The sequence below is a fragment of the Bacillus sp. FSL R9-9497 genome, from assembly GCF_038005805.1.
Taxonomy (GTDB): domain Bacteria; phylum Bacillota; class Bacilli; order Bacillales; family Bacillaceae_G; genus Bacillus_A; species Bacillus_A cereus.
Window position 1 is genome coordinate 515,001 of the sequence record NZ_JBBOTY010000001.1, and the last position, 57,671, is coordinate 572,671.

A 57,671-nucleotide genomic window follows, 5' to 3' on the forward strand; every position below is an offset into this window, starting at 1 on the left:
ATCCCTGAAAGATGATCAGGTTGATAGGTTCGAGGTGGAAGCATGGTGACATGTGGAGCTGACGAATACTAATAGATCGAGGACTTAACCATATAATATGTAGCAATGTTATCTAGTTTTGAGAGAACATAAAAAACTTGTTGACTTTTAAAGTAAATAAGTTATAATAATGATTGTCTCAAAAGAATAATGTCTGGTAATGATGGCAGAGAGGTCACACCCGTTCCCATACCGAACACGGAAGTTAAGCTCTCTAGCGCCGATGGTAGTTGGGACCTTGTCCCTGTGAGAGTAGGACGTTGCCAGGCAATATTATTCCGCAGTAGCTCAGCGGTAGAGCTATCGGCTGTTAACCGATCGGTCGTAGGTTCGATTCCTACCTGCGGAGCCATTGGAGAGCTGTCCGAGTTGGCCGAAGGAGCACGATTGGAAATCGTGTATACGTCACAAGCGTATCAAGGGTTCGAATCCCTTGCTCTCCGCCATAGGATTTATAATATTTGGCCCGTTGGTCAAGTGGTTAAGACACCGCCCTTTCACGGCGGTAACACGGGTTCGAATCCCGTACGGGTCACCACTTTGGAGGATTAGCTCAGCTGGGAGAGCACCTGCCTTACAAGCAGGGGGTCGGCGGTTCGATCCCGTCATCCTCCACCATATAAATTTTATATGAATAGTATTATCGCGGGGTGGAGCAGCACGGTAGCTCGTCGGGCTCATAACCCGAAGGTCGCAGGTTCAAATCCTGTCCCCGCAACCAAATGGTCCCGTGGTGTAGTGGTTAACATGCCTGCCTGTCACGCAGGAGATCGCCGGTTCGACCCCGGTCGGGACCGCCATTTTAATAAGGCTCGGTAGCTCAGTCGGTAGAGCAGAGGACTGAAAATCCTCGTGTCGGCGGTTCGATTCCGTCCCGAGCCACCATTTATTTTAATAAAATACGCCGGCTTAGCTCAATTGGTAGAGCAACTGACTTGTAATCAGTAGGTTGGGGGTTCAAGTCCTCTAGCCGGCACCATGTAAGTTTCGGAGGGGTAGCGAAGTGGCTAAACGCGGCGGACTGTAAATCCGCTCCTTCGGGTTCGGCAGTTCGAATCTGCCCCCCTCCACCATTTACATAGGGGCATAGTTTAAAGGTAGAACTGAGGTCTCCAAAACCTCCAGTGTGGGTTCGATTCCTACTGCCCCTGCCAAAATATATTTACACAACATGGCGGTTGTGGCGAAGTGGTTAACGCACCGGATTGTGGCTCCGGCATTCGTGGGTTCGATTCCCATCAGTCGCCCCATTTTTATTTTAAAAATTACAAATAATCTAATGGATACTTACATATAATTAAGTAAGAATTCGATGGGCTATAGCCAAGCGGTAAGGCAACGGACTTTGACTCCGTCATGCGCTGGTTCGAATCCAGCTAGCCCAGCCATTTTTGCGGAAGTAGTTCAGTGGTAGAATACAACCTTGCCAAGGTTGGGGTCGCGGGTTCGAATCCCGTCTTCCGCTCCAATAAAATTTTATATGGCGGCATAGCCAAGTGGTAAGGCAGAGGTCTGCAAAACCTTTATCACCGGTTCAAATCCGGTTGCCGCCTTTTCTTTTGTGCCGATGTGGCGGAATTGGCAGACGCGCACGACTCAAAATCGTGTTCCTTCGGGAGTGTCGGTTCGACCCCGACCATCGGTATCATGAACGGCGTAAAAAAGATCTATACAATTAGTATAGAGCTTTTTTGTTTTCTTTTCATGACATGACAAAATAAGTAGAAAAAGTATTGTATATACAATATTTCTTTCGAGTACTCTAGAGAGAATTTCTCCACCCCGGTGACATGAAGTTGAATCCGATACCACCAGTAGATATTAGTACACTATCAACGGTTAAGTTTGTAACCTCTAAAAACTTCTTTTCAAACCCTTCTCTGTTGTACTTATACATAGTTGAGTGGCACGCCCACATATGCGTTGAAGTACTTAACCAGTCCCCTAAATCTTTTAATTCAGGGAACGACTCAAATTGAATTGGTTCATCTAATTTCATGAATCTCACTTGATAGATAGTTGGGTTTAACTTTTCTTCTATCCCTTTAAGACTATGTGCTTTTTTCTCATTTGAATGTGTCATAATTCTCCCTCTCTCTTTTCTTCAAATTTTTCCCTATTTTTATTATACAGCAATAGAAAGTAATTATAGGAATATTATGGAAATAGGTGTCAGCAATATAAAAAGACTCTAACAGAAATGTTAGAGTCTTTTTGTTAAATTATACTATGTGCTTCTAAAATTCGTAATAAACGTAGGAATTCATGTATAATATAACTTGTCGAAAGAACAAAATGATAGTGATTTATATTATGTCTGTAATATGAATCAAAAATGAACTTTTTATATTTCTTTTAAAAATGTGTTGAACACACATTATATTTCATATTAATATTTTTATGTAGATTTAAAACGGGAAAGAGAGTGGAAAGTATGGGCCGTAAATGGAACAATATTAAAGACAAAAAAGCATCAAAAGATGCAAATACAAGCCGTATATACGCGAAATTTGGGCGTGAAATTTATGTGGCAGCAAAACAAGGCGAGCCAGATCCAGAATCAAACCAAGCGCTAAGAGTTGTATTAGAGCGTGCGAAAACATACAATGTTCCAAGAACAATTATTGATCGTGCAGTTGAAAAAGCAAAAGGCGGTTCAGAAGAAAATTATGACGAGCTTCGTTATGAAGGATTCGGACCAAATGGAGCTATGGTTATTGTAGATACACTTACAAATAACGTAAACCGTACTGCAGCAGATGTACGAGCTGCATTTAGCAAAAATAGTGGTAATATGGGTGTGAACGGTTCTGTAGCTTACATGTTTGATGCGACAGCTGTTATCGGCCTTGAAGGTAAAACATCAGATGAAGTTCTTGAAATTTTAATGGAAGCAGATGTAGATGCACGTGACATTCTAGAAGAAGAAGATTCTGTTATCGTGTATGCTGAACCAGATCAATTCCATGCAGTACAATCTGCACTTAAAGGTGCTGGCGTTGAGGAGTTTACAGTTGCAGAATTAACAATGCTTGCACAAAGTGATGTAACACTTCCTGAAGATGCTCAAGCACAATTTGAGAAAATGGTTGATGCATTAGAAGATTTAGAAGATGTTCAACAAGTTTATCACAACGTAGACTTAGGAGAGTAATACGATAGAAGACCCTTTTCGCTTAGCGGATAGGGTCTTTTTTTATGAAGTTAATTAAGGTGATGAAGTATTAAAGGTATTTTGTTGTAGGTAGTGAATATGATTATAGGGATATATAAAATATTCATTATTTCTAGGAGGCTTAATATGGAACATAAGACACCAAAGCATATAGTTGCTGTAGCAGGTTATTTAACAAATGAAAAAAATGAAGTGTTATTAACAAAAGTGCACTGGCGAGCTGATACGTGGGAGTTGCCAGGAGGACAGGTAGAAGAAGGCGAAGCGCTCGATCAAGCTGTCTGTAGGGAAATAAAAGAGGAAACAGGGTTAACGGTGAAGCCTATCGGAATTACAGGGGTTTATTATAATACCTCTATGCATATTCTAGCTGTTGTTTTTAAAGTAGCATATATAAGTGGTGAAATAAAAACTCAACCTGAAGAGATACAAGAGGCTAAATTTGTTGATTTAAATGAAGAGAACATAGATGAGTATATAACGCGTCCTCATATGAAATCCAGAACGCTTGATGCAATGAGTGCAACACATTTTATTCCGTATGAAACGTGGGAAGTACAGCCATATAATTTAATAGGAAGATTGTAAAGAAAAGAGTAGCCGATTTGAGATACATTCGAATCACTACTCTTTTTTGTATACTGTTTAAGAAAAAGGTCAAAATAATAATAGCACTAGTATTGATTTGTAGAACGTTTGTTCTGTATAATAAATCTATATGTTATATACATTTAGATTACTAGATAGTCAAAAGTATATATATTTGTAGATGATATAATTAAAGTGTAAAGTGAAAATATAATAGTCTTAAGGGTTTCTCTTTTATTGGTTATTCGTGTTTTAACATAACCTATATTCAATATTTCAGATGAATAGTAGATAAAAAAATACTGTGATACAATACTTTTTTATCCCACTATTTGCTGGGCAGTAAGCCTGATTGATGAGGGCTCATTAAAGTTTCACTTTATACCTTACAATGATGTAAGGTACGTGTAAGAGAAATCGATGGGATATTTTTTTACAACAATGTATTCTTAAAGTAAGAGTTATATGCTGTGTGGAAAAGAGGTGTTCAAGATGAAAGAACGAGTATTATCTAGGGTGAACTATCATCAAAAAGTTGCATTAAATCCAATGACTAAACTTTTTTATAAAGCCATTATATTATTATTATTGTTAAGTTGTACGTTATTATTCATTGGAAATGTAATGATTGAGAAAAGTGATATTAGTAAATTACATGTACCGGCTAAGTTAGAGGTGCCAGAATCATTAACACATGCATTTATTGCGACAGAAGATAAAAGATTTTATCATCATAACGGTTTAGATTATATAGCAATTATTAGGGCCTCAGTTGAGAATATAAAGGCTGGTGGTGTCGTGCAAGGAGGAAGCACGATTACACAACAGCTATCTAAAAATGCCTTTTTAACAAATGAACGTACATTTTCTCGTAAGTGGAAAGAGATTTTTTATACGAAAAAAATTGAACGCACATTTACGAAGGATGAAATTTTAAAATTATATGTAAGTAATATTTATTATGGAGAAGGAGCGTGGGGAATTGAAAAAGCAGCAAACCTTTACTTCGGTAAAAAGGTGAACCAATTAACGTTGGCTGAAAGTGCAATGATGGCTGCTGTAGTAAAAGCACCTGCTTATTACTCACCTGCACAAAATTATGATAAAGCAGTAGAGAGACGAAATGTCGTTTTGAGACTAATGGAGAAAGAAGGCTATATAAGCCATGATGAGTATGTTCAAGCAGTTAGTGAGAAATTGGTAATTCGTCATGATATAAAGATAGAGCAGTCGATGTTAAATAGCGCGCGTAAAAAAGCAGTAAGTTAAGAGAAGTTCCTACAGAGGAGCTTCTTTTTTTGAATAAATTGTGACAAATTGTGACACAATATCGTCACAATTATTGTGTTTTTGTAATTTATGTGAGCGTGTTCATTGCGTGACGTATATAAGTGTTGATATTATGTGTATTGTGTACAATGCTGTATACAGAATATGAATTTAAAGAGGAATGTATATGAAATCAAATAAACTCATGGCTCTTGGTATAGTTTTTTCTATCGCAGTATTGATTGTAATTGGAACAATTGCGTATAGCATCATAAATGACAAAAAAGATAAAGGGAATGAGATGTTTGCTTATTCTACGCAACAATCTTTAGGGAAAGATGATGCTCCAGTTAAGGTAGTTGAATTTGGAGACTTTAAATGTCCTGCTTGTCGTACTTGGGATGTAACAGTATTACCTCGATTAAAAGAAGAGTATATTGATAAAGGCAAAGTGCAGTTATATTTTATTAACTTCCCATTTATCGGAAAAGACTCGGATTTAGGTGCAGCAGCTGGTGAAGCAATTTATAAACAAGATAAAGATTCATTCTGGATTTTCTATGATGAGATTTATCAAAATCAAAAGAAAGATACGGAAGAATGGATTACAGAAGATTTGCTTCTTAGCATTGTGAAAGAGAAACTGCCGAAAGTTGATGTAGAGCAATTTAAGAAAGATTTACACAGTAAAGACATTAAAGAAAAAGTACGTAAAGACTCAGATCGTGCTCAAAAATTAAAAGTTCAAGGTGCTCCTTCAGTATATGTAAACGGAAATCTTGCAAATCCTGATTTTGATAGTATGAAGAAGGCAATTGATAAAGAATTGAAAAAGTGATGAGGTTTCTCATCACTTTTTCGACTTTTTTCGATAAAATTCTTGCCTCTACTTTTTTTACATGCTATACTACTTTACATAAGTTATTCTAATATCTTATATGTAATTCATATTTGCGGGTGTAGTTTAGTGGTAAAACAAGAGCCTTCCAAGCTCTGGTCGAGAGTTCGATTCTCTTCACCCGCTCCAAATTTTATTAAATGTTTTTCTATAAATTGTGATCAACGCAGTGTTTCGTTTCCGAGATAAACGAGGCATTGCGTTTTTTAATGTTTGAAAAACCTAATTACATGCGAAAATAGAAGTAAATAATAGTATTCCAAAAGTGAATTACTAACCAATAGAGTCGTTACATGAGGGATGGATTCATCTGAGGAGGCGATTAAGAGTGGATTTTGAACAATTAAAGCAAGATGTAATTGCGTATAGTAAAACAATTGGCATAGATAAAATAGGCTTTGCGAGTGCTTCTCCTTTTGAGGAATTAAAGCAGCGCTTAATCCAGCAACAACAATTAAATTATCAATCTGGATTTGAAGAGCCTGATATAGAGAAGAGAACGAATCCGCAACTGTTATTACCGGGTGCTAAATCAATTATTGCGATTGCTTTAGCATATCCTTCAAAATTAAAAAATGCACCATTAAGTAAGCGTGGAGAACGCCGTGGGATTTTTTGTCGTGCTTCTTGGGGACAAGATTATCATCTTGTTTTACGAGATCGTTTGCAAAAATTAGAAGCATATTTAATTGAAAAACTTCCGGATATAGAAGTGAAGTCCATGGTTGATACAGGTGAATTAAGTGATCGAGCTGTATCAGAGCGTGCAGGCATTGGATGGAGCGGTAAAAACTGCTCTATTATTACACCTGAATTTGGTTCGTACGTATACTTAGGGGAAATGATTACAAATGTTCCATTCCCGCCAGATAAGCCGATAGAAGATCAATGCGGGGGCTGTACGAAATGTATCGATATTTGTCCTACCGGTGCTTTAATACAGGGGGGACAGTTAGATTCGAAGAAGTGCATTGCGTTTTTAACACAGACGAAAGGATTCCTACCTGAAGAATATCGCGATAAAATAGGAAATCGTATATATGGATGTGATACGTGTCAGACTGTTTGCCCGAAAAACAAAGGAATGGATTTTCATAATCATCCTGAGATGGAGCCGGATCCTGAGCTAGTTAAACCATTATTAACGCCACTTTTAACAATTAGTAATCGTGATTTTAAAGAGAAATATGGGATTATGTCAGGGTCATGGAGAGGGAAAAAGCCACTGCAAAGAAATGCGATTTTAGCATTAGCACATTTTAAAGAAGCATCGGCAATTCCTGATTTAATTGGTGTTATGAAAGATGACCCAAGACCAGTACTACGCGGAACGGCAGCATGGGCACTTGGGAAAATTGGCGGAGATGGAGTAGGCGAAGCGATTGAGAAAGCGATGGAACGTGAGAAAGATGAAGAAGTGCTTCATGAAATGAATCGCGGGCTTGAATTGTTAGCACAGAAAAAAGAGTAGATAATATTTCCCTTTTTCATATTGTAATATGGGAGGGAGACAGAATGGTTGTAAAAACGAAGATTGAAAACCAAGTACAACAATTTTTAGCATATATAACGGAGAAAAGAACGAATGTGGATGGTATTGCTGAGGATTTACTACAAATGGCACTGAGAAAGAAACAATTGTTTCAAAGACGTAGTGCACATATAGTGAAAGCAACTGCGGATGTTTCTTTCATTAGACAATTAAATAGTAATGACCATCAAGAAATTGATTATCAAATACATTTTAAATATTTAATTAAGCATAAAGAATTATTTTATATTGAAGAGGAACAATTAAAACGAAGAGTTTGTTTAAATAATAGTCGGATTATAGGCGATTATGCTATTGAAGTGTCAGAAGAAATTAGAATGGGTGAGACATTAGAAAGGGAAATTACGAAAGAGAAGTACGGTTCTTATCAGTATAATCGTTTAGAGGCAGTGAAATATGCAGAGCGTTGGTGGGATGACCGAAATCCTATGTATCGTAATTTCCCTGATAATTGTACGAATTTCATTTCTCAATGTCTTCATACTGGAGAAGTACCTATGAGCGGGTATCCTAATATTCGTAAAGGATGGTGGCAAAGGGAGAATCAGTGGAGCTGGAGCTGGGCTGTTGCACATTCTTTTTATTGGTATTTGTCAGGTGCTACAACAGGACTTCGAGCAGAGGCGGTAGAAAGGCCAGAAGAACTTATTCTTGGAGATGTCATTGCTTATGATTTCGAGGATGACGGAAGATGGAATCATACGACGATTGTAGTAGCAAAAGATGCAGATGGTATGCCGCTTGTAAATGCACATTCAGCGAATAGCCGTCGACGTTATTGGAACTATGAAGACTCTAGTAAATATACACCACAAATGAAATATAAATTCTTTCATATTATTAATGGGTAGAGATTTTTCGCTCAAGTGGTATAATACGTAGTAGACAAAAAACAGAGGTGAATATCGCGTGGGAGTACATGTTGTTTTATATCAGCCAGAAATTCCAGCAAATACAGGGAATATTGCTCGTACTTGTGCAGCAACTGGAACAGAATTACATTTGATTAGACCGCTTGGATTTTCAACGGATGATAAAATGTTAAAGCGTGCAGGATTAGATTATTGGCAGCACGTAAAAATTACGTATTATGATTCAATTGAAGAATTTTATGAAAAAAATAAAGACGGTGAATTCTTCTATTTAACAAAGTATGGCGAGAAAGCTCATACAGCGTTTGACTATAGCAAGCGCGAGAAGGATTACTATTTTGTATTTGGAAGAGAAACAAACGGCTTACCAGCTAATGTAATCGAAGAAAACTTTGATCATTGTTTACGTATTCCAATGACAGATAAAGTACGTTCATTAAATTTATCTAATACAGCAGCAATTTTAATTTATGAAGCGTTCCGTCAACAAAATTACCCTGGATTAGATTTAGAAATCGTTTATTAAAAGTCGCCATATGGCGACTTTTTTTATAAAATAAAAATAATATATAATCATACATTTAAAAGAGAGGACATAATCATATAGAATGGGATATATGATTAAAAATAGATAAGACGGGTTGAGATAAATATGAAGGAAGAATATAGTAATCAAAATACCTTTTTAAGTATGATAGATATGGATTTAATTAGACAAGGATTATTACATGCTATTCAAGATTTAGTATTCATATTGAAAGTTATTGATAATGAAACGTTTCAATATATGTATGTGAATAAAATAGGAATGGATTATGCTAGGTTAAGCGAAGAGTGCTATGGAAAAACTTTTGCAGAAGTATTACCAAAAGATATAGCGGGGATATTGCAAAGGCAATATGCAAAAGTAGTGAGAGAAGCGAAAGCACATACCTTTTGTGATGTAGTCAATTTACCAAAAGGTGAGATACATTATGAATCTTCACTTAATCCTGTCTGCGACGAAGAAGGAATATGTCAATTTGTTATTTGTATTACAAGAGATATTACAGCTCAAATTGAGGAGAAGACAGAGATAGAGGAAAAACAAATGTTATTTAAGTCGTTACTGGAATATAATAATGACTCAATTATATCTATAGATTCTATAGGGAGAGTTACATATGCAAATCCGGCAACGTATGAAATATTTGGATACCGGTATGAGGAATTAAATAATAAATTTATTTTTGAATTCATTAATAAAGAATATGAAAAAGATTTTCAAATTATATTTAAGGGATCGATGCAAGGAAAAGCAAAACAAATTGTTTCAAAGAAATATGTTCATAAAGAAGGGTACGAGCTATATATTTCTTTGAGAACTATCCCGATTATTGTGAACGGTGAAATTGTTGGGATTTATATTGTTACGAGAGATGTTACAAGGCAAGTATTAAACGAAATGCGAACAGAATATTTAGCTTACTATGACCAGTTAACGGGATTAATGAATAGAATTTCATGTACAAATAAGTTAAATACTTTTTTAAATGAGAGTGTAAATTTTGCACTTGTATTTATAGATTTAGATGAGTTTCATCGTATTAATGATACATTTGGTCATAAAGAGGGAGATAAAGTATTACAAAAAGTTACAGAATGTTTAAGCAATCTAAAAATAGAAGATATGCACTTATTTAGAGAACACGATGATCAATTTGTTATGTTGATAGAAAATATAACGAAAGAATATGTAGAGGAAGTTGCAAAAAGCATACTGAAAAATATTAGTGAATATTTTGTAATCGAAGAAGAAGATGTATATTTAAGTGCGTCAATTGGAATTGTAATGGCTCCAGCAGATGGAGAAGATGAAAAAATACTATTTCAGAGAGTCGATGCTGCTTTAGAAAAAGCAAAAGAAAAAGGAAAAGGACATTATCATTTTTATTGTAGTGGATTAGACTGTGAGCGTGAACAAAGGTTTATAATAGAAAACCAGTTACATCGTGCTATAGAAAAAAATGAATTTTTCTTATATTATCAGCCACAAATTAATATTGAAACGAAAAAAATAGCTAGTATGGAAGCTTTAATAAGGTGGGAGAATAAGGAATTAGGATTTGTTTCTCCAAACCAATTTATTCCGTTGGCAGAAAGAACAGGATTTATTATTAAGCTGGATGAATGGGTAGTAAATCAAGTGTGTCAGCAATTGCGCGAATGGTTAAATAAAGGGTATGATGTGGTCCCAATTGCAGTTAATATTTCAGCTAGACACTTTCGTTCTATTACATTAATAGAGATGATTACACGGGCTTTAAATAAGTACAATGTACCAACTCATTTATTAGCGATAGAGGTTACAGAAGGAGCTCTTATACATAAAGATATATCGAAGAGAGTATTACTACAATTAAAAGAGAAAAATTTAAAGATTCATTTAGATGATTTTGGAACAGGCTATTCATCTTTAAGTTATTTAAAAACATATCCAATTGATACTTTAAAAATTGATCGTTCTTTTATGGAAGGTATACATATAGATGAACGTGATACGAATATTACAGCTGCAATTATTCATTTAGCTCATACTTTAGAATTAAATGTAATTGCAGAAGGAGTAGAAAAAAAGGAGCAAATACAGTTTTTGAAAGAAAAGAATGTGAAGCTTGTACAAGGTTATTATTATAGCCGACCACTATCCAAATATGATATGGAAAATATGTATTATAAATAAAAAAATGATGTGCTAAAAGCACATCATTTTTTATGTGTACCTGGTTTGTCATTGTAACCGGATGTAAAAATAGCTGTAAGAAATGTGAGTGATACACCTAAAATTAATAATAATTTCATACTAATATCCTCCTTACTTTTTTCGGTTCATGAGTTTTATTTATTACCCAAAATGTATGTAAGGTTCTTAGAAGAAAAGAATTTATTTATAATGAATAGCAGTGTAAAAACGTTAATACCTATATTATACAGAATTTTCTTTGAATTTTGGAGAGAATTTTAGTGTGCTATTATATATTTCGTTTTGATTTAAAGAATGTTTAAGGACATCCTAGCATACCTTTTATAATAATCCGATTGAACAAGGAGATGGGGGAGGAGCTATAATGGATATTCTAAAAAAGATTGAACAGCATCGAGCAGCAGAAGAGCGTTTACAATGGGAAGGTACGTTTGCGGAGTATTTGGAGCTTGTGAAAGAAAGACCATGGGTGGCTCAAACAGCACACTCTCGCATTTACAATATGATAAAAGATGCTGGAATTGAAGAAGTTGATGGTAGAAGAAAGTATAACTTCTTTAGTAATCAGCTCTTTGGATTAGAGGATGCTCTAGAACGTCTTGTAGAGGAATATTTTCATCCATCTGCAAAACGATTAGATGTTAGAAAAAGAATTTTATTATTAATGGGTCCTGTTAGTGGAGGGAAATCAACGTTAGTTACAATGTTGAAACGAGGATTAGAAACATATTCAAGAACAGATCGCGGAGCAATTTTTGCAATTAAAGGATGCCCAATGCACGAGGATCCACTGCATTTAATTCCACATCATTTACGAGATGATTTCTTTGATGAGTATGGGGTTAGAATTGAAGGGAATTTATCACCACTAAATGTCATGCGTTTAGAGCAAGAATACGGATCAAGAATTGAGGATGTAGTTGTAGAGCGTATTTTCTTCTCTGAAGATCGCCGTACAGGGATTGGTACATTTAGCCCGTCTGATCCAAAATCACAAGATATTGCAGATTTAACAGGTAGTCTGGACTTTTCTACGATTGCAGAATATGGTTCAGAATCAGATCCGCGTGCGTATCGATTTGATGGAGAATTAAATAAGGCAAACCGAGGAATGATGGAGTTCCAAGAGATGTTAAAATGCGATGAGAAGTTTTTATGGCACTTATTATCACTTACGCAAGAAGGGAATTTCAAAGCGGGAAGATTTGCGCTTATTTCAGCAGATGAATTAATTGTAGCGCATACGAATGAAACAGAGTATCGCTCATTTATAGCAAATAAGAAAAATGAAGCATTGCACTCAAGAATTATTGTAATGCCAGTTCCTTATAATTTACGAGTAAGTGAAGAAGAACATATTTATGAAAAAATGATTCGTGAAAGTGATGTATCGAATGTTCACATTGCACCACACACACTTCGCGTTGCAGCAATGTTCACTATTTTAACTCGTTTAAAAGATCCGAAGCGTCCGGATATTGATTTAATTAAAAAGATGCGTTTGTATGATGGAGAAACGGTAGAAGGTTATAATGCGATTGATGTAGAAGAATTACAACGCGAATATCAAGATGAAGGTATGAAGGGTATTGATCCTCGTTATGTCATTAACCGAATTTCGTCTACAATCATTCGAAAAGAGGTACCATCTATTAACGCGTTAGATGTACTTAGATCTTTAAAAGATGGGCTAGATCAGCATCCATCCATTAGTAATGAAGACCGTGAACGTTACATGAATTTCATCTCATTAGCGAGAAAAGAATACGATGAAATCGCGAAGAAAGAAGTACAAAAAGCGTTTGTTTATTCATATGAAGAATCAGCTAAGACGCTTATGGATAATTACTTAGATAACGTCGAGGCGTACTGCAATAAATCGAAATTACGTGATCCGTTAACAGGAGAAGAAATGAGTCCAGATGAAAAATTAATGCGCTCAATTGAAGAGCAAATTGGAATTTCAGAAAATGCTAAGAAAGCGTTCCGTGAAGAGATTTTAATTCGCATTTCTGCTTATGCCCGTAAAGGAAAACGCTTTGATTATAATTCACATGAACGTCTTCGTGAAGCGATTCAGAAAAAACTATTTGCTGATTTAAAAGATATAGTGAAAATTACAACATCAACGAAAACGCCGGACGAAAATCAGCTTAAGAAAATCAATGATGTTGTTGCGCGTTTAATTGATGAGCATGGCTATAATTCTTCTTCAGCAAATGAATTACTACGCTATGTAGGTAGCTTGTTAAACAGATAGTTTGATAACAAAACGCTGTCTCTTGTATTTTGCGGGACAGCGTTTTATTATCCGTTCATATGTGTATAAAGTGTCATACCTTGTCCAAATGTAATAAATTAAGATGCAATTTTATGAATTTATTGTCAATTATTTTTACAATATGCATATGATAGAGTAACCAACCATTCATACGAAAAAAGCCAACACAATACGATATGTTGCAAAGTAAAAATATGTGCAACAATGCATTGTGTTTCTTTCTTATCAGTGGCTGAATATTTCTTTCTATTATGTGAGTGGCAAAATTTTGTTTAGGATGCTCGGGGTATTGTATGAAAAACGTTATAAATGTTTATGGGATGATTTTCTGTGGGCAGTTACCTTTCAAACATTCTAGCTTGCACATTACAGAACAAAATTTATAGATTGCTGTTCATACAGGAAGACAATTACAGTAAGGAGGGAAAGGAATGGGCGAAGAAAATCAACCAAATTATACGATTTCACAGGAAAACTGGTCCCTCCATCGCAAAGGATATGACGACCAACAGCGCCATCAAGAAAAAGTACAAGAGGCAATTAAGAATAATTTACCCGATCTTGTAACAGAAGAAAGTATAGTTATGTCTAATGGCAAGGATGTTGTAAAAATACCAATTCGTTCTCTAGATGAATATAAGATTAGATACAATTATGATAAAAATAAACATGTTGGGCAAGGAAACGGTGACAGCAAAGTTGGTGATGTCGTTGCGAGAGATGGATCAGGTGGTCAAAAACAAAAAGGGCCAGGAAAAGGGCAAGGAGCAGGAGATGCAGCTGGGGAAGATTACTATGAAGCTGAAGTCTCTATTTTAGAATTAGAGCAAGCGTTTTTCAGAGAGTTAGAACTGCCTAATTTAAAGAGAAAAGAAATGGATGAAAACCGGATTGAACATGTTGAATTTAATGACATTAGAAAAACAGGATTATGGGGAAATATCGATAAGAAACGAACAATGATATCCGCATATAAACGAAATGCAATGAGTGGTAAAGCATCTTTTCATCCAATTCACCAAGAAGACTTAAAGTTCCGCACTTGGAATGAAGTATTAAAGCCAGATTCAAAAGCTGTTGTATTAGCGATGATGGATACGAGTGGATCGATGGGAATATGGGAGAAATATATGGCACGTAGCTTCTTTTTCTGGATGACAAGATTTTTACGCACAAAGTATGAAACAGTAGATATTGAATTTATTGCCCATCATACGGAGGCAAAAGTAGTTCCAGAGGAAGAGTTTTTCTCAAAAGGAGAAAGTGGCGGAACGATTTGTTCTTCTGTATACAAAAAAGCACTCGAACTTATCGATAATAAATATTCACCAGACCGCTATAATATTTATCCATTCCATTTTTCAGATGGTGATAATTTAACATCAGATAATGCTAGATGTGTAAAACTTGTTGAAGAGCTAATGAAGAAGTGTAATATGTTTGGGTATGGGGAAGTGAATCAGTATAACCGCCATAGTACACTCATGTCAGCCTATAAAAATATTAAAGATGAAAACTTTAGATACTATATTTTAAAGCAGAAAGCAGACGTATTTCATGCGATGAAAAGCTTTTTTAGAGAAGAATCAGGTGAGAAAATGGCATAACCTCTTTTAAAGAGGTTCTTTTTTTGTAAACTTTTTATTTTTCTAGTTGACAATGATAATGAAAATCATTGTCATTTATTCGAGAAATGATTACATTTCGAATTATATATTTTGAAGGAGATGTAAAATTGAAACAAAATAAAAGAAAACGTATAAATGCAATGATTATAGCGGCGGCGTTATCACTTCCGTTTGCTGTTTATTCAACACCTGCTTTAGCGGCAGTAGCAATTGAGGCGAATAAAACGGGACAAGGTTTAGAAGATGGTACATATGACGCTGTTATTAAAGCGTATAAAGATAAAACAAATGAAGAGTCTATGGCAGCTGTTTATATAAAGGATCCGAAATTAACAATTGAGAATGGAAAGAAAATTGTAACAGCAACGTTAAGTGATAGTGATTTCTTTCAATACTTGAAGACAGAGGATATTCACACTCCAGGTGTGTTTCATGATGTAAAGGTCATATCAGAAGACAAAAAGAAAAATGGGACGAAGGTTATTCAATTTGAAGTTGGAGAATTAGGAAAAAGATACAATATGCAAATGCATATTTATATTCCAACGATGGCCTATGACAATAAGTATCAAGTACAGTTTGAAGTAAATACATTGAATTTAGAGAACAATGTTCCAGAAAAACAAAAGGAAAATAAAGAGGATAAAGTGGATCAACAAGATGAAATTGGAAATGTAATAGTAGATAAGCAACTACAAAGGCATATTAATAAATATAATTTAAATAGAGAAAATCTAGATACCCCAATAACTAAGGAAGATTTATTAAAAGTTAAATCCTTAATAGTCGTTGAAGCTAAAAGTAAAGGAATAAAAGACGTAAGTGGTCTAGAATATATGACGAACTTAGAAAACTTAACGTTGGAAGAAGTTAAGTTAAAAAATATAAAATTTATCTCGGACTTGAGACAATTGAAATCATTAAGTATAACCTATGGTGAACTTGAAGATATTGGACCTTTGGCTAAGTTAGAGCATATTGAGTTTTTAACTTTGAGAAACAATAAAATCTCAGATTTAAGCCCATTAAGCCAAATGAAGAAGATTAAAATGCTAGATTTAAATAGTAATTATATAAAAGATATTAAACCATTATTTACAGTGAAATCTTTAAGGACTTTGACTGTGGCAAATAATCAAATTAGTAATGATAACCTTGCTGGAATTGAGCAATTGAAAAATGTAAAAAACTTATCTTTAAGTAACAATGGACTTACAAATATTGAACATATTACATCAATGAAAAAATTAGTAGAGTTAGATCTTGCTAAAAATGAATTAGAAAACATCGAACCTTTATCAAGATTATCTACTGTACAATCACTTAATTTAGAAGAAAACTATATTTCAGATATAACGCCACTTAGTCACTTAACAGACTTATATGATTTAAAGTTAGGTTCAAATGAAATTCGTGATGTTAGACCTGTTCAAGAGCTAGGAAAAAGAATATATATCGATATTCAAAGACAAAAAATCTTTTTAGATAATGTAGAAAAAGATAAGGAAGTTAAAATACCTATCTATAATTTACAAGGAGAGCCACTTGATACTATTCAATTGAAGAGTGAAGATGGGATCGTTAATAATGGTTCTGTTAAATGGGGGACTACTGGTAAAAAAACATATGAATTTACGTTGGATATAAAGCCAGAAGAGAATCGTATTAAGTTTAATGGAACAGTAATTCAAAATGTTGTTGAAAGATTAGATGAAATCAAGGAAACAATAAAAGAGGATAATGAACAAAAGGAAAATGTAATTCTCGATAAAACTTTACAAAAACATATTAATAAAGAGAATTTAGGTAGAGAGAATTTAAACGCTCCTATTACAAAAGAAGATTTATTACAGATCAAAAAATTAGAGATACTTAAAGAAAAAGGAAATGAGATAAAAAATATAACAGGTTTAGAGTACATGACGAACTTAGAAAAACTCACTTTAGAAGGAGTAGGCCTGAAAAATATTGAGTTCATCTCAAACTTGAAACAATTGAATAATGTGAATGTATCTCATAATCAAATTGAAGATATAACACCACTATCTTCATTGGAAAATTTACAGTGGTTAAATCTTGCGGACAATCATATTAAAGATGTAACGGTTATTGGTTCCATGCTAAACTTATTTAGCTTAAATCTAGTTGGGAATGAGATTCGTGATGTCAGGCCGTTAATACAATTAGGGCAGTGGTTTACAATTGATGTTGGAAGACAAAATATCATTTTAAATGATGCAAAAATAAACGAAGAAATTCAAGTTCCTGTATATGATTTAGAAGGAGAAAGTATTGAAAATATTCAATTGACAAGTGAGGGAGGGACGTTTAATAACGGAGTAATAAAATGGAATACGCCAGGTGAAAAGGTGTATAAATTTGATTTAGATTCTGATGAAATTAGCATAAGGTTTAACGGAACAGTTATACAGAATATAGTGGAAAAAGAAGAAGTAAAAGAACCGGTAAAAGAAGTTGAAGAAGCAAAAGAAGAAGTGAAAGAACCAACAAAAGAAGTTGAAGAAACAAAAGAAGAAGTGAAAGAACCGGTAAAAGAAGTTGAAGGATCGAAAGAAGAAGTGAAAGAACCGGTAAAAGAAGTTGAAGGATCGAAAGAAGAAGTGAAAGAACCGGTAAAAGAAGTTGAAGGAACAAAAGAAGAAGTGAAAGAGCCGGTAAAAGAAGTTGAAGGAACAAAAGAAGAAGTGAAAGAGCCGGTAAAAGAAGTTGAAGGAACAAAAGAAGAAGTAAAAGAGCCGGTAAAAGAAGTTGAAGGAACAAAAGAAGAAGTAAAAGAGCCAACAAAAGAAGCGAAAGAACCAAAGAAAGAAGTAAAAGAATCAGCAACAGGATTGGATCAAGAGCCAAAAGGGAATAATCAAGTTTTTGAAAACGAGGGAAGAAAAGCAGACACTTTAAATAAACAACATACTAATAAGCCAGAGGAAGGCAAGAAATTTTTACCATCAACAGGCGGTGAAGCTAGCACTTCGACTTTACTTTCTGGCATAACACTTGTTCTTTCCGCACTAAGTATGTTCGTATTTAGAAAGAGATTATTTAAGAAATAAATAACGTTTAATCTTATTATTATATATAATTAATTTTTGCTTTTTTGAGAAGACATTATCATGGCGGTTTTATTAGAAACATGCATATGATGATGTCTTTTTTTACTAGAGAAGGATATTACTAGTGATTGTCTAAGTGTATTAGAAAAGGAGGGGAAGTTATGCATATTAATTCTATTTCAAAGATCGAAGAAGCTGCAGAATTTATTTCGATGATGAATAAAGATATTACGCAGCATGTTGGTTATTGCGGGGAAAATCATGAAGAAATATTGGACGCTATTCTTCATGGTTTTTCTGATATAGGGTGGGAGAAGTCTTTTGTCGTTTCTTATAATGATAATAATGAAATTGTAGGTGTATTAGGATTTGATATAGATGAGATAAGCGAAAGTGCGGAGATTTGGGGGCCTTTTATTATAGCTTCGAATTGGGGAGAGATTGCTTTAAGTATGTGGAAGAAACTTATCGAGAAAATTCCACTTCATATTCAAAAGTTTCATGGATTTTATCACGTGAAAAATAGTAATGGTATCGACTTTATGAAATATTTACAAGCTAAAAAACAAGAGAAACATAGCGTTTTAATTTTAAAGAAAACTAATGTGGAGCAATGTACAATAAATCAAGTAGAGGAAGCATCTCAACAAGTATTTGAGCAGTTTATTGTTTTACATAATAATATTTTTCCTAATACATATTATGAAGGAAATGAAATCATTGAACGTTTAAGTGATACGAATAAATTATTTGTAAGTATGAAGAATGGTAAGTTAGAAGGTTATGTATATGTTGAAGTAAATCCGGAGTTTCATGAAGCGAATATTGAATTTATTGCAACCGCTGAAAATAGTAGAAGAAAAGGTGTCGGAGAGCGGATATTGCAAGGGGCAATTCAGTATATTTTCTCTTTCCAAGGGATGAGAGAGATAGTACTATGTTTGAATACGAATAATGATCATGCGATGAAATTGTACAAGAAAGTAGGTTTTGAGGAAAAAGCATGTTTACAACACTATATAATAGAGTGAAAAACCCATTCATATGAATGGGTTTTATTACGGATTTAGAAGTGATTTGAGGCGCCAATCGTTACATAACCTTTTTTATTTTTTTCGGCACTTCTTTCGTTTGCAAATTAACATCTTCTTTTCGTAGCTCTTTAAAGAGTGAAGTAACCATAAGAACGACTACAATAGAAAATGGTAGCGCAGCAATTATAGCTGCGATTTGTAGTGCATTTAATCCTCCAGCTTGTAATAAAATAGCGGCAATTATCGCGATTGTTAATCCCCATATAAGTTTTAAACTATTTTTCGGTGATAAACTTCCGTTACTCGTTTGCATTGAAACAACAAATGTTGCTGAATCGGCAGAAGTAACGAAAAATGTGGCTACTAAAATTAACCCGATAATCGTTAAAAATGTAGAGAATGGTAGGTGTGAAATAACAGCAAATAATCCAATCTCTGTACCATTTTTTGCAATTTCATCAGCTATTCCAAGCGATTGGAACATTTCCATATGGATTGCGGTACCACCAAACACTGCAAACCAAAATGTACAGATAAGAGTTGGGACTAATACAACTCCAAAAATAAATTCTTTTATTGTGCGCCCTTTAGAAATACGAGCGATGAATGTACCGACGAATGGAGACCAAGAAATCCACCATCCCCAATAGAAAATAGTCCAGTTTTCAATCCAAGAAGAAGATTTTTCATTAAATGCTCCTAAATTTAATCCCATACTAGGCAAAGCTCCAATATAAGAACCGAGTGTAGATGTGAAATATTTCATAATAAATACGGTTGGCCCTAAAAATAAAAAGGAGACGAGTAAAATACCTGCAAGAGAGAAATTTAAGTTACTCAAATATTTAATCCCACGATCTAAGCCAGTTTGTGCACTCGTTAAATATAAAACGGCGAAGATGGCGATAAGTACGAGCTGTGTAAGTAAAGTGTTATGAATAGAAGGGAATAAATAGCTTAATCCTCCAGCAATTTGTTGAGCACCAATCCCAACAGATGGTACAATGCCAAATACTGTGGCTAAAACAGCTAAAATATCGACTGTTTTTCCGATACGAGAATTTTTCGATCGATTAAATAATGGAGTAACTGTAGCCCCGATAGTGCTACCTTTTTGTTTGCGGAATGTGAAATATGCAATTGTTAAAGCGACCATTGCGTATAGTGACCATGGAAAGAGACCCCAGTGGAAAAATGAATATTGCATAGCGAGTTTGGCACTTTCCTCTGTCCCCGCTTTTCCTGTTAATGGATCTGTAAAATGTGAAATCGGTTCAGCGATTCCATAAAAGAGGAGTCCAATCCCCATTCCTGCTCCAAACAACATGGATAGCCAAGATGGATAATTATATTTTGGCTTTTCTCCATCTTTACCAAGACGAATAGAACCGTACTTAGAAAATGCTAAATAAGCAGCCAAAATAATCATTGTAGTCATAAGTAGAGAGTAAAACCACCCAAATTTATTGAGGATAAATGAGTTTAAAGAAGATGTAACACTTTGTAAATCGTAGCCTTGTATCCAACTTGCTGGGGTAATTCCCCATATAATGAATAATGTTGTTAGCAAGAAGGAGATATAAAATACACTGTTTTCTTTTTTTATCATAGAATCCCACCCTTATTTAATAAAGTTAACAATTATAATAATCATAACAATTAAGTTTTTAATTGTCAAAAAATTACCTTTTTATAATGTGAAAGGATGCAATTTGTTTTAGGGAGGTAAAGAGCAATGTGTTCACGATATGTACAAATTATAGGAAGAAATAATATGAAATATTGCATTTTATATTGTTACATCCAGATTTTATGTTAAATTCTTGAATGGAATATTAAAATAGGGGGCAAGGATATGAACAAGAAATCAAAGATCAATAAAGTGATGCTTAGCATTAGTACAATGGCTTTATCGTTAGGCGCACTTCAAACTCATGCAGCAGCGGAAGAAAAAGTACCGTATAACGTGTTGAAAACGAAACCGGTTGGAATTGAAAAGTCGGTAGATGAAGTTGGACATATTTCAAAAGTTGATGAAACTTTATCATTTCAAGAACGTTTAAAAGTAGGAGATTTTTCACAGCGACCAGCATCTATTACGAAGAAAACTGCAGTAAAGCAAGTTAAAGAAAGCTATTCAATGGCTGATTTAAACAAAATGAATGATCAAGAATTAGTTGAAACGTTAGGCAGTATTAAGTGGCACCAAATTACAGACTTATTCCAGTTTAATGAAGATGCAAAGGCTTTTTATAAAGATAAAGGAAAAATGCAAGTCATTATAGATGAATTAGCTCATAGAGGTAGTACATTTACGAAAGATGATTCAAAAGGAATTCAAACGTTTACTGAAGTGCTGCGTTCAGCTTTTTATCTTGCATTTTATAATAGTGAATTAAGCGACTTAAATGAAAGAAGCTTCCAGGACAAATGTTTACCTGCTTTAAAAGCAATCGCAAAAAATCCGAATTTTAAGCTTGGTACAGTTGAACAAGATACAGTCGTATCTGCATACGGTAAATTAATTAGTAATGCTTCAAGTGATGTTGAAACGGTTCAATACGCATCGAATATTTTAAAGCAATACAATGATAATTATACTACTTATGTAAATGATCGAATGAAGGGACAAGCAATATACGATATTATGCAAGGTATTGACTATGATATACAGTCGTACTTAACTGTGGCTCGTAAAGAAGCGAATGAAACGATGTGGTATGGAAAAGTAGATGGGTTTATTAATGAAATAAATCGTATTGCTCTTCTAAATGAAGTAACGCCAGAAAATAAATGGCTCGTTAATAATGGCATTTATTTTGCTAGCCGTTTAGGGACGTTTCATAGTAATCCAAATAAAGGATTAGAGGTTGTTACACAAGCAATGCATATGTACCCGCGCTTAAGTGAACCGTATTTTGTTGCGGTAGAACAAATTACAACAAATTATAATGGTAAAGATTATAGCGGGAATACAGTAGATTTAGAGAAAATACGTAAAGAAGGAAAAGAGCAATACTTACCAAAAACGTATACATTCGACGATGGATCAATTGTGTTCAAAACAGGAGATAAAGTATCAGAAGAAAAAATTAAGAGACTATATTGGGCTGCGAAGGAAGTAAAGGCACAGTATCACCGTGTAATTGGAAATGACAAAGCGTTAGAGCCAGGAAATGCGGATGATGTATTAACGATCGTAATTTATAATAGTCCAGATGAATATCAGTTAAATAGACAATTGTATGGATATGAAACAAACAACGGTGGAATTTATATTGAAGAGACAGGTACATTCTTTACATATGAGCGTACACCAGAGCAAAGTATTTATAGTTTAGAAGAGTTATTCCGTCATGAATTTACTCATTATCTGCAAGGGAGATATGAAGTTCCTGGTTTATTTGGAAGAGGAGATATGTATCAAAATGAAAGGCTAACTTGGTTCCAAGAAGGAAATGCAGAGTTTTTCGCAGGATCTACTCGTACGAATAACGTTGTACCAAGAAAGAGTATAATTAGCGGATTATCATCTGATCCTGCAAGCCGTTATACAGCAGAGCGTACACTATTTGCTAAATACGGTTCTTGGGATTTCTATAATTACTCGTTCGCATTGCAGTCTTACTTATATACGCATCAGTTTGAAACATTTGATAAAATTCAAGATTTGATTCGTGCGAATGACGTGAAAAATTATGATGCATATCGTGAAAATCTAAGTAAAGATCATAAGTTAAATAAAGAGTATCAAGAGTATATGCAGCAGTTAATTGATAATCAAGATACATACACTGTACCAGAAGTAGCTGATGATTATTTAGCTGAACATGCAACGAAGTCGTTAGCAGCGGTGAAGAAAGAAATTAGTGATACGTTGCCTATGAAAGATACAAAAATGACAAAACATAATTCTCAATTCTTTAATACATTTACATTAGAAGGTACGTATACAGGTAGTGTCACAAAAGGTGAATCAGAAGATTGGAAAGCAATGAGTAAAAGAGTAAATGAATCTTTAGAACAATTGGCGCAAAAAGAATGGAGTGGCTACAAAACCGTTACAGCATACTTCGTCAATTATCGTGTGAATAGCTCAAATGAATTTGAATATGATGTAGTTTTCCACGGTATCGCAAAAGATGACGGAGAAAATAAAGCTCCAACGGTTCATATAAATGGTCCTTATAATGGACGTGTAAAAGAAGGTATTCAATTTAAAAGTGATGGCTCAAAAGATGAAGATGGAAAAATCGTTTCTTATTTATGGGACTTTGGAGATGGAAGCACAAGTGCAGAGGCTAATCCAGTACATGCATATGAAAGAGAAGGAACTTACAAAGTTGCGTTACTAGTAAAAGATGATAAAGGGGGAGAGAGCAGAAGCGAAACAACGGTTACGATTAAAGATGGAAGTTTAACAGAATCAGAACCAAATAATCTTCCAGAAGAAGCGAATTATATTGGGCTAAACACTACTATAAAAGGTAGCCTTATCGGCGGAGATCATACTGATGTTTATACATTTAATGTAGCATCAGCGAAAGATATCGATATTTCCGTTTTAAATGAGTATGGAATCGGGATGACATGGGTGCTTCACCATGAATCAGATATGCAAAATTATGCAGCTTACGGTCAAGCTAATGGAAATCATATAGAGGCAAAAATGAATGCAAAACCAGGTAAGTATTATTTGTATGTATATAAATATGATAATGGCGATGGAACGTACAAATTATCAATAAAATAAGTACTTTTCCAATGTATGTTTAACTTTACTTTTTGTGGAAAATAGTATATTATATAGATATATAATATATCGGTTATTTACTAGGAGGAGCCTGTCACAATAGGCTTCTCCTGTTCTTTTTTAGGGGGCCTGTCTTACAGGCTTTTCTTTAAAAAGTAAATAACTGAAAATTAAGAACAATAATCTTTGAAAGAGGTGGGGCATACACATAACAAAAAAGGGATTGTTTAAGAGAGGGGGATAAGAAATGGTTTTGTTTGGTTATCCACTTGAAACAATTTATTTATACGGATTTATTATTGCTACTATACTCACTGTGATTTATATCTTTTTTGGAGATATATTTGAATCCATATTTAGTTTTGGAGGCGGATCGGTATCCGTTGTTACTTTATTACTTAGTTTTTTCGCCATGTTATGTGGACTTAGTTATATAGGAGAATATTTATTTTCCTTTAATAGCATTCTTATTTTCGGGGCTGCATGTGCTATATCCTTTATTGGTGTATTCATAATGAAAATACTAATTTTAAAGCCGATTGCAGAAGCAGAACAAAATACTGTGCAACGTATGGATGAGTTCATAGGTTGCAAGGGGGAAGTCATTACAACAATTCCTACAGAAGGATTTGGAGAAGTACTAATCTCCTCTCAATTTGGAAGTAATGCAATTCCAGCTAAAACAATTGGGAAAAAAGATATTTCACAAGGAACTGAGGTTATTATTGAGGGAGTCCAAGATGGTGTTTTACTTGTACAAAACATCGCTTATTCTTTAAAAAAACCAAAATTATAAGGGGGAATTCACATGACGATTCCATTAATTATTGGTGGAGTGTTACTCGCAATTTTAATTTTACTCATTTTAGTATTTATTACGAAGTATCGAACAGTTGGACCAGATGAAGCGTTAATTGTTACAGGGAACTGGCTTGGTGGCGGAAAAAATGTAGTTACCACTGATGATGGAAAGAAGATTAAGATTATTCGCGGTGGCGGTACATTCGTAGTTCCAATTATGCAACGAGCAGAGCCTTTAAGCCTATTAAACTATAAGTTAGAAGTGGGTACACGTGATACGTATACGAAGCAAGGTGTTCCAGTTACAGTAAATGGTGTTTCTATTATTAAAGTAGGTTCTACGATTGAAGAAGTATCTACAGCAGCTGAGCAATATTTAGGAAAAGAAACAGAAGAGTTAAAAGTAGAAGCAAAAGAAGTTTTAGAAGGTCATTTACGTGCGATTTTATCTTCTATGACAGTAGAAGATGCGTATAGTAATAGAGAGCAATTTGCTCAAAAAGTACATGAAGTAGCTTCTACTGATTTAAAGAAAATGGGTCTTCGCATCGTTTCCTTTACAATTAAAGAAATTATGGATAAGAATGGTTACTTAGATGCACTTGGTCAGCCGCAAATTGCGACAGTGAAGCGTGATGCAACAATTGCGAATGCAGAGCGTGAAAAAGAAGCTCGTATTGAAAAAGCTCGTGCTGAGAAAGAAGCAAAAGAAGCTGAATATCAACGTGATGCTCAAATCGCTGAAGCTGAAAAACATAAAGAATTAAAAGTACAATCTTATAAGAGAGAGCAAGAACAAGCTCGAGCAGACGCGGATCTTTCTTACGAATTACAACAAGCGAAAGCACAACAAGGTGTTACAGAAGAGCAAATGCGCGTTAAAATCATTGAGCGTGAGAAACAAATTGAATTAGAAGAAAAAGAGATTGCGCGTCGTGAGAAGCAATATGATGCAGAAGTTAAGAAAAAAGCAGATGCAGATCGCTATGCTGTTGAGCAATCAGCGGAAGCAGAAAAAGTGAAACAAATTAAAAAGGCAGATGCGGATCAATATAAGATTGAAGCTGAAGCGAGAGCTCGTGCAGAAGAAGTACGTGTAGAAGGTTTAGCGAAGGCGGAAATTGAAAAAGCGCAAGGTCAAGCAAAAGCAGAAGTACAAAAAGCACAAGGTACAGCGGAAGCGGATGTTATTAGATTAAAAGGTTTAGCAGAGGCAGAAGCGAAACAAAAAATTGCAGAGGCATTCGAGTTATATGGCCAAGCGGCAATTATGGATATGGTTCTTAAAATGCTTCCAAGTTATGCGAAAGAAATTGCAAGCCCACTTAGCAATATTGATAAAATTACAGTTGTCGATACAGGTGGCGGTGGTAAAAATAGCGGCGCCGGAAAAGTTGCAGGTTATGCGACTGATTTAATGGCAACGATGCAAGAAACGTTAAAAGCATCTTCTGGCATTGATTTAAAAGAGTTATTAGAAGGATTTGCTGGAAAAGGAGCAGTACAGCAATTATCAAGCGATAAACCTGTTGTATCTGTAGTAGAAGATGAGAAAAAGGAAGTAGAAAAAGAGAAAGAATAGTAAGGCGGGAGAGACCTCTAGTAAGTACGATGCTAGAGGTTCTTCTGTGGATTATAATATTTCGAATAATATACATTTTTATATATTGTTTTAATTATTTAATTTATATAGAATAAAAAAGGTATGTATTAACTCTTTAATAGAAAAAGAGTTAATGCAATTAATCGTGTAATTTATATAAATAAATTAAATGTGAAATAATTACATTTAAAACGGTATGGAGGGGTAGGAATATGCTTCAAGGGAAATTAAGGGGAAGTAGTTTAAAAGCAAAGTTACTTGTATCATTTGTTATTGTTTTAATTTTTCCAAGTATTGTAATTGGTTGGACGTCTTATCAACAAGCGAAGACAAATTTTAACGAAACAATTTTACAATCAGCGGAAGATAACGTAAAGATTTTAAATAATGTTATTAACAAAGAGATAGACAGTAAAAAGGTAGACGCAGTATATTTTACAAAGTTATTTAATGGAGTAAGTTACGGAACTGATCAGCTCCAAAATGTGCAAAATAAATTAGAAGAATATAATAAATTACATCCAGAAATAGAAGCAGTTTATACGGGATCTAGTACGGGACAATTTATTCAATCACCGTCTATTCAAATGCCAGATGGGTATAATCCTACCGAAAGAGATTGGTATAAAGAAGCAGCGAAAAAAAGCGGAGAAGTGGTTATCACAGCCCCATATAAGTCAAGTACAACAGGGAATATTGTTATTACAATAGCAAAACAAAATGAGGATAAAAGTGGTGTTCTCGGTATTGATTTAATTATTAATGATATTGTAAATACTTCAAAAATGGTCAATATCGGCAAAAAAGGATATGTAGCAATCTTTGACCAATCTAAAAATGTAATAGCGCATCCGACGATGAAGCCAGGTGACAAGGTAGAAGAAAAAGTGGAGAAGGAATTGTATAAACAAGAAACAGGTGATTTTAAATTCAAACTTGATGGTGATGATCGCAATATTACCTTTATAACAAATAAGCAGACTGGATGGAAAATAGCAGGAATTATGCCTTCAAAAGAAATTATCGAAGCAGCTAACCCTATTTTCTATAAAACAATAACTGTTATTGGTATTTCATTAGTAATTGGTGGGATTTTAATTTACTTCATAATTGCTTCTATTATTAGTCCGTTAAAACAACTTGTTATATCATCGAAAAAGATTAGTGAAGGCGATTTAACAGAGTCAATTACAGTTCATTCTAAAGATGAAATTGGACAGCTAGGAGAAAGTTTTAACGAGATGGCTGCATCGTTACAAAGTGTCATTTCCAATATAAACACTTCAGCAAGTCATGTAGCGGCATCTTCAGAAGAATTAACAGCTAGTATGAAGCAGACAAGCGAAGCAACGGAACAAATTACACAGGCCATAGAGCAAGTATCAAGTGGTGCAGAAATACAAACGAAAGAAGTTGAAGAAGGAGCAACATTGTTAGAAGAAGTTACAGAAGGAATTCAGCGTGTTGCAGATAGTTCTTCATTAGTATCTACAGCCTCTATGTATACGAAGAAAAAAGCTGAAAATGGTGGGAAGTTAGTTGAACAAACTGTGAATCAAATGCAATTAATTCATGAGTCTGTTTCGCAGTCAGACAAAATCATTGGTTTGTTAGACGATAAGTCGAAACAAATTGGAGCAATCCTTGAAGTGATTCAACATATTGCTGAACAGACAAATTTATTAGCGTTAAATGCGGCAATTGAGGCTGCGAGAGCTGGAGAGCAAGGAAGAGGATTTGCAATTGTAGCAGATGAAGTGCGAAAGCTAGCAGAACAATCAGGACAGTCTTCTACGGAAATTGGGAAACTAGTGAAAGAGATTCAATTTGATATAAAAGAAACAGTAAGCTCTATGAATCAAGTTGGAGTAGAAGTACAATCAGGACTTGTAGTTGCAAATGAAACGAAGCAAAGCTTTGCCGAAATATTGAAGTCTACAAATGATACAGTTGTACAAATTGATAGCATGGTAGATGTAGCAAAACAAATGACGGTAGATGCAAAACAAGTAAGTGCATCTATTAATGAAATTGCAGCTACGATTGAAGAAAATGCAGCAAGTGTTCAAAATATTGCTGGTTCCTCTGAGGAACAATTAGCTTCAGTAGATGAAATAAATGCAGCAGCAGTTCATTTATCACAAATGGCAGAAGAATTACAAGAGATGATTGGTAAGTTTAAAGTGTAATAACAAATATTAAGAAACGAGGTAATAATTTTACTTCGTTTCTTTTTTTATGAAGAGAAAAAGAAAGAAATATAGAGTAACCGTGTTATGATTAAGTATAATTAAAGAGACTGTATATTCTTTAAATTCTATCTTTAATCATGTTAGGGGAATGGTTTTGAAATTTAAAAAATTAAAACTCCAACCGAGAATTACATTAACTATAAGTACACTTATTTTAGTTGTACTTATGCTAACGAGTTATTTATTTTATTACATATTATCTGAAACGGTAGAAGAGCAAATTGGGAAACGAGCTTTGCATGTTGCGAAAACAGTTGCTGCTATACCTGAAATAAAGGAAGCTTTTCAAAAAGAAAACCCAGCTTCTATCATTCAGCCGATTGCAGAAAGAATTCGAATGGATATAGAGGCTGACTTCATTGTAGTTGGAAATAAAGAGGGGATTCGATATGCACATCCTGAGCGAGATAAAATAGGAGAAGCGATGATTGGTGGAGATAACAAAGGTGTTTTATTAGAAGGAAAATCATATGTTTCGAAAGCAACTGGATCATTAGGCCCTTCATTACGTGGAAAAGTTCCAATCCGTAATCAGGAAAATGAAATCATTGGTGTGGTGTCTGTTGGATTTTCAATGGACGATATTCATGGAGCGGTAGAAGTGTATGGAAAGCGTGTATTTTGGATTACAATAATAGGGCTATTAATTGGAGTAATCGGCTCTATATATTTAGCGGCAAGTATAAAAAGAATGATGTTCGGTATGGAACCAGAAGAAATTTCCTCTTTATATGAAGAGCATAGTACAGTGATTCAATCTGTACGTGAAGGGATTATTGTAATCGATAAAAATGGCATGATTAGTTTAGTCAATCAAGCAGCTTATGATATTCTTTCGCTAGATAAACAACAAAATATTATTGGGGAATTTATTTTAAATGTAATTCCTAATTCAACGATACTAGATGTACTTCAAACTGGTGAAGAACAGTTTGATCGCCAATTAAATATAAAAGGACAGGCTGTTATTGCGAACCGTCTACCTATTAAAGTAAAGAATAAAGTAACTGGCGTTGTATCGAGCTTACGTTTGAAATCTGAAATGGATCAGTTAACAGCAGAATTATCTCAGACGAAGCAATATACAGAGGCATTACGAGCGCAAGCGCACGAATATAACAATTTATTGTATACGCTTTCAGGTCTTATTCAATTAGAATCATACGAAGATGCTTTAGAGCTTATTCATAAGGAAACAGCGGTATATCAAGATTTTGTTCAATTTATTATGAAGCGGATTCAAAATCCATGGCTAGGTGGAATTTTAATTGGATTTTATAATAGAGCACGAGAGTTGAAGATTGATTTTATGCTAGATAGAGAAAGTGGTTTAGAAAAATTAAGTCCACATATTGAGAGTAATTATGTCGTTTCTATTTTAGGAAATTTAATTACGAATGCATTTGAAGCAATTGAAAAAAATGAAGAGAATGATAAGACAGTAAGGATGTTTGTAACTGATATTGGAGAAGAAATAGTAATTGAAGTGGAAGATTCAGGGCAAGGGATTCATGATGAAATAATTACTAGCATATTCTATAAAGGCTTTTCGACGAAAGAAGGAGGAGAGCGAGGATATGGATTAGCAAAAGTGAAAGAGTTAGTAGAAGATTTAAATGGAAGTATTGCAATTGAAAAAGGGGATTTAGGTGGTGCGTTATTTATTATTGCACTACCGAAAGAGAGAGGCGAATAGTAATGGGTGAGGAGATTGAAGTATTAATTGTAGAAGATGATATTCGGATTGCTGACATTCATCGTCGTTTTACTGAAAAAATTGAGGGATTTAAAGTAATTGGAACGGCAACGACTGGAGAACAAGCGAAAGAATGGCTAGAGCTTGTGAAGCCACAGCTCGTGTTATTAGATGTGTACTTACCTGATATGCAAGGAACGGAACTTGTCACATATATTAGGCATCATTTGCACGATGCAGATATTATTATGATTACAGCGGCATCGGAAACAGATGTAGTGAGGCACGCCCTGCGGGGCGGAGTAACAGATTATATTGTAAAGCCACTAATGTTTGATCGATTTAAGGCGAGTTTGGAAAGTTATCAAAAAAAGATTGTGCAGCTGAAGAAAAATAATCAATTATCTACAGAACAAATAGAACATTTATGGTCTCAAAGAGGCGTAAAGGGAAATGAAATGGAATATGCCCCGAAAGGGATAGACCCCTTAACTTTAGCAAAAATAAAAAAACATATGTTAACAGTTAATGAAGAAGGGATTACAGCAGAGGTACTAAGTTCAATGGTAGGCGTAAGTCGATCAACTGCAAGGCGCTATTTAGAGTATTTAATATCTGGGAAGAAAGTCCACGCAGAGCTAATATATGGGAGTGTGGGGAGACCGGAGAGACGGTATTTTCTTGTTTCTTCATAATAAAAAACAGTAGAGGATTTATTTCTTCTACTGTTTTTTGCGTCTTATATTGGAATAATCCCAATTACAATGCCAGTAATCAACATCACCATTGTCGTTCCAACTGCCCACAATAAAGTAAAACGTTGATGTTCACCAAAATCAACTTTTGCCATCCCAACTAATAAATAAGTGGATGCAACAAGAGGACTTAATAAGTGAACGGGTTGCCCAAGTAAGGAAGCACGTCCCATTTCAGCTGCACTAATTCCGTAAGTAGCAGCAGCCTTAGTTAAAATAGGTAATACCCCAAAGTAAAATGCATCATTGGACATGAAAAATGTGAATGGCATACTAAGAAGAGCTGTAATAATTGGCAATTGTGGTCCAAGTGCATCTGGTATAAGAGTTACTACACTGTTAGCCATGGCATCTACCATTTTTGTTCCAGATAAAATACCAGTGAAAATACCGGCAGCAAATACGAGAGAAACAACTGCTAATACATTCCCTGCATGAGAAGCAATACGTTCTTTCTGTTGCTCTAAGTTTGGATAGTTAATCATAACAGCGATAGCAAAAGCGACTGTAAATAAAACAGGTAACGGCATAACTTCTAGTATGAGACAGACAAGTAATGTAGCGGTTAATAAAAAGTTAATCCATAGAAGTTTAGGACGTTTATGCACTGCGGCTTCGACAGTTGCAGCTTGCTCATCCATTGTTTGCATTTGTTTTAAATACTGTACATCCATAATTCCTAAACGTTTTCTTTCTTTTTTTCCAAGATAGTAAGCAACGAAAACAACCCAAATTGCACCAGCAATCATTCCTGGAATAAGAGGTGTAAATAATTCGGAAGCCTCAAGTCCAAGTGCGCTCATAACACGAGCTGTGGGTCCACCCCAAGGTGTAAGATTTGTTACCCCCGCCCCTAACATAACAACTCCAGCTAATATGAGGGGGTTCATTCCAAGGCGCTTATATAGTGGATACATTGCGGAAACTGTAATCATGTATGTTGTTGTACCGTCACCATCTAGAGAAACGATAATAGTCAATATAGCCGTTCCGATAACGATTTTTAAAGGATCTCCTTTTACAAATTTTAAAATCTTACTAATGACAGGATCGAATAAACCGCTATCAATCATAATCCCAAAATATAAAATAGCGAACATAAGCATAATACCAGTAGGTGCTAATTTTTGAATTCCCTCTAACATCATAGGCCCCATATTGGCATAGAATCCGCCAATTAATGCAAAAACACTCGGAATTAATATTAATGCTACTAGCGCTGACATACGTTTCGTCATAATTAAAAACATAAAGACAAATACCATCGCAAATCCAAGTAGTGCTACCATGTGATTTCCCCCTCAAAAGAATGATTGCGCTTTCAAAATAGAATAAAAATTCAGAAAAAGGTTTTTTATTTATAATAAAAGCATCTATTCAAATGGTAAATAATTTGAAAAATAACATCATTAGAAGCATAATTTTTATTTTGTTCATTTTGTTCACGGTAGTTAATTTGAATTTTTAAAAAGTAAGCTGCTCCTCGTAAGAATGGTAGAATAAGATGAAAATAGTGAAGTGTGAAATAGGGAGTAGATGTTATATGAAAACGAGAATTGAAGAGATTTATAGCTCTTATGAAGGAAAAGTAGAGGAGATTTTTATTAATGAATCTTCTTACGTATATGAATGGGAAAAATTATTGATGATTCGAAAAAATGACGGCGAGCTTAAAAAAATCGCAGTCGGGATTAGTGGAAATATAAGATTGGTAAATGTAGAAGTTGGACAGGAAATTAGTGCGGATACATTATTAGTTAAGTTAGAAGATGATTTATTAATTACAGGTTGTGAGTGATGAGAGATGTGTAGAAATAACTACACATCTTTTTTTGTTTCCTATATTACAAAAAGCACATTGTTTTTTCACAAATCTCACACAACCTTTTGGTATTCTTTTCGTGGAGTATACGGTTTCTAGGGAGGAATATTGATGAAAGTAAAATATGTCGTACTTGCTATATGTTTATGTTTCGTATTTACAGTAGTCGGGTGTGGGAAAAAGGAAACAGCAGCTGTTGCCATTGATGAGAAACATGATAAATGTGATATTTGCCAAATTGGGGTAACAGATAATCAATTTGCAACAGAAACTATTTTAGAAAATGGAAAAGCGTTAAAGTTTGATGATATCGGTTGTATGTATAAATGGATGGAGATCAACTCAGGTGAAAAGACGAAAGAGAAATTTGTTCGAGATTATGATTCGAAAGATTGGATTTCGTTAGAAGAGGCTACTTACGTATATGATAAAACAATAACGACACCGATGGCTTATAATGTCATTTCATTTAAAAATAAAAAAGATGCAGAGAGCTTTGTATCTAACTATAAGGGTAAAGTTCTTTCGTATAAAGAGCTAGCAGAGCATAAATGGGAAATGAATAAAGAGATGATAGGGAAACCGAAAGCAGGAAATCATGGTGGACATCATTAATAGAAAAAGACAACTATGTAGTTGTCTTTTTCTATTATTACTCAGGTGCAAATATAGAAAAGGTGTAAAATTTTTAGAAGAACGGTTACAATGGAATATAGTAACCTAAAGCAATCATTTATCCCGCATTAACGGGCAGTAAGATCCCCACCTCAAAATTTAGTGAAAGCAAAGAAGTTAGGTGGAGTCGGGCTGCCCGTAAAAGCCCGATTGGTGTGGGCTAATAATTAGTGGTGGATGAACAAAACCCCCACTAATTAAAGTTTCACTTTATGTACTTTTTAGAAATGTATACAAATGCGGTAAAAACGTGCTAAACTAATTGCTTCATAATGTTAATGATGGGGCCATCAGGCGTATCATTTCAATAGGTTGAGAAACATAGTATAAGCTTAAGATAATCCGATTAAAGAAGGAATCTAAAGGGCTTATGGATAAATGTACTCAAGAAGAGTTATTGTATGTGATGGAGGAATGGTTAAGAAAACATTATCTTTCATAGGAGCTGTAGTTGTGAGAAAACAAAAAATTTTATTATGTATTTTATTAGGACTTTTAATGACGGTAGTGGCTTGCGATAAGCAAGAAGAACCAGAATCGAAACCGGTTCATGTGAAAAATGAAAAGAAAAAAGAGAAGCATAAAGAACAGGAAGAAGCTAAAGAAGAGAAAAGTATAAATTTAATGGACAAACAGTTGTTACTTTCAGCTACCCTTGGAGACACAGAGACAGCTATGAAGTTGATTCAGGATGGAGCGAATATAAACGTAGAAGGTGACAACGGAGAAACGCCTGTCCTTGCAGCGACGTACCAAAATCATGTAGAGACAGTTAAAGCATTAATTGGTGCAGGTGCTAATATTGAAATTAAAGATGAGAAAAAAAGTAATCCACTTCTTTATGCAAGTAGAGAAGGATATACGGATATTGTAAAAGTATTAATTAATGCAGGAGTTAATACGAAAGAAACGACTAGGTCAGGTGGGACAGCACTTATTTCTGCATCTGAGCGTGGCCATGTAGAGGTTGTTAAAGAATTATTAGAGCATACAGATATTGATGTGAATTATAAAAATGAACGTGGTGGAACAGCGCTATTAGAAGCAATTGTATTAGGAAATGGTAGTGAAAACCATAAGAAAGTAATTCAATTGCTTATTGATCACGGTGCAGATGTAAATATGGCTAACAAGGAACATCTGACGCCACTGCAATACGCTGAAAAAAGAGGTTTTAAAGATATTGTAAATATGTTGAGGGTAGCTGGAGCGAATGAAGTAGCACAGCCACAACAGCCAGTAGAGTAAAAAACGAAAAATAATCCCATTTAGATAGACAGAATGAAGAAATCAGTTAGTATGATGGATTCAGTAATGTGTATTTGAATGGGATTTTTATTTTGAACATGAAAAATAGATTATGAATGGATGGTAAATGGAGTAAATAAGGAGGCAACCTTATTTGGCAATTGTAAAAAATGAAAAGGTAGTTTCTGTTTGTTGCAGTGCCAGAAGTACGCCCGTAGCTGCTGAGGCAAGTGTGGAAACTTTAGCGGAGTTTCAAGGGAACGGATATGGTACTGATGGTGTTACAGCCTGGGCGATATCAATACAAGAAGAAAAAAGCATTCCACTTTATAGTACTTCTTGGAATAATTATGCTTCACAAGCCGTTGCGAGAAAACTAAAACTAATTAACTATGGAATGAATTTGCATATCACTTAAATTTTAAAGATAGTTGTTTGCCGTTGGGATTTATTTGTATATCTAGATTAATATTAAGAAAATATGGTGAATATTAACATTCGATTAACACCTAATTAACAATCTATCAAAACTGACTTAATAAATGCGTAATATAGTAAAGGTAACAAAATAAATAGGGTAGAGAACATTTGAGAACACCCACTTACATATAATGTGCCACTTTCTTAGGTGTGCTCTATTCCCTAGAGTTCAAATAAGGAGAAAGGCGTTCTATGTAAGTAGGTGTTTTTAGTTTGGATAAAAATAGAACAGTTAGGTGGAAAAAATGTTTAAAGAACCTTATATTGCGATGATAAAGGATTGGAAAGGATACAAAGCATACAAAAAATTGCCGAAAACAGTTTTTCTTATGACTGGTTCAATGCTGGAATTACCAGAGCGTGTATATGAATTGCAGAAACATGGACATGATGTATTTCTTCATTGTGATTTTATACAAGGCTTAAATACGAATACAGAGGAAGCGCTTTTGTATATTCAAGATGTTATCGGGGCACAAGGTATTATTTCAACAAAGGGTTCAACAATTCGAAATGCTAATAAAATTGGATTGAAAACAATTCAACGTATTTTTATTGTAGATACTTTATCTCTTACTAAATCAATTGAAAATTGTAAAACGACTAAACCAAATGCAGTAGAGATTATGCCGGGGATTATGCCTTCTATTATTAAACAGCTAGTAGAGGAAATAGAGTTTCCTATTATTGCAGGAGGGTTGATTCAAACGCGAGAAGATGCGGAAATTGCAATTCGTGCAGGAGCAAGTGCCATTTCAACAAGTCATTATGAAGTATGGATACAAGAAGAAAAAAGGAGTGCAACCTTGTGATTGAATTGAAAAATGTTTCAAAGGTATATAAAAATGCAGAAGAGACAGCGGTTAAAGGCGTATCGGTTCATATTAAGAAGGGTGAATTTTTTGTTTTAGTTGGACCTTCGGGATGCGGGAAAAGCACATTATTACGAATGATCGCTGGCTTAGAAGAGATTTCTTCAGGAGATTTAATTATTAATGAACGTGTTGCAAATGATCTAGAGCCGAAAGACCGTAATCTATCAATGGTATTTCAAAATTATGCATTATATCCACACTTATCTGTAGAAGAAAATATTTTATTTGGACTTAAGGTAAGAAAAGTACAAAAAGAAGAGCGACAAAAGCGATTAATGGAAGCTATTGAAATGGTAGGACTGAAAGAGTATGTGAAAATGAAACCAGGCCAATTATCAGGCGGACAAAGACAGCGTGTTGCACTTGCCAGGGCAATTGTGAGTCAAGCACCAATCTGTTTAATGGATGAACCACTTTCGAATTTGGATGCGAAATTACGTGCGCAAATGAGAATTGAAATTAGAGAAATTCAGCAGCGATTAGGAATTACGATGATTTACGTTACCCACGATCAAATAGAAGCGATGACTATGGGAGATCGTATCATGGTTTTAAATAAAGGAAGTATACAGCAAGTTGGAACACCACTTGACATATATAACGAACCTGCAAACGAATTTGTTGCAAGCTTTATAGGTTCTCCTTCTATGAATATAAATGATGGGGAAGTAAATAAAGAAAAAGGTGTATTACATATAGGGCAATTGCAAATTCCATTATCTATTAGACAGTTAAAGCAATTACCAGAAGGAACAATTCGCATAGGCATGCGCCCTGAGCATATTGCACTGTCTGAGGAGGGACAAGAAGTGACGTTGCAATCTGTAGAAGTATTAGGGAATGAATCTATATTGAACTTTGCGGTAAATGGAACAACTTGGAGTGCGAAAGTCATCGGACAGTTACTCTTGAACAAAGGTGACAAAGTAAAATTATTATTCTCGCAAGAAAAGTTATGCTTCTTTAATGAAAACACGAATGAACGCTTAAAAGTGGTAGCTGAAGAAGAGTTGAAAGTGGTGGCGAAATAATGATCGGAGTAAGTAAGTTACCAGTTCAAACAAAGGTGTCAAAAAAGAAAAAATTATGGGGGAGAACGAAAGATTTAAGAATAGGATTATTGTTTTTGGCGCCATCTATTTTGTTATTTTCGATTTTTTTGTTCTATCCATTGTTTAGGACGATTTACTATAGCTTTTATTTAACTGATATACATGGGGAAGCTAATCTTTTCGTTGGCTTAGAAAATTATCAATACTTATTCTCTGATCCAGCCTTTTACAAAAGTATAAAATCAACTTTATTATTTGTTTTATATACAGTGCCTACGAGTATTATATTTGCTTTGTTTCTTGCATTGATTGCAAATGGAAAAGTAAGAGGTATTGGGTTATTCCGAGTTCTGTTTTCTTCGACGATGGGAATATCAGTAGCCGCTAGTGCAGTGATTTGGCTATTTTTATTTCATCCAAGTGTAGGATTATTTAATAATATATTAGCCTCTATGAACCTTCCTGCAATCGCATGGTTAACGAGTCCGGACTGGGCACTATTCTCTGTATCAGTTACAACAGTTTGGGTGAATACAGGTTTTGCATTTTTAGTTATATTAGGTGGTTTACAAAATATCGATACGTCGTTATATGAGAGTGCATCTATAGATGGTGCTAGTTATTTATATAAACTTCGCCGTGTTACATTACCGATGCTATCACCAACTTTATTCTTTATTGTAACAGTAACATTAATTAGTGCGTTCCAAAGCTTTGGGCAAATTGATATTTTAACGCACGGTGGACCAAATGATGCAACGAATTTGATTGTGTACTCGATTTACAAAGAGGCGTTTGTGAATCATCAATTTGGAACAGCAAGTGCACAAGCAATGGTATTATTTGTTTTCATTTTCATTGCTACATTACTTCAATTTAAGTTTGCTGAGAGAAAGGTGCATTATAAATGATTGTTAAACAGTGGAAACAAAATTTCCTATTATACATGCTGCTCATTATTAGTGCAGTAATGGTATTTTTTCCTGTACTGTATGCATTTTTAATAAGCTTTATGACACCAGACGATATTCAAATGAGAAGGTTATTTCCGACTCAATTTACTTTTGATAATTTTATTAATATTTTTCAAAAGGTACCGCTTTTTACATACTTATATAACAGTTTAATTGTATCGACAGTCGTTATGATTGGACAACTTATCGTATCAAGTTTAGCAGCTTATGCTTTTGTTTTTCTTCAGTTTAAAGGGAGAAACTTAATTTTCTTCCTGTTTATTTCAACGATGCTGATTCCGTGGGAAGCAACGATGGTGCCTAACTTTTTAACGATTCAAAACTTTGGTTGGATCAATAGTTTCGCCGGGATGACAGTGCCGTTTTTTGCAACAGCTTTCGGTATTTTCTTGTTACGTCAACATTTTATGACACTTCCGAATGAACTGAAAGAAGCTGCGTTTATTGAAGGGATTGGAAATATAAGATTTTTATTCAGCGTTGTAATTCCGTATTGTAAAACGAGTTTTATTACGCTTGGAGTATATAGCTTTTTAACAACATGGAATATGTATTTATGGCCACTTTTAGTGACCACTGATGAAAAAGTAAGAACAGTGCAAATCGGTGTGAAGCAGCTTCAGTCTCAAGAAGTTGCAACTGATTGGGGAAGCGTAATGGCCGGTGTTACGGTTATCGTTATTCCAACATTGATTTTACTATTTTTAGGGCAAAAGCAATTACAACAAGGATTAACAAAAGGTGCAATTAAATAACTAAGAGAAGGTGAGATTTAAATGAGTCTAGTTAAAAAAGGTGCTGCTCTATTAATGGTAGCAACAATGGCATTATCTAGTGCCGCTTGTTCAAATAGTAAAACAGAAGGAAAACCTGAAGCACAGGCAAAAGTAGCACCAGTTGAAAAAAATGGTGATAAAACTGTAATTCGCTTCTGGCATGCGATGGGTGGAAAAACACAAGGAGTACTAGATGGTCTTGTTGCAGACTATAATAAGTCGCAAAATAAATATGAGATAAAGGCAGAGTTCCAAGGAACATATGAAGAGTCTTTAACGAAATTTAGAACGATGTCTGCAACGAAAGAAGCGCCAGCTCTTGTTCAATCGAGTGAAATTACAACGAAATATATGATTGATAGTAAAAAAATCACACCAATTGATAGCTGGATAAAAAAAGATAAGTACGATACGTCAAAATTAGAAAAAGCAATTACAAATTATTATTCAGTTGATGGAAAAATGTATTCTATGCCATTTAATTCATCTACACCAGTATTAATTTATAATAAAGATGCTTTCGCAAAGGCGGGCTTAGATCCAGAGAAAGCTCCGAAAACATATGCGGAATTACAAGAAGCAGCGAAAAAGTTAACGATTAAAGAAGGCGGAAATGTAAAACAATATGGATTCTCCATGCTTAACTATGGTTGGTTCTTTGAAGAATTGTTAGCGACACAAGGTGCTTTATATGTAGATAACGAAAACGGCCGTAAGGATGCTGCAAAGAAGGCGGTATTTAACGGTAAAGAAGGACAGAAAGTATTTGGAATGTTAGATGATTTAAATAAAGCTGGCGCACTTGGAAAGTATGGAGCAAGTTGGGATGATATTCGTGCCGCGTTCCAGTCTGGACAAGTTGCTATGTATTTAGATTCTTCAGCAGGTGTTCGTGATTTAATTGATGCATCTAAGTTTAATGTAGGTGTTTCATATATTCCGTATCCAGAGGATTCGAAACAAAATGGTGTTGTTATTGGTGGAGCATCGTTATGGATGACGAATATGGTTTCAGAAGAAACGCAACAAGGTGCTTGGGACTTTATGAAATATTTAACGAAGCCAGACGTACAAGCAAAATGGCATACTGCAACAGGCTATTTCTCAATTAATCCAGATGCATATAATGAGCCATTAGTAAAAGAGCAATATGAAAAATACCCACAGTTGAAAGTAACAGTAGATCAACTGCAAGCAACGAAGCAATCTCCAGCAACACAAGGTGCTTTAATTAGTGTATTTCCAGAATCAAGAGATGCAGTTGTAAAAGCATTAGAAGCGATGTATGACGGGAAGAATAGTAAAGAAGCGTTAGATGAAGCTGCCAAAGCAACAGATAGAGCAATTAGCATTTCAGCTCGTACGAGTCAAAAATAAGAGAAAGCCGTATCCTTAAAAGGGATACGGCTTTCTTTATAGGGAGATAAGGGATCAAAGAAATGATGAAGTCTTATCTCTTTTATATGAGTAAAGGGTCTAGAGTGAATGTTGTCCTTTTCATTATTTATTTAACTCCATTGCCACTTGTTTACCATTTACGAAAACCTCTACTACCGCTACTACAACTTCCATTACTTTTTTCATCGCTCATCTCTCCTTATTTTTTGTTTCATTTCTTACTCTCAGTATAAGGAAATACAGTAATTACAACTATCGAATTGGATGACAAGAGACTTACATTGTTGTAAGGATAATAGTTTAGTTTGTAATAAAGTGAAACTGTAATCAGTGGGGGGCTTACTGCCCGTTAATGCGGGATAAATTTGATTTAAGATTAAGATTCGGAAGTTTCTGTTGTTTTGAACTATAATTAGAAAGAGGGGGGATAATATGAAAAGAATTCTTGTTATTAGTGATATTCATGGAGAGATAGAAAAGTTCGAACAGTTATTGGAAGAAGCACAATATGATGCGAAACAGGATCAATTAATCTTACTGGGAGATTATGTAGATCGTGGTCCAAATGCGCGTGCTGTAATTGAAAAGGTAAGAGAATTGAAAGAAGAGGGAGCACTCATTTTAAAGGGAAATCATGAAGATATGATGATTAAGGCGTTAACGACAAATGAGGAACGTTCATGGAACCATTGGGTAAAAAGAAATGGTGGAGATAAGACATTATATAGCTATGGATTTGTAGAAGAGGATATTGCGGTTAATGACAAAGACTTCCAAAAACCGATTTTACACTCTCGTGTATTAGAGGAACATATAAAGTTTATTCAAGAATTAGATCATTACATTGAAACAGAAGAGTATATATTTGTACATGCTGGGGTTGAACCGATGAAACGAGTTTCTGAATCTGAACCATATACGTTAATGTGGATCCGTAATGAATTTCATAATGGATATAGCGGTGAAAAGGTTGTTGTATTTGGGCATACGGAAACAAAAACGCTTCATGGTAGTGAGGATTGCGGAGTGTATTTTGGTAGTAATCGTATTATTGGAATTGATGGCGGGGCTGTGTACGGTGGTCAGCTAAATTGTTTGGAATTGCCGAGTAAAAAGGTATATGTAATAAAAAATTGAAAGAGATAAGAGGAATCTTATTTCTTTCAATTTTTTATTAAGCTAAATTTAAGACAAAGTTTTTATAATAAAACTTCAAAATTTTAGAAGGAAATAGTTAAAAATGAAACGTAATGTAACTACATTCTTTTGTTATGAAGAGAAGAAATGTAATAATAAATAGAATTGAACTATTTGATGGAAGGTGAGAGCATGCGCTTACTTGTAGTAGAAGATAATGCCTCGTTATTAGAGTCTATCGTACAAATTTTGCGTGATGAATTTGAAGTAGATATGGCAATAAATGGAGAAGATGGATTGTTTTTAGCTCTTCAAAATATATATGATGCAATTTTACTGGATGTGATGATGCCAGGGATGGACGGATTTGAAGTAATTCAAAAAATACGTGATGAAAAGATTGAAACACCAGTCCTGTTTTTGACAGCGAGAGATTCTTTAGAAGATCGGGTGAAGGGATTGGATTTTGGTGGAGATGACTATATCGTTAAGCCATTCCAGGCCCCTGAATTAAAAGCGAGAATTCGCGCTTTACTACGCAGAAGTGGTAGTTTAACAACGCAGCAAACGATTCGTTATAAAGGGATTGAATTGTTCGGAAAAGATAAAGACGTTCAAGTAGATGGACAAAGTATTAAGTTGACATTGAAACAATATGAGCTGCTAGAGTATCTCATTCAAAATAGCGGGAAGATTTTAATGCGTGAACAAATTTTTGATCGTGTTTGGGGATTTGATTCAGATACGACAGTAGCCATTGTGGAAGTGTATGTGCATCATTTGCGTAAAAAATTAGAACCATTCGGTTATCAGAAAGATATTCAAACCGTTCGAGGTATTGGATATATATTAAAAGAACAATGAAAAAGGGAAGTATGTTTCAAAAGACACGCATTCGTTTGACTATAGTGAATTCATTAGTATTTATCCTATTAATAGGTATATTAGGTAGTATTATTTATTCATACACATATAAGCGTATTTATAATGAAGTGGATCAATCTATAAAAATGATGGCTCAGTATAGAGAAAAATTAGATGTTAAAATACCACCAAGAAAACGTATGGAGAATATCCAAATTGGAGATCCGCGAGTAACTAGAATAACTTGGAATGGGAAAATAGTGAAAATAGAGGGCGATAACCGTAAATTCCGTTCTATTTTTGAAGAGAATTTGGAAAAGTTTTCTCCGGAAAAAATAGGGGAGTTACAAGATATCAAAGTACAAGGACGATATTTTAGAGCATTTTCGCTTCAAAAAGATGGAGAAATAGTTCAAATCGTGCGAGATATAACAGCGGAAGAAGGAATGTTAAATACTTTATTTTTAATTCTTATTATAGGTTGTAGCATAGGAAGTTTATGTGCAATAGGAATCGGCTTTTTCTTAGCTGGCAGGGCACTCGTACCTATTCAAAATTCATGGGAGAAACAGCAGCAATTCGTTTCTGATGCATCACATGAACTAAGGACACCACTTGCAGTTATTCAATCAAAAACGGATGTGTTATTTCAGTCACCATCCGCTACGATAGAAGAAAAAGCGATGGATATTTCTACAATTTCAAAAGAATGTAGGCGTTTATCAAAACTAGTTAGTAATTTATTATTGCTAGCCCGTTCTGATTCTAATCAAATTGAGATGGATAAGAAAATATTTGAACTCGATAAATTGTTAGAAGAAATAGTAGCTCCATATAAGGAGATTGCTTCTTATCAAGAAAAAGAAATGATACTAAAAGTAGAACGTGACGTATCTTTTATGGGGGATAGAGAGCGGATTCATCAAATGATGGTCATACTGTTAGATAATGCGATGAAGTATACAAATGAAGGTGGGCATATTCAAATTGATTGCACGCAAACGAGTAGTTCAATTCGTATACAGGTGAAAGATGACGGGATAGGAGTGAAAGAAGAAGATATTCCAAAATTATTTGATCGTTTTTATCAAGGGGATAAAGCAAGAAGTACGTCAGAAGGAGCTGGATTAGGTCTTTCAATCGCAAATTGGATTGTAGAAAAGCATTACGGAAAAATATCAGTAGAGAGCAAATGGGGAGATGGCACTTGTTTTGAAGTGATTTTCCCTAAAAACCAAAAAATATAAGTAAAAAGACGACCTTGTTTTTACACAAGGTCGTCTTTTTTTAAGGTAAAGTTAAGAAACTATTTATATTATGTATGGCATAAAGAAAGTTCGTTACATGAAGAAGAGACTAGGTGTATGTGAGTGGGGTTTATCAATCATAATGTTATCTCAAGCAGCGATGAGATGTATGTATAGTATTAAAAAAACTAGGGGAATGATGGGAAAGAAAGTATAAGAGGGAGGAATTAATTTTGAAAAAGAAAATGATGACGGTATTCACTATTGGAGTAATGAGCTTAAGTATATTAGGGGGTGCCTCTCCTTCTGAAACACAAAAAGGAAAGACTGATTACACGCAGCGCAGTAAAGAACAATTAAATAATGGTAAGATACATGCAGTGCATACAGAAGAAAAAGCAGAGAAACTAGGTATTGAAACGGAAGGAAAAGAACAAATTACACTAGAAAAAGAAATTCATGAAACAGAAGTAGGAAGGGAAGCAGAGCAGTTAGGCATATCGATTGAAGGAAAAGATGTTGGGGCGTTGTCAGAAGAAATCTATGAAACAAAAGTGAAGCAAGAAGCGTTAAAACTAGGCATATCTATAGAAAATACATCAATTGTAAATTTAATTAATCAAATTAATATGATTAAAATTAATGATGAAGCAGATAAATTAGGTATTTCGACAAATGGAAAAGAAATAGAGGACATTGCAGAAGAAATCTATGGAAAGAAAGTAAGAGAAGAAGCAGGGAAGTTAGACATTTCTCAAAAGGGAAAAGAAATTGAAGAATTAGCACAAGAGGTGTACGAACAAAAAGTGCAGGAAGAAGCAAAAAAATATCATATTGATTTGTATGGGAAAGATATATATCAAGTATTAAGAGAAATTAATGAACAAAAGGTGCTACAATTGGCAGATGAGCTTAATATGGACAAAGCGAACATGAATATTCAAGAGCTAACAGAAAAAATAAAAAAAGATCAACCTGAGAGAGAAAAAGAACTAAATTTTGTACCAGTGATTCGAACGGATGCTGACGCATTTTATTCTTATTTAACGAACTAAAAAGGGCGTGAGAGTGATACGGAGGTTTAAGTGGTATATATGTATAGCATTACTAGCTATAGCGGTATGGAGTGTATATACAAATGGAGTTACAAAGTATGTGGAGAAGTTGACATTCTTCAATATACAAAACGGAAAAGAACCGGAATTTAGTAATAATGATGAAAAGGTCATTTTATCAAGTGTACCATTAATTCAGCAACTACCAGAGCTAGATCGAGGCTGTGAAGTGACAAGCTTAGCGATGATGTTACAATACGCTGGTGTTTCAGTGGATAAGATGACATTAGCAAATGAAATAAAAAAAGTTGATTTTATAGATGATGGTGTGCGCGGGAATCCAAATGAAGGATTTGTAGGTAATATTTATACATTTTCTGAATCAGGATACGGTGTATATCATGGGCCACTTTTTCAGTTAGCGGAAAAATATTTACCTAATAAAGCTGTAGACTTAACAGGGAAGAATATAGAAGAAATTTATAAGAGTGTAAAAGCAGGACAACCGGTAGTCATGATCACAAATGCAACATTTGCACCATTAGATGCAGATGAATTTACTACATGGGAAACAAATAGTGGAGATGTTTCAATTACGTATAATGAACATTGTGTAGTGCTTATTGGATATGATAAGGAATTTGTATATATTCGAGATCCTCTTAATGAAAGTTTAGATGTAAAAATACCGAGAGAAAGTTTTGAAAAGGCATGGATGCAAATGGGGAGTCAGGCGATTAGTTATGTGAAAAGCTCTAAATGAATGAGTAAGGAAAGAGATGTAAGGAATTGTAAGAGGAGTTTTTGTGGGGGTTTTTTGTTACGAAATAAGAGAACTTGAACTTATTATATAAGCTGAAGTTCTCTTATTTTTTTATGATTACATCTTTAGAAGGAGTGAATATGTAAAAATGCATAATTGACGAAAAATTTACATGTTATCATTATATATTGTTTTATATATGTTAATTGTATAAAATGACACAAGTATCCACATTACATAAAGGAGGCTTATTATGCAAAAAATATTTAACGGGGTTAAATGTATGAGTATCAATAAAAAATTAATCATTTCATTTTTTATTATTTTAACTATACCAGGAATTATTATCGGTGGTGTTTCATATCAAACTGCCAAAACAAATTTTGAACATCAAATGACAGCTAAAGCAAAGGAGAATATTTCGATTTTAAATACTGTTATTTCTCAAAATATAGAAGAGAAATTTGTTGATGCGACGTACTTTGCAGACATCTTAACAGAGGATACATATCCAAATGGACAGGAAGAAATAGTAAGAACGAAGCTAGCGCAATATATAAAACTGCATCCAGAAGTAGAAGGTATTTATATTGGAACAGAGACAGGAAAGTTTATAAGAGAACCATTTATCAAAATGGATGATGGGTATAATCCAACAGATAGATCTTGGTATAAAGAAGCACATGAAAATAAAGGGAAAGTAATTGTTACTGCACCATATCAATCAGCATCTACAAAAAATATGGTAGTAACAATTGCAAAAGAAGTAAAAGATGGTAAAGGTGTTATAGGAATTAACTTAAATTTAGATAACATCTTGAAAATTTCCAAAATGATTAACATTGGTGAAAAAGGTTATGCAGTTATTTTAGATCAAAATAAGCAAATTGTTAGTCATCCATCTAGAAAACCAGGTGCAAAAGTTACTGATCCTTGGATTAAACCGATTTATGAAGAAAAACAAGGAAATGTCTCTTATACAGAACAAGATGATAAAAAGAATTTAATCTTTGCAACAAATGAGAAAACGGGCTGGAAAGTAGTTGGAGTTATGTTTGATGAAGAAATTACCCAAGCTGCGAATCCAGTATTTTATAAGACTTTTATTGTTATTGCTATTGCTATTGCATTTGGTAGTATATTAATTTATTTCATTACAAAGTCTATTACAGGGCCATTACGAAAAATAGCTGAATCGGCATATAAAATTAGTAAGGGAGATTTAACAGAGAAAATTACAATCCATTCCAAGGATGACATAGGGAAATTAGGGAATTCATTTAATGAAATGTCTACGTCTTTACAAGATGTTATTACCCAAATTAGCTTTTCAGCAGAACATGTTGCAGCATCGGCTGAAGAGTTAACAGCGAGCGTACAGCAAGCAAATGATGCGACAGATCAAATTACAATTGCGATGGAACAAGTATCAGGTGGGGCTGAGTCACAAAGTCAAGGTGTTGAAGAAGGTGCTGCTACATTACAACAAGTAAATACAGCAATTCAAGATGTAACCGGAAGCGCAGAGTCAATTTCTATTTCCTCATTACATGCCCGTGAAAGAGCTGAAGAGGGAGAAGATTTAGTTGAACAAACCGCAAAACAAATGCAGTCTATTTCTAGGTCGGTATCCGAGTCAGATGCTATTATTAAACTTCTTGATGAGAAATCAAAGCAAGTAGGAGCTATTTCTGAAGCAATTCAAAACATTGCAACTCAAACAAACTTATTAGCTTTAAATGCGGCTATTGAAGCAGCAAGAGCAGGTGAACAGGGACGAGGATTTGCTATTGTAGCAGATGAGGTTAGAAAATTAGCAGAGCAATCAGGAGAGTCATCTGGAGAGATTGCAAATTTAATTGCAGAAATTAAGGCGGATATTGAACATACTGTTAAGGCGATGGATAATGTGAATGGAGAAGTTCAACAAGGCCTTGATGTTGTAACAAAAACGAAAGTAAGTTTTACGGAAATTTTAAGTTCTACTACACATATTGTTTCTCAAGTTAATCAAATGGTAGAAACAACGAAGAGAATTGCTGGAGATGCAAATGAAGTGACAAATGCTATTGATGAAATTGCAGCTGCTGCAGAAGAAAATACAGCTAGTATGCAAAGTGTTGCAGCTTCAACAGAAGAACAGGTTAATTCCATGGAGGAAATTAGTTCAGCTTCGCAAAACTTAGCTGAGATGGCAGAAGAACTACAAGCGATGACTAGTAAATTTAAAGTATAATAACAGCAGATAAGTAAGGTGAAAATAATATCACCTTACTTATTTTTCTATTCAGCAATTAGGGGAGTCATTAACAGGATGAAAAAAAGAAAAAGACTATGGAATTTATGGAAAACGATTACATTGTTAGTTTGTACAGTTGTAATTTTTTCTTTACTTGTGACAGATATATTAATTAGTCATAATGTAGAACGGACGACGGAGGATAGCCAAGCAGAGAAAGCAAAAACAATTGCACACATTGTGGCGAATGATTCGATTGTAATCGATGGTTTGGTTGGGAAAGCAGATACCTCTGCAATCCAAACGTATACAAATAGAATATTACAAAACACAGGTGTTCAATTTATTGTAGTTATGGACATGAATGGAATAAGAAAGTCACATCCAAATCCTCAAAAAATAGGGCATCATTTTATTGGGGGAGATGAAGGGCCTGCATTGAAAGGAAAAGAACATGTATCGTTAGCAGAAGGAACTTTAGGTATTTCCATGCGAGTGTTTGTACCAATATTTTCTGAAACAGGTGAACAACTTGGAGCAGTGGCTGTTGGTATTTCAGCAGATAATGTAAAAGAGAGAGTTAAGGAAAGTAGACATATCATTTATATTGGTGTCGGAGTGGGTGTATTAGTCGGAATTATAGGAGCAATATTGCTAGCTAGACATATAAAGAAAAGTTTATTCGGTCTTGAGCCGCACAGGATAGCAAAAATTCTTGAAGAAAGAAATACGATGCTACAATCTGTAAAGGAAGGTATTATTGCTGTAGATAAAGAGGCTAGAGTAACGTTAATTAATAATGAAGCGAAACGTCTATTTAAAAAAAGCGGACTTGAAGAAGATTTTATCGGTAAAGATGTTGAGTTGTATATGCCAAATTCACGTATAAAAGAAGTATTGCAAACGGGAGAAGTACAATTAAACGAAGAACAAAATATTTATGGAATTACGATTGTGACGAATCGAGTTCCTTTATATGTAAAAGGAGAAATAGTTGGTGCAATTGCAACATTTCGTGATAAAACAGAGATTAGAAAACTAGCAGAGGAACTAACTGGTATTAGACTATATGCAGAAGCATTACGGGCACAATCTCATGAGTTTATGAATAAGATGCATGTCGTATTAGGGCTTACACATATGAAACAGTATGAAGAATTACAGAAGTATATAAGCGGCATGGTATCAGAGCATCAATATGAAATTGGTGGAGTTATGAAAAGAATAAAAAGTCCAGTATTTGCTGGTTTTTTACTAGGTAAGCTCAGCTATGCTAGAGAGAAAAATATAAAATTAATTATAAGTGAAGATTCTTATATGCCGGAAATAGATGATGAAAGTATTACTCATGAACTTATTACGATTGTCGGAAATTTAATTGATAATGCATTAGAAGCAGTGACGAATTGTGAAAAGAAGCAAGTTGAAGTTGAGATACAACATGGGGATATACTAACTATTACAGTACAAGATACGGGAAAAGGTATACAAGAAAAAGAAATAGAGGAATTATTTACGAAAGGTTATTCCACAAAGGGAGATAACCGCGGTTATGGTTTGTATCTTGTAAAAGAAAGTATACAGCGAATAAATGGGGAAATTCATATGCATTCATTAGTAGGAAAGGGAACAACGATAACAATTGAAATACCTAAAGGTAGGGATGAGAGGCAAATATGATTAAAGTTTTAATTGTAGAAGATGACCCGATGGTAGCAATGTTAAATACGCATTATTTAGAACAAGTAGGAGGGTTTGAACTTGTTCAAGCAGTTAACTCAGTAAAGTCAGCGATAGAAGTATTAGAGAAATCACGAGTAGATTTAGTATTACTTGATATTTTTATGCCTGAAGAGACTGGGTTTGAGCTTTTAATGTATATCCGGAACCAAGAAAAAGAAATCGATATAATGATGATTTCAGCTGTACATGATATGGGGAGTATTAAAAAAGCATTACAATATGGAGTTGTAGATTATTTAATTAAACCATTTACATTTGAACGATTTAAAGAGGCATTAACTATATATCGAGAAAAATTTACTTTCATGAAAGAACAACAAAAAATTAGTCAATCGGAATTAGATTCGTTAATTTTACAAAAAGAAAAAAGAGAGCCTACTGTCACTAAAGAGCTTCCGAAAGGTTTAACGAAGCAAACGTTGCAATTAATTTGGCAGAAGATCGAGTCTCTGAATGGAAGAGTATTTACAACAGATGAAATGGCACAATTAGTTGGAATTTCAAGAGTTTCTATTCGAAAATATGTAATGTTTCTGACTGACATTGGGGTGTTAGAAAACGAAATGATGTACCAACATGTGGGAAGACCTGTAAGTAAATTAAGATGTGTTGATCAAAAGAAAATAGAGTTTTACGTATAAGCGACTTAATATAAGTCGCTTATACTTTTTTTAATTACAAAATCAATTACAAAACTTACAAAAACTATTTTTACTATTGAAAGCGTTTTAATATTGTTATTAAGAAAACGAGGGGGTGCCATATGGGAATTCAAAAGAATGTGGAAGCGGTATCATTTTCTGAAGGAAATGAAGTACAAAGAGAATCTTTCGCTTCTAAAATTATGAATGTAAAAATCGGTGTTATACCTTTACCATTATATGTAGTATTGGCTGCTATTATTTATGGGGCATCTGTATATAATAAATTGCCAGCAGATATGATTGGTGGATTTGCAGTTATTATGATCATGGGGATTTTCTTAGGCGATATTGGGATGAGAATTCCAATTTTAAAAAATATCGGCGGTCCAGCAATACTTTCGTTATTTATTCCATCATTACTTGTATTTTTTAACTGGATGAATCCAGCTTCAATGGAAGCTGCGACTATGTTAATGAAAAAATCGAACTTTTTATATTTATATATTTCTTGTTTAGTAGTCGGAAGTATTTTAGGAATGAACCGTAAAGTGTTAGTACAAGGTTTCGTTCGCATGTTTATTCCTTTAGTAGTAGGGACGTTAGCTTCTGTAGCAGTAGGATTATTGGTCGGTTCATTATTTGGATTTGAAATGAAGCACACATTCTTCTTTATCATCGTACCAATTGTGAGTGGTGGTATCGGGGAAGGGATTTTACCATTGTCGCTAGCTTATAGTGATATTTTAAATGAATCATCAGCAACGTTTGTATCACAGCTTATTCCAGCAGCTATTATTGGAAATATGTTCGCAATTGTAAGTGCAGGGTATATGAAGCGTTTAGGTGAGAAGAAACCGGAGCTTAGTGGTAACGGTGTATTAGTGAAAACAGACAATCAAGCAGAATTATTAAAAGAACAAAATACAGAGAAGCCAATTGACTTCTCATTAATGGGAGCAGGTTTATTAATTGCGTGTACGTTCTTCATCTTCGGAGGATTTGCTTCTAAGTTCATCGGTATTCCTGGGGCAATCATTATGATTTTCTCAGCAGCGCTTGTGAAATACTTTAAATTAATGCCAGCAAAAATGGAGCAAGGAGCATTCCATTTATATAAATTTATTTCGAAGAATTTAACTTGGCCTTTAATGGTTGGATTAGGATTGCTATATATTCCGTTAAAAGACGTAGCAGCAGTTCTTTCAGTAGGATATGTTGTTGTGTGCGCATCGGTTGTTCTTACAATGGTAGCATCAGGTTTTCTTGTAGGGAAAGTGATGAAGATGTATCCAGTTGAATCGGCGATTGTAACTGGATGTCATAGCGGTTTAGGTGGAACTGGAGATGTTGCTATTTTATCGGCTTCAAATCGTATGGAATTAATGCCGTTCGCGCAAATTTCGACTCGTTTAGGCGGGGCAGCAATGGTTGTAACGGCGACAATATTATTAAAGATGTTTTCATGATCAAACAAGCTAGCTATATTCATATAGCTAGCTTGTCAAATTAAGGGGAGATTATAAGTATGTTAGCAAATCAAATTAATGAAAGATCATTGTTATTGCATAAAGAATTAGTAGGGAAAATTGAAATTACAAGTAAAGTTGAGGTAAATTCAGCGGATGATTTAAGCCTGACGTATACACCAGGTGTAGCGGAGTCTTGTAAGGCAATTGCAGCAGATGAAGAAACGGTGTATGACTATACAGCACGTGGCAATATGGTGGCAGTTGTTTCAGATGGAACAGCAGTACTCGGCTTAGGAAACATTGGACCGAAAGCGGCTATGCCTGTTATGGAAGGAAAAAGTATTTTGTTTAAGAAGTTTGCGAATGTAGATGCTTTCCCATTATGTTTAGGCACAACGGATGTAGATGAAATCGTTACCCTTGTAAAAAATTTAGAGCCTACATTTGCAGGGATTAATTTAGAAGATATTGCAGCACCGCGTTGTTTTGAAATTGAAAAACGATTAAAAGAAGAAACGAATATTCCTGTATTCCATGATGATCAACATGGAACAGCTATTGTCGTTTTAGCAGCTGTTATTAATGCATTAAAAGTTGTTAGCAAACAAATGGATAATGTGAAAATTGTTATTAACGGTGCGGGTTCGGCAGGAATTGCAATTGGAAAATTATTATTAAAGGCTGGTGCAAAGCACATTACGCTAGTTAGCCTAGAAGGTATTGTTTGTGAAGGTGAAACATGGATGAACGAAGCACAAATTGAAGTTTCAAAAAAGACAAATCGTGAACATGTGCGTGGAACGTTAAAAGAAGCGATTAACCAAGCTGATATTTTTATTGGCGTATCTGCTCCTAACGTATTAACGAAAGAACTTGTACAGACGATGAATGAGAAAGCAATTGTGTTTGCAATGGCGAATCCAATTCCAGAAATCTTCCCTGAGGATGCATTAGAGGCTGGGGCAGCCGTAGTAGGAACTGGGCGCTCGGATTATGCGAATCAAGTAAATAATGTATTGGCGTTTCCCGGAATATTCCGCGGTGCGTTAGATGTGCGCGCAACTGATATTACAGAAGAGATGAAATTAGCGGCAGCATATGGGATCGCTAACATCATTACTGATGAAGAACGTAATGCGAATTATGTAATCCCGAATCCATTAGATAAAAGAGTTGTTCCAAGTGTTGCGGAAGCAGTAGCGAAAGCAGCTATTGATTCAGGCGTGGCACAAATTACGAAAATACCACGTTATTAATAGCTAAAAGCAGTGCCTAAAAGGCACTGCTTTTTTGAGATAAGAAATCAAAATAATGAAGAAGTGTAGAATTATTTATGTTTCTTCACTATTTATTTAATTCCATTGCAACTTGTTTACCATTCACTAAAACCTCAGTTACTGCTACGATTACTTCTATCATTTTTTTCATCTCTCATCTCTCCTCGTTCATTTCTTACTTTAAGTATAAGAGAAGAGAGATAATTCAACTATCGAAGTACATGACGTAGAAATTACATTGTTGTAAGAAAGTTGTTTATTTTTGTCACTTTACTCAGCGGTGATTACAAACTGATCATAATATTTTTCATTCACATATATATTTAATAACCATAATCCAGATGAAGGTAGTGACATAGCGAGAGGGAGTTCGCTTGTAGTAGAATTGATTGTATTTGAAGTAGTCCAAGTTTGTTTGGAAATTTCTTTTTGAAAGAGTACTGGTGTTGGAGTTACAGATCCTTGTTTTAGCGCAATAATAGACAATTTTCCAGTTGGTATTTCAGAATCTAGAAAGTACCACATTATTTCATTTTGTTCATTTGCGATAATAGGACTATCAGCCATTGCGATTTTTCCTTCGATGCCTTTTAAAGGTATTTTTCCGTCTATGAATGAGGGTGCTTCTTCCCAATTTACATCTTTTAAAACACTAAGATGAAAGAAGGAAGGTGCGTTCACTTGATTGGACGTTGCGACAGCTTCAGTTTTAGATGCTTTTGAATCAGGTTGTGCTTGTGTGCATCCAGTGATGAGGAAGGAGAGAAGTAGCATAGTTCCGATTTTTTTCATGGTGCCACACTCCTAGTTTTTATTGTTAGTGTAATTGTATTTGCTAGAAGGCGGGACAATTCCTTTAAAATGTCAAAAGAGGTCGTAAGTTTTGTACGACCTCTTTTGACATTTTGTATCCCGTAAAAGCCCGATTGGTGTAGGTTAATAATCAGTGGGAGATAGCCCCACTAATTAAAGTTTCATTTTATATTTGTTCCGTTGTATAGGTTGGTTCGGTTTCTTTTTGGGGCATCGTCAAAAAAATAACGGATAGAACGATACATATGCCGCCTAATAATTGATATGCTCCAAAAGATTCACTTAGCCAAGTGATTGAAACGATGGCAGCTACAAGGGGTTCAATGCTAGATAAAATGCTTGTTTCTGTTGCTGCTAAATATTTAAGACTACCGATATACAGAAGGAAAGAAAGGGTACCACTAATAATGATAAGAATAAGCATAGAAAAAGTTTTTAGTGTAAAGGTTTGTGAAAATTGATTCCACCCGAATGAATGATTATAAATAAGTAGTGCAATTCCTCCGATTAACATCCCCCAACCAATTACTATAGTTGTTCCGCATGCTTTAATAAGCGAAGCTGGATGAAGGGTATAAAATGCAAATCCAATTGCTGTTAATAGTCCAAAAATAATAGCTTCTTTAGATAAAACAATATTTTCAATTGAGCCATTTGTAATAATAAAGTATGTTCCTATTAGCGCGGCTATAATTGCGAATAGTTGCATGGAAGCAGGGAATTTTCTTTGTTCAAATGCAACATACATGGTAATAAGAACAGGACCTAGAAATTGAAATAGCGTTGCTGTGACCGCGTTACTAATATGAACCGTTTCGATAAAGGCGTATTGCGCACCAAGCATGCCGAGAATAGAGAAAATAATAAGTTGTATAGAATATCTAGGGTGTTTCCAAATTTGAAATATGTTTTGTTTCTTTATAAGTAAGAAAGACAAAATAAATATTCCTGCAAGTAACAATCGAATTGTTAAAAAATCAATTGAGGATACATTAGTATGCTGAAATAGCCACTGAATCATTGGACCAGATAATCCCCATAATGTAGCCCCTGTAATAATCATAATGAGTCCGATACGTCTACCATTGTTCATTATCATGTTTCTCCTCTCCGGTATTTGATTTTTGATGTGTGACATGATAAAAGGAATTATATATAAAATCTGGTACTGTAAAAAGTATCAGATTTTAGTTTTATTAAGGGGTCAGATATTATGTTAGAATTAACGCCTAATTTAAATGTGAATAGTAAAAAGGCATTGTATGTGCAATTGTATGAGTATATAAAAAAAGAGATTAAAGATGGATCGATTGTCCCTTTTACGAAATTACCGGCTAAGCGAAAGTTAGCGATACATTTACAAGTAAGTAAAAATACAGTAGAGGCAGCCTACGAACAATTACTTGCAGAAGGTTATATTGAATCGATATCGAGAAAAGGTTATTTTGTATGCAAGATTGAGCAAATGGTTCATGTAGAGGATAGCGAAGAGAGGATAGAAGAAGTCCCGTTTCAGGAGAAGCGTTATAAATTTGACTTTACACAAACAGGAATTGATGCAAATGCTTTTCCATTTAATATGTATCGGAAAATTGTAAATGAAGTATGGCAACCGCATAATAACGAACTTCTCTTTCTAGGACACCCTCAAGGGGAAGCAAGCTTAAGAGAAGAGATTACAAATTATTTGTATGAATCTAGAGGTGTGCGTTGTTCAGCTAGTCAAATTGTATTAGGAGCGGGAACACAAATATTAGTGAAACTATTGTTTCAATTGTTAAAGGAAAGCAATTATGCAGTTGAAAACCCAGGGTATCATAGGAAGATGGTTGTTTTTGAACAGGGAGAAGCAAGAGTCAAAATGTTATCTTTAGATAGAGATGGAATTTGTATTGCAGATTTAGAAAATAGCAATGCGAATGTTGTATTTGTTACACCTTCCCATCAGTTTCCATCTGGAATGATTATGCCTATTACGAGAAGGATGCAGCTTTTACAATGGGCAAAGAAAGAAGAGAACAGGTATATTATTGAAGATGATTACGATAGTGAATTTCGTTATTCTGGAAAGCCTATACCGGCGCTGCAAGGGTTAGATACAGAGGGGAAAGTTATTTATATGGGGACGCTATCTAAAGCATTATTGCCATCGCTACGGATGAGCTATATGGTGTTGCCGAAGAAATTAATTAAAAAGTATCAACAGCAATATTTATTTTATACACAAAGTGTTTCAAGAATAGATCAAGAAGTGATTAGAAGATTTTTAAATGAAGGATATTGGGAAAAACATATTCATAAAATGCGTGTTGTCTACCGAAAGAAGAGAGATAGACTTGTTTTTGAAATAGAGAAGTATTTCTCTAATCGTGTTGAAGTGATAGGAGAAGATTCCGGATTACACATTTTATTAAAAGTGCATAATGGAATGCGGGAAGAAGAATTAATTCAAGAAGCTGCGAAATATAGTATTAAAATATATCCTGTGTCTACGTACTATAAAGACGGTACGGCGCCTGAGAGTGTAGTTTTACTTGGGTTTGCGATATTATCAGAGGAAGAGATTGCGAAAGCGATTCAATTATTACACACGGCATGGTTTACAAGAAAGTAAAAAACATCCTCCAAACATGAGGATGTTTTTTATTATTTATTTTCATCTAAGAATAAGACCATATGCTCTTCGTCCCAATATTGTCCGTTATATTTTAATGAACGTTCTTGTACACCGAATGTTTTAAAACCTAATGATTCATAAAGTTTTTTCGCTCCATCGTTGCCAACAACAACATCAAGCATAACTTGTTCTACTTCTAAAGATTTAGCAAGCTCAAGACATTCTTTAATAAGTGCTTTTCCTGCTCCAAGTCCGCGTGCTTTTGGAGATACATATACAGAACCGATTTTAGCTTTATGTTCTTGTTTTACATATGGTTTCGTTTCCAGTGTTGCAACCCCGATTAATTTTCCATCTTTAAATGCACCTAGCGTATAGTTTTCATCTTGTGCTAATTTTTGTGCTTTATATTCAATCGCACACTCTTTATTAATAATATCTTCATAAGAAGAGCTGAATGCTTCAGGGTTTTGCTTTAATCCTTCTACGCGAAGTTCTAAGTAAATTTCTGCTTCGTCTTTTGTTAATACATGGATATCCAATTATATCACCCTCCAAATCTTTGCAAATGTACCTTTATTTTATATTGAAATAAGAATAATTTCAAAAGCTTAGCTTATATGAGCTGTTTTTATGAACAAAATAACACCAGTAGTGTTTACTACTACTGGTGTTTTCACACGCATATTATTCAAAAGGTAGCTCGATTATAAAGTTTGTTCCCGCTCCTAATTGGCTTGTTACTAGAATAGAACCGTTATGCAATTCTACAATTTCCTTTGCAACAGCTAGCCCGATGCCTTTTCCGCCTGTAGCTCGTGTTCTAGATTTATCAACACGATAAAAACGGTCAAAAATATGCGGGATATCTTCTTCAGGAATACCTTCACCTTCATCTTGTACACTTATTGTAAAAGAATCTGTTTCCATGAGTACACGTATCGTAATGGATGTGTTTTCTGGCGAATGTTGATAAGCGTTGTGTAATAAATTTAACATAACTTGTTCCATACGTCTTTCGTCTATACAAACTTCTAAATCATCTTTGCAATATACATGAAGTTGCATTTGCTTATTCGTTAATGTTGTTTTTGTTTTTTCAACCATTCGTTCTAAAAATGGCTGAAGAAGCACTTTTTGTTTTTTTATAACAAATTGGTGTTGTTCTAATTGTACAAGCATAAATAAATCTTGGACGAGATCGGTTACACTATCCGTTTCATCCTCAATGATTTGTAAGTATTCTTCTCGCTCCTCTTTTGTTAAAGAGTCTCTCTTTGCTACCTTTGCATAACCTTTCATATAGGTCAATGGAGTTAATAGTTCATGAGCGACACTAGCGAGAAATTCATTGCGCTCTTTTTTCATATACGTAAGTTCACTCGATAAATCTTCAATTGTTTTTGCTAAACTTCCGAGTTCATCATTCCGTTTAATACCTAATTGAATTGGCTTATTTAATTTTGACATTTTTTCTGTCGCTCTCTTCATTT

The 57,671-nt window shown here is 34.5% G+C and carries 44 protein-coding genes, 16 tRNA genes, 2 rRNA genes and 3 pseudogenes (2 of these 65 cut by a window edge); 58 read left to right on the forward strand and 7 right to left on the reverse strand.

The window, feature by feature from the left end:
- From MKY21_RS02660 to MKY21_RS02740, 17 genes are all read left to right on the forward strand, one after another.
- Positions 1–92 (forward strand): 23S ribosomal RNA (locus MKY21_RS02660); it begins 2,831 nt to the left of the window's first position.
- Positions 93–192: 100 nt separating this feature from the next.
- Positions 193–308: ribosomal RNA gene (gene rrf, locus MKY21_RS02665) — 5S ribosomal RNA — on the forward strand.
- Positions 309–316: 8 nt separating this feature from the next.
- A tRNA-Asn gene (locus tag MKY21_RS02670) sits at positions 317–391 on the forward strand.
- 2 nt (positions 392–393) lie between these two features.
- Positions 394–485 (forward strand) — tRNA-Ser (locus MKY21_RS02675).
- 17 nt (positions 486–502) lie between these two features.
- A tRNA-Glu gene (locus tag MKY21_RS02680) sits at positions 503–577 on the forward strand.
- Positions 578–581: 4 nt separating this feature from the next.
- Positions 582–657 (forward strand) — tRNA-Val (locus tag MKY21_RS02685).
- Between the two features lie 26 nt (positions 658–683).
- A tRNA-Met gene (locus MKY21_RS02690) sits at positions 684–760 on the forward strand.
- A 3-nt stretch (positions 761–763) separates the two neighbouring features.
- Positions 764–839, forward strand: a tRNA-Asp gene (locus MKY21_RS02695).
- Positions 840–848: 9 nt separating this feature from the next.
- A tRNA-Phe gene (locus MKY21_RS02700) sits at positions 849–924 on the forward strand.
- Between the two features lie 18 nt (positions 925–942).
- Positions 943–1,018: transfer RNA gene (locus MKY21_RS02705), tRNA-Thr, on the forward strand.
- A gap of 10 nt (positions 1,019–1,028) precedes the next feature.
- Positions 1,029–1,112 (forward strand) — tRNA-Tyr (locus tag MKY21_RS02710).
- A gap of 7 nt (positions 1,113–1,119) precedes the next feature.
- Positions 1,120–1,193: transfer RNA gene (locus MKY21_RS02715), tRNA-Trp, on the forward strand.
- A 20-nt stretch (positions 1,194–1,213) separates the two neighbouring features.
- A tRNA-His gene (locus tag MKY21_RS02720) sits at positions 1,214–1,289 on the forward strand.
- Positions 1,290–1,352: 63 nt separating this feature from the next.
- Positions 1,353–1,427: transfer RNA gene (locus MKY21_RS02725), tRNA-Gln, on the forward strand.
- 5 nt (positions 1,428–1,432) lie between these two features.
- Positions 1,433–1,507 (forward strand) — tRNA-Gly (locus MKY21_RS02730).
- Positions 1,508–1,521: 14 nt separating this feature from the next.
- Positions 1,522–1,592: transfer RNA gene (locus tag MKY21_RS02735), tRNA-Cys, on the forward strand.
- Between the two features lie 10 nt (positions 1,593–1,602).
- Positions 1,603–1,684: transfer RNA gene (locus MKY21_RS02740), tRNA-Leu, on the forward strand.
- A 117-nt stretch (positions 1,685–1,801) separates the two neighbouring features.
- Here MKY21_RS02740 and MKY21_RS02745 read toward each other — a convergent pair.
- Positions 1,802–2,122 (reverse strand): DUF3884 family protein, encoded by a 321-nt coding sequence (locus tag MKY21_RS02745; protein WP_000149817.1) that lies wholly within the window; start codon positions 2,120–2,122, stop codon positions 1,802–1,804.
- A gap of 351 nt (positions 2,123–2,473) precedes the next feature.
- On the opposite strand from MKY21_RS02745, the gene MKY21_RS02750 reads away from it, so the two are divergent.
- The 13 genes from MKY21_RS02750 (at position 2,474) to MKY21_RS02810 (ending at position 19,147) form a co-directional block, all read left to right on the forward strand.
- Positions 2,474–3,193, forward strand: coding sequence for a YebC/PmpR family DNA-binding transcriptional regulator (locus tag MKY21_RS02750; protein ID WP_000532952.1), 720 nt, complete (start codon positions 2,474–2,476; stop codon positions 3,191–3,193).
- A 147-nt stretch (positions 3,194–3,340) separates the two neighbouring features.
- Positions 3,341–3,802, forward strand: coding sequence for an NUDIX hydrolase (locus tag MKY21_RS02755; protein ID WP_000400457.1), 462 nt, complete (start codon positions 3,341–3,343; stop codon positions 3,800–3,802).
- A 492-nt stretch (positions 3,803–4,294) separates the two neighbouring features.
- Positions 4,295–5,071, forward strand: coding sequence for a transglycosylase domain-containing protein (locus MKY21_RS02760; RefSeq protein ID WP_000664715.1), 777 nt, complete (start codon positions 4,295–4,297; stop codon positions 5,069–5,071).
- A 187-nt stretch (positions 5,072–5,258) separates the two neighbouring features.
- Positions 5,259–5,909 carry a DsbA family protein gene (locus tag MKY21_RS02765; protein ID WP_000841306.1) on the forward strand — a complete coding sequence of 217 codons (651 nt, stop codon included), beginning with the start codon at positions 5,259–5,261 and terminating at the stop codon, positions 5,907–5,909.
- Between the two features lie 115 nt (positions 5,910–6,024).
- Positions 6,025–6,098: transfer RNA gene (locus MKY21_RS02770), tRNA-Gly, on the forward strand.
- Between the two features lie 199 nt (positions 6,099–6,297).
- Complete coding sequence (gene queG / locus MKY21_RS02775) at positions 6,298–7,440, forward strand: tRNA epoxyqueuosine(34) reductase QueG (RefSeq protein WP_000345215.1); 1,143 nt, start codon at positions 6,298–6,300, stop codon at positions 7,438–7,440.
- A 44-nt stretch (positions 7,441–7,484) separates the two neighbouring features.
- Entirely contained in the window at positions 7,485–8,372 is an 888-nt protein-coding gene (locus MKY21_RS02780) for an amidase domain-containing protein (protein ID WP_000260592.1), read from the forward strand.
- A gap of 58 nt (positions 8,373–8,430) precedes the next feature.
- Entirely contained in the window at positions 8,431–8,919 is a 489-nt protein-coding gene (gene trmL / locus MKY21_RS02785; RefSeq protein ID WP_000538147.1) for a tRNA (uridine(34)/cytosine(34)/5-carboxymethylaminomethyluridine(34)-2'-O)-methyltransferase TrmL, read from the forward strand.
- Between the two features lie 126 nt (positions 8,920–9,045).
- Positions 9,046–11,115, forward strand: coding sequence for a sensor domain-containing protein (locus MKY21_RS02790; RefSeq protein ID WP_000657168.1), 2,070 nt, complete (start codon positions 9,046–9,048; stop codon positions 11,113–11,115).
- Positions 11,116–11,500: 385 nt separating this feature from the next.
- Complete coding sequence (locus tag MKY21_RS02795) at positions 11,501–13,396, forward strand: PrkA family serine protein kinase (RefSeq protein WP_000353273.1); 1,896 nt, start codon at positions 11,501–11,503, stop codon at positions 13,394–13,396.
- Positions 13,397–13,848: 452 nt separating this feature from the next.
- Entirely contained in the window at positions 13,849–15,024 is a 1,176-nt protein-coding gene (gene yhbH / locus MKY21_RS02800; RefSeq protein ID WP_000503518.1) for a sporulation protein YhbH, read from the forward strand.
- A 128-nt stretch (positions 15,025–15,152) separates the two neighbouring features.
- The gene (locus MKY21_RS02805) at positions 15,153–18,116 is read left to right on the forward strand and encodes an NEAT domain-containing protein (protein WP_341075375.1); all 2,964 of its coding nucleotides are present in this window, start codon (positions 15,153–15,155) and stop codon (positions 18,114–18,116) included.
- Positions 18,117–18,277: 161 nt separating this feature from the next.
- On the forward strand, positions 18,278–19,147 hold the full coding sequence (locus tag MKY21_RS02810) for a GNAT family N-acetyltransferase (protein ID WP_000547921.1): 870 nt from the start codon (positions 18,278–18,280) through the stop codon (positions 19,145–19,147).
- 61 nt (positions 19,148–19,208) lie between these two features.
- Here the strand turns inward: MKY21_RS02810 and opuD are convergent, their stop codons facing one another.
- Positions 19,209–20,759, reverse strand: a complete 1,551-nt coding sequence (opuD, locus tag MKY21_RS02815) for a glycine betaine transporter OpuD (protein WP_000591575.1) — start codon at positions 20,757–20,759, stop codon at positions 19,209–19,211.
- Positions 20,760–21,005: 246 nt separating this feature from the next.
- Between opuD and colA the strand changes: the two genes are divergently transcribed.
- From colA to MKY21_RS02845, 7 genes and pseudogenes are all read left to right on the forward strand, one after another.
- Complete coding sequence (gene colA, locus MKY21_RS02820; RefSeq protein WP_016117133.1) at positions 21,006–23,903, forward strand: collagenase ColA; 2,898 nt, start codon at positions 21,006–21,008, stop codon at positions 23,901–23,903.
- A 247-nt stretch (positions 23,904–24,150) separates the two neighbouring features.
- Positions 24,151–24,699 (forward strand): NfeD family protein, encoded by a 549-nt coding sequence (locus MKY21_RS02825; RefSeq protein WP_000242438.1) that lies wholly within the window; start codon positions 24,151–24,153, stop codon positions 24,697–24,699.
- A gap of 12 nt (positions 24,700–24,711) precedes the next feature.
- Positions 24,712–26,286 (forward strand): flotillin family protein, encoded by a 1,575-nt coding sequence (locus MKY21_RS02830; RefSeq protein WP_000155006.1) that lies wholly within the window; start codon positions 24,712–24,714, stop codon positions 26,284–26,286.
- A 233-nt stretch (positions 26,287–26,519) separates the two neighbouring features.
- Positions 26,520–27,554, forward strand: a pseudogene (locus MKY21_RS31110) (HAMP domain-containing protein); the annotation flags it as partial.
- 81 nt (positions 27,555–27,635) lie between these two features.
- Positions 27,636–28,496 carry a methyl-accepting chemotaxis protein gene (locus MKY21_RS31115; RefSeq protein ID WP_372476520.1) on the forward strand — a complete coding sequence of 287 codons (861 nt, stop codon included), beginning with the start codon at positions 27,636–27,638 and terminating at the stop codon, positions 28,494–28,496.
- Between the two features lie 151 nt (positions 28,497–28,647).
- A complete protein-coding gene (locus MKY21_RS02840) occupies positions 28,648–30,255 on the forward strand; it encodes a sensor histidine kinase (protein ID WP_341075379.1) in 1,608 nt (535 codons plus the stop codon).
- A gap of 2 nt (positions 30,256–30,257) precedes the next feature.
- Positions 30,258–30,950 carry a response regulator gene (locus MKY21_RS02845; RefSeq protein ID WP_044797109.1) on the forward strand — a complete coding sequence of 231 codons (693 nt, stop codon included), beginning with the start codon at positions 30,258–30,260 and terminating at the stop codon, positions 30,948–30,950.
- 44 nt (positions 30,951–30,994) lie between these two features.
- Here the strand turns inward: MKY21_RS02845 and MKY21_RS02850 are convergent, their stop codons facing one another.
- The gene (locus tag MKY21_RS02850) at positions 30,995–32,299 is read right to left on the reverse strand and encodes a CitMHS family transporter (protein WP_044797110.1); all 1,305 of its coding nucleotides are present in this window, start codon (positions 32,297–32,299) and stop codon (positions 30,995–30,997) included.
- Positions 32,300–32,553: 254 nt separating this feature from the next.
- Between MKY21_RS02850 and MKY21_RS02855 the strand changes: the two genes are divergently transcribed.
- The 20 genes and pseudogenes from MKY21_RS02855 (at position 32,554) to MKY21_RS02945 (ending at position 52,727) form a co-directional block, all read left to right on the forward strand.
- Positions 32,554–32,808 carry a hypothetical protein gene (locus tag MKY21_RS02855; protein ID WP_000857376.1) on the forward strand — a complete coding sequence of 85 codons (255 nt, stop codon included), beginning with the start codon at positions 32,554–32,556 and terminating at the stop codon, positions 32,806–32,808.
- 135 nt (positions 32,809–32,943) lie between these two features.
- Positions 32,944–33,447: a nitrous oxide reductase accessory protein NosL gene (locus tag MKY21_RS02860; protein WP_044797112.1), complete on the forward strand. Its 504-nt coding sequence runs from the start codon at positions 32,944–32,946 to the stop codon at positions 33,445–33,447.
- Between the two features lie 438 nt (positions 33,448–33,885).
- Positions 33,886–34,755: an ankyrin repeat domain-containing protein gene (locus tag MKY21_RS02865; RefSeq protein ID WP_341075385.1), complete on the forward strand. Its 870-nt coding sequence runs from the start codon at positions 33,886–33,888 to the stop codon at positions 34,753–34,755.
- 142 nt (positions 34,756–34,897) lie between these two features.
- A pseudogene (locus MKY21_RS02870) lies at positions 34,898–35,173 on the forward strand (GNAT family N-acetyltransferase); the annotation flags it as partial.
- 307 nt (positions 35,174–35,480) lie between these two features.
- The gene (locus tag MKY21_RS02875) at positions 35,481–36,047 is read left to right on the forward strand and encodes a glycerol-3-phosphate responsive antiterminator (protein ID WP_000472003.1); all 567 of its coding nucleotides are present in this window, start codon (positions 35,481–35,483) and stop codon (positions 36,045–36,047) included.
- Positions 36,044–37,141, forward strand: coding sequence for an ABC transporter ATP-binding protein (locus MKY21_RS02880; protein WP_000571387.1), 1,098 nt, complete (start codon positions 36,044–36,046; stop codon positions 37,139–37,141). The genes MKY21_RS02875 and MKY21_RS02880 overlap by 4 nt, the downstream gene beginning before the upstream one ends.
- Positions 37,141–38,073, forward strand: a complete 933-nt coding sequence (locus MKY21_RS02885; protein ID WP_000580652.1) for a carbohydrate ABC transporter permease — start codon at positions 37,141–37,143, stop codon at positions 38,071–38,073. The genes MKY21_RS02880 and MKY21_RS02885 overlap by 1 nt, the downstream gene beginning before the upstream one ends.
- Positions 38,070–38,891 (forward strand): carbohydrate ABC transporter permease, encoded by an 822-nt coding sequence (locus MKY21_RS02890; protein ID WP_000635946.1) that lies wholly within the window; start codon positions 38,070–38,072, stop codon positions 38,889–38,891. Before MKY21_RS02885 ends, MKY21_RS02890 begins: the two co-directional genes overlap by 4 nt.
- Before the next feature lie 21 nt (positions 38,892–38,912).
- On the forward strand, positions 38,913–40,289 hold the full coding sequence (locus MKY21_RS02895) for an ABC transporter substrate-binding protein (protein ID WP_000060602.1): 1,377 nt from the start codon (positions 38,913–38,915) through the stop codon (positions 40,287–40,289).
- Between the two features lie 453 nt (positions 40,290–40,742).
- Complete coding sequence (locus MKY21_RS02900; RefSeq protein ID WP_000821967.1) at positions 40,743–41,447, forward strand: metallophosphoesterase family protein; 705 nt, start codon at positions 40,743–40,745, stop codon at positions 41,445–41,447.
- Positions 41,448–41,639: 192 nt separating this feature from the next.
- The gene (locus MKY21_RS02905) at positions 41,640–42,311 is read left to right on the forward strand and encodes a response regulator transcription factor (RefSeq protein WP_341075387.1); all 672 of its coding nucleotides are present in this window, start codon (positions 41,640–41,642) and stop codon (positions 42,309–42,311) included.
- Positions 42,308–43,558 (forward strand): sensor histidine kinase, encoded by a 1,251-nt coding sequence (locus MKY21_RS02910; RefSeq protein WP_082186567.1) that lies wholly within the window; start codon positions 42,308–42,310, stop codon positions 43,556–43,558. The genes MKY21_RS02905 and MKY21_RS02910 overlap by 4 nt, the downstream gene beginning before the upstream one ends.
- A gap of 233 nt (positions 43,559–43,791) precedes the next feature.
- On the forward strand, positions 43,792–44,613 hold the full coding sequence (locus MKY21_RS02915) for a hypothetical protein (RefSeq protein WP_000728583.1): 822 nt from the start codon (positions 43,792–43,794) through the stop codon (positions 44,611–44,613).
- Positions 44,614–44,626: 13 nt separating this feature from the next.
- Positions 44,627–45,376 (forward strand): C39 family peptidase, encoded by a 750-nt coding sequence (locus MKY21_RS02920; RefSeq protein ID WP_002004381.1) that lies wholly within the window; start codon positions 44,627–44,629, stop codon positions 45,374–45,376.
- A gap of 394 nt (positions 45,377–45,770) precedes the next feature.
- Positions 45,771–46,673, forward strand: a pseudogene (locus tag MKY21_RS31120) (HAMP domain-containing protein); the annotation flags it as partial.
- 120 nt (positions 46,674–46,793) lie between these two features.
- Positions 46,794–47,612 (forward strand): methyl-accepting chemotaxis protein, encoded by an 819-nt coding sequence (locus MKY21_RS31125; RefSeq protein ID WP_432804035.1) that lies wholly within the window; start codon positions 46,794–46,796, stop codon positions 47,610–47,612.
- A gap of 78 nt (positions 47,613–47,690) precedes the next feature.
- Positions 47,691–49,295, forward strand: a complete 1,605-nt coding sequence (locus MKY21_RS02930; protein WP_000746420.1) for a sensor histidine kinase — start codon at positions 47,691–47,693, stop codon at positions 49,293–49,295.
- A complete protein-coding gene (locus MKY21_RS02935) occupies positions 49,292–49,999 on the forward strand; it encodes a response regulator (RefSeq protein ID WP_000598689.1) in 708 nt (235 codons plus the stop codon). Before MKY21_RS02930 ends, MKY21_RS02935 begins: the two co-directional genes overlap by 4 nt.
- A gap of 122 nt (positions 50,000–50,121) precedes the next feature.
- Positions 50,122–51,468: a 2-hydroxycarboxylate transporter family protein gene (locus tag MKY21_RS02940; protein WP_000512722.1), complete on the forward strand. Its 1,347-nt coding sequence runs from the start codon at positions 50,122–50,124 to the stop codon at positions 51,466–51,468.
- A 59-nt stretch (positions 51,469–51,527) separates the two neighbouring features.
- Positions 51,528–52,727: an NAD(P)-dependent malic enzyme gene (locus MKY21_RS02945; protein WP_000880782.1), complete on the forward strand. Its 1,200-nt coding sequence runs from the start codon at positions 51,528–51,530 to the stop codon at positions 52,725–52,727.
- A gap of 291 nt (positions 52,728–53,018) precedes the next feature.
- Here the strand turns inward: MKY21_RS02945 and MKY21_RS02950 are convergent, their stop codons facing one another.
- Positions 53,019–53,540 (reverse strand): DUF4871 domain-containing protein, encoded by a 522-nt coding sequence (locus tag MKY21_RS02950; RefSeq protein ID WP_000719682.1) that lies wholly within the window; start codon positions 53,538–53,540, stop codon positions 53,019–53,021.
- A gap of 187 nt (positions 53,541–53,727) precedes the next feature.
- Positions 53,728–54,654, reverse strand: a complete 927-nt coding sequence (locus tag MKY21_RS02955; RefSeq protein ID WP_001059051.1) for a DMT family transporter — start codon at positions 54,652–54,654, stop codon at positions 53,728–53,730.
- Positions 54,655–54,774: 120 nt separating this feature from the next.
- Between MKY21_RS02955 and pdxR the strand changes: the two genes are divergently transcribed.
- Positions 54,775–56,175, forward strand: coding sequence for a MocR-like pyridoxine biosynthesis transcription factor PdxR (gene pdxR, locus MKY21_RS02960; protein ID WP_086423299.1), 1,401 nt, complete (start codon positions 54,775–54,777; stop codon positions 56,173–56,175).
- A gap of 32 nt (positions 56,176–56,207) precedes the next feature.
- On the opposite strand, the gene MKY21_RS02965 is transcribed toward pdxR, so the two are convergent.
- Positions 56,208–56,720: a GNAT family N-acetyltransferase gene (locus MKY21_RS02965; protein ID WP_000351212.1), complete on the reverse strand. Its 513-nt coding sequence runs from the start codon at positions 56,718–56,720 to the stop codon at positions 56,208–56,210.
- Positions 56,721–56,865: 145 nt separating this feature from the next.
- A protein-coding gene (locus MKY21_RS02970) for a HAMP domain-containing sensor histidine kinase (protein WP_000041026.1) crosses the window boundary here: on the reverse strand, positions 56,866–57,671 show its 3' portion. It continues 649 nt past the right edge of the window; 806 of the gene's 1,455 nt are visible here — the last part of the coding sequence; the start codon falls outside the window, past its right edge; the stop codon is at positions 56,866–56,868.

Excerpts from the sequence above, each read along its gene's own strand:
- MKY21_RS02850 (WP_044797110.1), bottom strand. The coding sequence starts at position 32,299 with ATGGTAGCACTACTTGGATTTGCGATGGTATTTGTCTTTATGTTTTTA.
- MKY21_RS02885 (WP_000580652.1), top strand. The coding sequence starts at position 37,141 with ATGATCGGAGTAAGTAAGTTACCAGTTCAAACAAAGGTGTCAAAAAAG.
- opuD (WP_000591575.1), bottom strand. The coding sequence starts at position 20,759 with ATGATAAAAAAAGAAAACAGTGTATTTTATATCTCCTTCTTGCTAACA.
- MKY21_RS02825 (WP_000242438.1), top strand. The coding sequence starts at position 24,151 with ATGGTTTTGTTTGGTTATCCACTTGAAACAATTTATTTATACGGATTT.
- MKY21_RS02900 (WP_000821967.1), top strand. The coding sequence starts at position 40,743 with ATGAAAAGAATTCTTGTTATTAGTGATATTCATGGAGAGATAGAAAAG.
- MKY21_RS02845 (WP_044797109.1), top strand. The coding sequence starts at position 30,258 with ATGGGTGAGGAGATTGAAGTATTAATTGTAGAAGATGATATTCGGATT.
- yhbH (WP_000503518.1), top strand. The coding sequence starts at position 13,849 with ATGGGCGAAGAAAATCAACCAAATTATACGATTTCACAGGAAAACTGG.
- MKY21_RS02905 (WP_341075387.1), top strand. The coding sequence starts at position 41,640 with ATGCGCTTACTTGTAGTAGAAGATAATGCCTCGTTATTAGAGTCTATC.
- MKY21_RS02795 (WP_000353273.1), top strand. The coding sequence starts at position 11,501 with ATGGATATTCTAAAAAAGATTGAACAGCATCGAGCAGCAGAAGAGCGT.
- MKY21_RS02790 (WP_000657168.1), top strand. The coding sequence starts at position 9,046 with ATGAAGGAAGAATATAGTAATCAAAATACCTTTTTAAGTATGATAGAT.
- MKY21_RS02830 (WP_000155006.1), top strand. The coding sequence starts at position 24,712 with ATGACGATTCCATTAATTATTGGTGGAGTGTTACTCGCAATTTTAATT.
- MKY21_RS02760 (WP_000664715.1), top strand. The coding sequence starts at position 4,295 with ATGAAAGAACGAGTATTATCTAGGGTGAACTATCATCAAAAAGTTGCA.
- MKY21_RS31125 (WP_432804035.1), top strand. The coding sequence starts at position 46,794 with ATGGAACAAGTATCAGGTGGGGCTGAGTCACAAAGTCAAGGTGTTGAA.
- MKY21_RS02890 (WP_000635946.1), top strand. The coding sequence starts at position 38,070 with ATGATTGTTAAACAGTGGAAACAAAATTTCCTATTATACATGCTGCTC.
- MKY21_RS02750 (WP_000532952.1), top strand. The coding sequence starts at position 2,474 with ATGGGCCGTAAATGGAACAATATTAAAGACAAAAAAGCATCAAAAGAT.
- MKY21_RS02810 (WP_000547921.1), top strand. The coding sequence starts at position 18,278 with ATGCATATTAATTCTATTTCAAAGATCGAAGAAGCTGCAGAATTTATT.
- MKY21_RS02955 (WP_001059051.1), bottom strand. The coding sequence starts at position 54,654 with ATGAACAATGGTAGACGTATCGGACTCATTATGATTATTACAGGGGCT.
- MKY21_RS02865 (WP_341075385.1), top strand. The coding sequence starts at position 33,886 with ATGTACTCAAGAAGAGTTATTGTATGTGATGGAGGAATGGTTAAGAAA.
- MKY21_RS02945 (WP_000880782.1), top strand. The coding sequence starts at position 51,528 with ATGTTAGCAAATCAAATTAATGAAAGATCATTGTTATTGCATAAAGAA.
- MKY21_RS02755 (WP_000400457.1), top strand. The coding sequence starts at position 3,341 with ATGGAACATAAGACACCAAAGCATATAGTTGCTGTAGCAGGTTATTTA.
- colA (WP_016117133.1), top strand. The coding sequence starts at position 21,006 with ATGAACAAGAAATCAAAGATCAATAAAGTGATGCTTAGCATTAGTACA.
- MKY21_RS02860 (WP_044797112.1), top strand. The coding sequence starts at position 32,944 with ATGAAAGTAAAATATGTCGTACTTGCTATATGTTTATGTTTCGTATTT.
- MKY21_RS02895 (WP_000060602.1), top strand. The coding sequence starts at position 38,913 with ATGAGTCTAGTTAAAAAAGGTGCTGCTCTATTAATGGTAGCAACAATG.
- MKY21_RS02940 (WP_000512722.1), top strand. The coding sequence starts at position 50,122 with ATGGGAATTCAAAAGAATGTGGAAGCGGTATCATTTTCTGAAGGAAAT.
- MKY21_RS02910 (WP_082186567.1), top strand. The coding sequence starts at position 42,308 with ATGAAAAAGGGAAGTATGTTTCAAAAGACACGCATTCGTTTGACTATA.
- MKY21_RS02950 (WP_000719682.1), bottom strand. The coding sequence starts at position 53,540 with ATGAAAAAAATCGGAACTATGCTACTTCTCTCCTTCCTCATCACTGGA.
- MKY21_RS02840 (WP_341075379.1), top strand. The coding sequence starts at position 28,648 with ATGGTTTTGAAATTTAAAAAATTAAAACTCCAACCGAGAATTACATTA.
- MKY21_RS02780 (WP_000260592.1), top strand. The coding sequence starts at position 7,485 with ATGGTTGTAAAAACGAAGATTGAAAACCAAGTACAACAATTTTTAGCA.
- MKY21_RS02875 (WP_000472003.1), top strand. The coding sequence starts at position 35,481 with ATGTTTAAAGAACCTTATATTGCGATGATAAAGGATTGGAAAGGATAC.
- MKY21_RS02935 (WP_000598689.1), top strand. The coding sequence starts at position 49,292 with ATGATTAAAGTTTTAATTGTAGAAGATGACCCGATGGTAGCAATGTTA.
- MKY21_RS02930 (WP_000746420.1), top strand. The coding sequence starts at position 47,691 with ATGAAAAAAAGAAAAAGACTATGGAATTTATGGAAAACGATTACATTG.
- MKY21_RS31115 (WP_372476520.1), top strand. The coding sequence starts at position 27,636 with ATGAAGCAGACAAGCGAAGCAACGGAACAAATTACACAGGCCATAGAG.
- MKY21_RS02765 (WP_000841306.1), top strand. The coding sequence starts at position 5,259 with ATGAAATCAAATAAACTCATGGCTCTTGGTATAGTTTTTTCTATCGCA.
- MKY21_RS02855 (WP_000857376.1), top strand. The coding sequence starts at position 32,554 with ATGAAAACGAGAATTGAAGAGATTTATAGCTCTTATGAAGGAAAAGTA.
- MKY21_RS02745 (WP_000149817.1), bottom strand. The coding sequence starts at position 2,122 with ATGACACATTCAAATGAGAAAAAAGCACATAGTCTTAAAGGGATAGAA.
- pdxR (WP_086423299.1), top strand. The coding sequence starts at position 54,775 with ATGTTAGAATTAACGCCTAATTTAAATGTGAATAGTAAAAAGGCATTG.